General features: G+C 65.5%; 45 protein-coding genes and 4 pseudogenes (2 of these 49 cut by a window edge). 33 read left to right on the forward strand and 16 right to left on the reverse strand.

Annotation, left to right across the window (positions count from 1 at the left end; all coding sequences use genetic code 11):
* A protein-coding gene (locus ACYVF3_RS13040; protein ID WP_461154503.1) for an ATP-binding protein crosses the window boundary here: on the reverse strand, positions 1-344 show its start. It extends 1,939 nt beyond the left edge of the window; 344 of the gene's 2,283 nt are visible here — the first part of the coding sequence; the start codon lies at positions 342-344; its stop codon lies beyond the left edge, outside the window.
* 968 nt (positions 345-1,312) lie between these two features.
* Here ACYVF3_RS13040 and ACYVF3_RS13045 point away from each other — a divergent pair.
* The gene (locus ACYVF3_RS13045) at positions 1,313-1,831 is read left to right on the forward strand and encodes a hypothetical protein (RefSeq protein WP_461154504.1); all 519 of its coding nucleotides are present in this window, start codon (positions 1,313-1,315) and stop codon (positions 1,829-1,831) included.
* Positions 1,832-1,929: 98 nt separating this feature from the next.
* On the opposite strand, the gene ACYVF3_RS13050 is transcribed toward ACYVF3_RS13045, so the two are convergent.
* Positions 1,930-2,103 carry a hypothetical protein gene (locus tag ACYVF3_RS13050; RefSeq protein WP_461154505.1) on the reverse strand — a complete coding sequence of 58 codons (174 nt, stop codon included), beginning with the start codon at positions 2,101-2,103 and terminating at the stop codon, positions 1,930-1,932.
* A gap of 674 nt (positions 2,104-2,777) precedes the next feature.
* On the opposite strand from ACYVF3_RS13050, the gene ACYVF3_RS13055 reads away from it, so the two are divergent.
* The 5 genes from ACYVF3_RS13055 to ACYVF3_RS13075 all read left to right on the forward strand — a co-directional run bounded on the left by ACYVF3_RS13055 (position 2,778) and on the right by ACYVF3_RS13075 (position 7,959).
* Positions 2,778-3,560 carry an electron transfer flavoprotein subunit beta/FixA family protein gene (locus ACYVF3_RS13055; protein ID WP_461154506.1) on the forward strand — a complete coding sequence of 261 codons (783 nt, stop codon included), beginning with the start codon at positions 2,778-2,780 and terminating at the stop codon, positions 3,558-3,560.
* Positions 3,561-3,639: 79 nt separating this feature from the next.
* Positions 3,640-4,593, forward strand: a complete 954-nt coding sequence (locus ACYVF3_RS13060) for an electron transfer flavoprotein subunit alpha/FixB family protein (RefSeq protein ID WP_461154507.1) — start codon at positions 3,640-3,642, stop codon at positions 4,591-4,593.
* Between the two features lie 258 nt (positions 4,594-4,851).
* Positions 4,852-5,064 carry a 3-hydroxyacyl-CoA dehydrogenase NAD-binding domain-containing protein gene (locus ACYVF3_RS13065; protein ID WP_461154642.1) on the forward strand — a complete coding sequence of 71 codons (213 nt, stop codon included), beginning with the start codon at positions 4,852-4,854 and terminating at the stop codon, positions 5,062-5,064.
* A 290-nt stretch (positions 5,065-5,354) separates the two neighbouring features.
* Positions 5,355-6,911 carry a flavin-containing monooxygenase gene (locus tag ACYVF3_RS13070; protein ID WP_461154508.1) on the forward strand — a complete coding sequence of 519 codons (1,557 nt, stop codon included), beginning with the start codon at positions 5,355-5,357 and terminating at the stop codon, positions 6,909-6,911.
* A 4-nt stretch (positions 6,912-6,915) separates the two neighbouring features.
* Entirely contained in the window at positions 6,916-7,959 is a 1,044-nt protein-coding gene (locus ACYVF3_RS13075) for an alpha/beta hydrolase (protein ID WP_461154509.1), read from the forward strand.
* Between the two features lie 67 nt (positions 7,960-8,026).
* Here ACYVF3_RS13075 and ACYVF3_RS13080 read toward each other — a convergent pair whose 3' ends face one another.
* The gene (locus tag ACYVF3_RS13080) at positions 8,027-9,265 is read right to left on the reverse strand and encodes a PucR family transcriptional regulator (RefSeq protein ID WP_461154510.1); all 1,239 of its coding nucleotides are present in this window, start codon (positions 9,263-9,265) and stop codon (positions 8,027-8,029) included.
* Between the two features lie 1,157 nt (positions 9,266-10,422).
* A pseudogene (locus tag ACYVF3_RS13085) lies at positions 10,423-10,596 on the reverse strand (SDR family oxidoreductase); the annotation flags it as partial.
* A 376-nt stretch (positions 10,597-10,972) separates the two neighbouring features.
* Here ACYVF3_RS13085 and ACYVF3_RS13090 point away from each other — a divergent pair.
* From ACYVF3_RS13090 to ACYVF3_RS13115, 6 genes and pseudogenes are all read left to right on the forward strand, one after another.
* Positions 10,973-11,455, forward strand: a complete 483-nt coding sequence (locus tag ACYVF3_RS13090; RefSeq protein ID WP_461154511.1) for an acyl-CoA thioesterase — start codon at positions 10,973-10,975, stop codon at positions 11,453-11,455.
* 44 nt (positions 11,456-11,499) lie between these two features.
* The gene (locus ACYVF3_RS13095; protein ID WP_461154512.1) at positions 11,500-12,699 is read left to right on the forward strand and encodes a saccharopine dehydrogenase family protein; all 1,200 of its coding nucleotides are present in this window, start codon (positions 11,500-11,502) and stop codon (positions 12,697-12,699) included.
* Between the two features lie 162 nt (positions 12,700-12,861).
* Positions 12,862-13,161 carry a hypothetical protein gene (locus ACYVF3_RS13100; protein WP_461154513.1) on the forward strand — a complete coding sequence of 100 codons (300 nt, stop codon included), beginning with the start codon at positions 12,862-12,864 and terminating at the stop codon, positions 13,159-13,161.
* Positions 13,162-13,171: 10 nt separating this feature from the next.
* Positions 13,172-14,077: an NAD(P)-binding domain-containing protein gene (locus tag ACYVF3_RS13105; RefSeq protein WP_461154514.1), complete on the forward strand. Its 906-nt coding sequence runs from the start codon at positions 13,172-13,174 to the stop codon at positions 14,075-14,077.
* Between the two features lie 149 nt (positions 14,078-14,226).
* Positions 14,227-14,661 carry a nuclear transport factor 2 family protein gene (locus ACYVF3_RS13110; protein WP_461154515.1) on the forward strand — a complete coding sequence of 145 codons (435 nt, stop codon included), beginning with the start codon at positions 14,227-14,229 and terminating at the stop codon, positions 14,659-14,661.
* Positions 14,662-14,753: 92 nt separating this feature from the next.
* Positions 14,754-14,888 (forward strand): annotated as a pseudogene (locus tag ACYVF3_RS13115) (FAD-dependent oxidoreductase); the annotation flags it as partial.
* Between the two features lie 577 nt (positions 14,889-15,465).
* On the opposite strand, the gene ACYVF3_RS13120 reads toward ACYVF3_RS13115, so the two are convergent.
* A complete protein-coding gene (locus ACYVF3_RS13120) occupies positions 15,466-16,956 on the reverse strand; it encodes a flavin-containing monooxygenase (RefSeq protein ID WP_461154516.1) in 1,491 nt (496 codons plus the stop codon).
* Positions 16,957-17,325: 369 nt separating this feature from the next.
* Here ACYVF3_RS13120 and ACYVF3_RS13125 point away from each other — a divergent pair, with 369 nt between their 5' ends.
* Positions 17,326-18,156, forward strand: coding sequence for a phytanoyl-CoA dioxygenase family protein (locus ACYVF3_RS13125; protein WP_461154517.1), 831 nt, complete (start codon positions 17,326-17,328; stop codon positions 18,154-18,156).
* A gap of 90 nt (positions 18,157-18,246) precedes the next feature.
* Here the strand turns inward: ACYVF3_RS13125 and ACYVF3_RS13130 are convergent.
* Positions 18,247-18,557: pseudogene (locus ACYVF3_RS13130) on the reverse strand (IS481 family transposase); the annotation flags it as partial.
* A 460-nt stretch (positions 18,558-19,017) separates the two neighbouring features.
* On the opposite strand from ACYVF3_RS13130, the pseudogene ACYVF3_RS13135 reads away from it, so the two are divergent.
* Positions 19,018-19,918, forward strand: a pseudogene (locus tag ACYVF3_RS13135) (integrase core domain-containing protein).
* A 5-nt stretch (positions 19,919-19,923) separates the two neighbouring features.
* On the opposite strand, the gene ACYVF3_RS13140 reads toward ACYVF3_RS13135, so the two are convergent.
* Positions 19,924-21,108 carry a saccharopine dehydrogenase family protein gene (locus ACYVF3_RS13140; RefSeq protein WP_461154518.1) on the reverse strand — a complete coding sequence of 395 codons (1,185 nt, stop codon included), beginning with the start codon at positions 21,106-21,108 and terminating at the stop codon, positions 19,924-19,926.
* Between the two features lie 643 nt (positions 21,109-21,751).
* Positions 21,752-22,165, reverse strand: coding sequence for a hypothetical protein (locus ACYVF3_RS13145; RefSeq protein WP_461154519.1), 414 nt, complete (start codon positions 22,163-22,165; stop codon positions 21,752-21,754).
* Positions 22,166-22,633: 468 nt separating this feature from the next.
* Here ACYVF3_RS13145 and ACYVF3_RS13150 point away from each other — a divergent pair, with 468 nt between their 5' ends.
* The 10 genes from ACYVF3_RS13150 to ACYVF3_RS13195 all read left to right on the forward strand — a co-directional run bounded on the left by ACYVF3_RS13150 (position 22,634) and on the right by ACYVF3_RS13195 (position 33,844).
* Entirely contained in the window at positions 22,634-24,193 is a 1,560-nt protein-coding gene (locus tag ACYVF3_RS13150; RefSeq protein ID WP_461154643.1) for an AMP-binding protein, read from the forward strand.
* Complete coding sequence (locus ACYVF3_RS13155) at positions 24,193-25,815, forward strand: acyl-CoA carboxylase subunit beta (RefSeq protein WP_461154520.1); 1,623 nt, start codon at positions 24,193-24,195, stop codon at positions 25,813-25,815. The genes ACYVF3_RS13150 and ACYVF3_RS13155 overlap by 1 nt, the downstream gene beginning before the upstream one ends.
* Positions 25,816-25,851: 36 nt before the next feature.
* Positions 25,852-26,067 carry a biotin/lipoyl-binding carrier protein gene (locus ACYVF3_RS13160; protein WP_461154521.1) on the forward strand — a complete coding sequence of 72 codons (216 nt, stop codon included), beginning with the start codon at positions 25,852-25,854 and terminating at the stop codon, positions 26,065-26,067.
* A gap of 3 nt (positions 26,068-26,070) precedes the next feature.
* Positions 26,071-27,471, forward strand: a complete 1,401-nt coding sequence (locus ACYVF3_RS13165; RefSeq protein ID WP_461154522.1) for an acetyl-CoA carboxylase biotin carboxylase subunit — start codon at positions 26,071-26,073, stop codon at positions 27,469-27,471.
* A complete protein-coding gene (locus ACYVF3_RS13170; protein WP_461154523.1) occupies positions 27,468-29,099 on the forward strand; it encodes a GMC family oxidoreductase in 1,632 nt (543 codons plus the stop codon). Before ACYVF3_RS13165 ends, ACYVF3_RS13170 begins: the two co-directional genes overlap by 4 nt.
* Before the next feature lie 83 nt (positions 29,100-29,182).
* The gene (locus tag ACYVF3_RS13175; RefSeq protein WP_461154524.1) at positions 29,183-29,545 is read left to right on the forward strand and encodes a hypothetical protein; all 363 of its coding nucleotides are present in this window, start codon (positions 29,183-29,185) and stop codon (positions 29,543-29,545) included.
* Entirely contained in the window at positions 29,542-31,035 is a 1,494-nt protein-coding gene (locus tag ACYVF3_RS13180; protein ID WP_461154525.1) for an aldehyde dehydrogenase family protein, read from the forward strand. The genes ACYVF3_RS13175 and ACYVF3_RS13180 overlap by 4 nt, the downstream gene beginning before the upstream one ends.
* Before the next feature lie 438 nt (positions 31,036-31,473).
* Positions 31,474-32,835 carry a purine-cytosine permease family protein gene (locus ACYVF3_RS13185; protein ID WP_461154526.1) on the forward strand — a complete coding sequence of 454 codons (1,362 nt, stop codon included), beginning with the start codon at positions 31,474-31,476 and terminating at the stop codon, positions 32,833-32,835.
* A 9-nt stretch (positions 32,836-32,844) separates the two neighbouring features.
* Positions 32,845-33,171, forward strand: coding sequence for an NAD(P)-binding domain-containing protein (locus ACYVF3_RS13190; RefSeq protein ID WP_461154527.1), 327 nt, complete (start codon positions 32,845-32,847; stop codon positions 33,169-33,171).
* A gap of 247 nt (positions 33,172-33,418) precedes the next feature.
* Entirely contained in the window at positions 33,419-33,844 is a 426-nt protein-coding gene (locus ACYVF3_RS13195; protein WP_461154528.1) for a nuclear transport factor 2 family protein, read from the forward strand.
* 241 nt (positions 33,845-34,085) lie between these two features.
* Here ACYVF3_RS13195 and ACYVF3_RS13200 read toward each other — a convergent pair whose 3' ends face one another.
* Positions 34,086-35,447 (reverse strand): MFS transporter, encoded by a 1,362-nt coding sequence (locus ACYVF3_RS13200; protein ID WP_461154529.1) that lies wholly within the window; start codon positions 35,445-35,447, stop codon positions 34,086-34,088.
* Positions 35,448-36,551: 1,104 nt separating this feature from the next.
* Positions 36,552-38,045, reverse strand: a complete 1,494-nt coding sequence (locus tag ACYVF3_RS13205) for a recombinase family protein (RefSeq protein ID WP_461154530.1) — start codon at positions 38,043-38,045, stop codon at positions 36,552-36,554.
* A 465-nt stretch (positions 38,046-38,510) separates the two neighbouring features.
* Here ACYVF3_RS13205 and ACYVF3_RS13210 point away from each other — a divergent pair, with 465 nt between their 5' ends.
* Positions 38,511-38,756 carry a tetrahydrofolate dehydrogenase/cyclohydrolase catalytic domain-containing protein gene (locus tag ACYVF3_RS13210; RefSeq protein WP_281458113.1) on the forward strand — a complete coding sequence of 82 codons (246 nt, stop codon included), beginning with the start codon at positions 38,511-38,513 and terminating at the stop codon, positions 38,754-38,756.
* A 219-nt stretch (positions 38,757-38,975) separates the two neighbouring features.
* On the opposite strand, the gene ACYVF3_RS13215 is transcribed toward ACYVF3_RS13210, so the two are convergent.
* The 4 genes from ACYVF3_RS13215 to ACYVF3_RS13230 form a co-directional block, all read right to left on the reverse strand.
* Positions 38,976-39,809 (reverse strand): SDR family oxidoreductase, encoded by an 834-nt coding sequence (locus ACYVF3_RS13215; RefSeq protein WP_281458060.1) that lies wholly within the window; start codon positions 39,807-39,809, stop codon positions 38,976-38,978.
* A 182-nt stretch (positions 39,810-39,991) separates the two neighbouring features.
* A complete protein-coding gene (locus ACYVF3_RS13220) occupies positions 39,992-41,413 on the reverse strand; it encodes a phytoene desaturase family protein (protein WP_461154531.1) in 1,422 nt (473 codons plus the stop codon).
* Positions 41,410-43,236, reverse strand: a complete 1,827-nt coding sequence (locus ACYVF3_RS13225; RefSeq protein ID WP_281458058.1) for a DUF3556 domain-containing protein — start codon at positions 43,234-43,236, stop codon at positions 41,410-41,412. Before ACYVF3_RS13225 ends, ACYVF3_RS13220 begins: the two co-directional genes overlap by 4 nt.
* A gap of 79 nt (positions 43,237-43,315) precedes the next feature.
* Positions 43,316-44,788 carry a class I adenylate-forming enzyme family protein gene (locus ACYVF3_RS13230; RefSeq protein ID WP_281458057.1) on the reverse strand — a complete coding sequence of 491 codons (1,473 nt, stop codon included), beginning with the start codon at positions 44,786-44,788 and terminating at the stop codon, positions 43,316-43,318.
* Between the two features lie 290 nt (positions 44,789-45,078).
* On the opposite strand from ACYVF3_RS13230, the gene ACYVF3_RS13235 reads away from it, so the two are divergent.
* From ACYVF3_RS13235 to ACYVF3_RS13270, 8 genes are all read left to right on the forward strand, one after another.
* The gene (locus ACYVF3_RS13235) at positions 45,079-46,347 is read left to right on the forward strand and encodes a PucR family transcriptional regulator (RefSeq protein ID WP_461154532.1); all 1,269 of its coding nucleotides are present in this window, start codon (positions 45,079-45,081) and stop codon (positions 46,345-46,347) included.
* A gap of 507 nt (positions 46,348-46,854) precedes the next feature.
* Positions 46,855-48,291, forward strand: a complete 1,437-nt coding sequence (locus tag ACYVF3_RS13240) for an aldehyde dehydrogenase (RefSeq protein WP_461154533.1) — start codon at positions 46,855-46,857, stop codon at positions 48,289-48,291.
* Between the two features lie 123 nt (positions 48,292-48,414).
* Positions 48,415-49,314 (forward strand): SDR family NAD(P)-dependent oxidoreductase, encoded by a 900-nt coding sequence (locus tag ACYVF3_RS13245; protein ID WP_281458054.1) that lies wholly within the window; start codon positions 48,415-48,417, stop codon positions 49,312-49,314.
* A 223-nt stretch (positions 49,315-49,537) separates the two neighbouring features.
* The gene (locus ACYVF3_RS13250) at positions 49,538-50,593 is read left to right on the forward strand and encodes an alpha/beta hydrolase (protein ID WP_461154534.1); all 1,056 of its coding nucleotides are present in this window, start codon (positions 49,538-49,540) and stop codon (positions 50,591-50,593) included.
* Between the two features lie 92 nt (positions 50,594-50,685).
* Complete coding sequence (locus ACYVF3_RS13255; RefSeq protein ID WP_461154535.1) at positions 50,686-51,213, forward strand: YbhB/YbcL family Raf kinase inhibitor-like protein; 528 nt, start codon at positions 50,686-50,688, stop codon at positions 51,211-51,213.
* Between the two features lie 218 nt (positions 51,214-51,431).
* Positions 51,432-52,685 (forward strand): sensor domain-containing diguanylate cyclase, encoded by a 1,254-nt coding sequence (locus ACYVF3_RS13260; RefSeq protein ID WP_461154536.1) that lies wholly within the window; start codon positions 51,432-51,434, stop codon positions 52,683-52,685.
* Between the two features lie 181 nt (positions 52,686-52,866).
* Entirely contained in the window at positions 52,867-53,571 is a 705-nt protein-coding gene (locus tag ACYVF3_RS13265; protein WP_461154537.1) for a GntR family transcriptional regulator, read from the forward strand.
* Between the two features lie 270 nt (positions 53,572-53,841).
* Positions 53,842-55,440, forward strand: coding sequence for a helix-turn-helix domain-containing protein (locus tag ACYVF3_RS13270; protein ID WP_461154538.1), 1,599 nt, complete (start codon positions 53,842-53,844; stop codon positions 55,438-55,440).
* A 625-nt stretch (positions 55,441-56,065) separates the two neighbouring features.
* Here ACYVF3_RS13270 and ACYVF3_RS13275 read toward each other — a convergent pair.
* Positions 56,066-56,872, reverse strand: a complete 807-nt coding sequence (locus ACYVF3_RS13275; RefSeq protein ID WP_461154539.1) for an enoyl-CoA hydratase/isomerase family protein — start codon at positions 56,870-56,872, stop codon at positions 56,066-56,068.
* Between the two features lie 169 nt (positions 56,873-57,041).
* A protein-coding gene (locus ACYVF3_RS13280; protein WP_461154540.1) for a low temperature requirement protein A crosses the window boundary here: on the reverse strand, positions 57,042-57,671 show its 3' portion. Its footprint extends 516 nt past the window's final position; the window shows 630 of its 1,146 coding nt (coding positions 517-1,146); its start codon lies off the right edge, out of view; its stop codon occupies positions 57,042-57,044.

Here is a 57,671-nt window from a genome sequence, read left to right on the forward strand (position 1 = left end):
GCACCCACCATATGCTCACAGCTGTCCAGGACCAAAAGCATGCGCCGTTCACGTAGGTAGTCGCACACGACGGTGGCCCGGTCACGCGTGGACTGCTCGCGCAACCCAAGGGCGTCGATCACGGAATCGGCCAACAGAGCTGGATCCGTCAACGACGCCAACTCGACCAAACACAAGCCGTCCGGAAAGGCGCGCTTCATTTCCTGCGCCGCACGGAGCGCGAGACGGGTCTTCCCCACCCCGCCAATGCCCGTCAACGTCACCAGTCGTGTCGTCGAAAAGAGCTGTCGGACCGCAGCGACATCATGTCGTCGGTCCACGAAACTCGTGAGATCCGCCGGCACAGTACTCGGCACCTTTGCCATCCGACCCAACCAGCACGATTGGAAGTAGTAGGGCGATCGTACCGCCTCGGCCACCCCCAAAGCGCACGCCAGGACACCGCCGGCGGGTACTCGAACCAGGTAGTTCTCTCCCCCCGGCGCCCCGCAGCCAGCAATGGCGTCCAGCAACCTTAGAGGCTGGCGCATTTCGCGATACGGAATCGACAGGATCCCCTCGCCGCCTGACTAAAAGGAGCGCTTCGCGCGACAATCGAGTTCGCCGCCGATCCGGAATGAATTCGTCCAAACCGGGATAGTGATCGACCCTGTGTTCGGGCACCCAAACTAGGGCCATGCGGCGCGGCAGTTGAGCTCACCCGACATCCTGTTCAGCTACCCGCTGCACTCGGGGAGACTCAATCCGCCGGAAGTTGAACCATCGAGTCCTGGCTCACGGCCACGCGCACCGCGTCGAGATGGGTCCGGCAAACGGTTCGGGCGCGGTCGGGCCCAGGCCGGGCTCGAGTGCCTTCGGAGTCGCATATCCAGGTGCCAGTGCAGGGATTGCGATACACGTGAGGTGTCCGGCGATGCGACTGCTGCCTACTGATTCGAGACGAGTACATGGTCGAGCCATTCTTAGAGATGGTGCGCTGATCTAGCACCCGCAAATCTCCTCCCCGAGCACCCAGCCCAACCACGGCAGAACTACCAAGGTTCCTACGCAGTCCGGAACTCCCGCCCCGCCCGGCCCCGCATGGAGTCACCGCAAATACCCAAGCGGCCTGGCACCTCAGACCGCGTGGCGGTAAGTGCTCAGATCGCCGAACCCGCCGCGCCCTGCAATCACCGACGTCCCCGAAGGCCCCAAACTCGTCAACCGCGCGTCCGATCCCCGTAGTGGTCCAGGCAGTCGCACGGGTGCCTCCAAAGCCAGGCCGAAAGACACTCGACAGGCCAACGAGAACGGCTCAACCGAGGTATACCTGATGCACCCGCAATCGACCCACTCGGAACGACTCGAGTCCGACCGGCAACGGCGAGACTCCCTGCTGACGGCCCGACCGACACCAGTCGAGATCACAGGTTTCTGCAACCGCTACACAGACCTGCGCGACCGTCGCCTGGCCGACGTGCTGACCAGGGAGGACGCTGCCGAGGAGCGCGAGGAGCTCTCCGCCCTCGAACGCATCAGCTGCCACGTACATCGCAGATGGGCACATGGATGCATCAGCTCACCAATCCATGTCATCGCCGTCACCGGACACCGTTGGTGCCGCCAATGTGAGGCCGAAGCAACCGTGGCGATCGACGAACTGACAGGCGACGTGTCCGTTACCTGCACGCGTTGCCACAAAAGCCCTGACACCCCGGCGACGCAGCAGATCCTCCGCACCTGCCGAGCAAGCCTGGCCGCCGCATCAGAGAACCGCCGCGCAAACGATACAGAAGGAAGCCAACGACCCGCCTACCTCAGGAACAGCGGCGCCAAGTGGAGAACCAGATGATCAACGGCGAGGTGGTCCGCCTCGACGGAGCCCTCCGCATGGCAGCCCACTGACAGGAGGCGTCTCATGACCACGCATCCTCGACCGGTCGTCACCGGCTATCCATCCACCATGGGCGACGACGTCCAGCTCAGCGCAACCACCGTGATCCGCCCCAGCGCCCGCACGGCGAGGAATTGCTGCCGCAGCCGCTCGACGAACCCAAGATGTCCATCGAGGTCGCTCTCCGAGCGGTGGCCACGCTCGGTGATCGGCGCTTCCGGATTGAACACCGTACGGTCGCCACACGAAAAGCACGGTGGGCGTTGCGCCGACGATCCGGTCCGCAATCCCGTTTAGCCAATGGTCGTCACGATCAGCAGAACCTCGCACTGAACACTTGACCTTTATAGACACGTACGCAGCCCGGGGCCCACTTCGCCGCTAAACGGCAGCTGTCCACTGCGGGGCGCAGCGGTTGGCCGAAGGGCGAGACGTCCCGATGGCCAACGTCTTCACCAATATCATCGCGACCAACGCTTACGTTTCGACGGCCCCGATCACGCCAGCCTCCGCGAGCAAGCCAGCACGATCCGCCGCTACATCGCCTGGCGGATACTTCCGGACTGACGGTCGTGGGGGTCGCTTCAACACCCGGCAAGCTGAATAGGGCCAGGCCCAGCCACCGGAGTCTTCGGGTCCAGCCGCCCGGTATCCGGAACTCCCCCGTCTCTATTTGGCACGGAGTGTCGTCGATGTTGGATTGACCGGGCCCGGATCCAGTTGAGCTTATGTGACGGTCGCAACTTTCTTCGGCAAAGATGTGGTGCTGTAACGGCACTGAGTGCCAATCTCGGGCCCTAATCGATTGCCCGAGAGCTCGATGCTCGCTTTGTTCGTGCCGGCCCAGCGATGGGCCCCGAGGCACGGTGGGCGTCCTCGTAAAAGGTTGTTAGGGAGGAGCGGGATGAACGTTGTTGTGTTGGTGAAGCAGGTTCCCGACACGGGATCCGAGCGCAATCTCTCTGACTCGGACCACACCCTCGACCGCGAGTCGGCGGACGCCGTGCTGGATGAGATCAACGAGCGTGCCGTAGAAGAGGCGTTGCTGATCAAGGAAGCCCACGGCGGCGAGGTGACCGTCGTGTGCATGGGCCCGGATCGTGCGACCGATGCCATCCGCAAGGCGCTGTCGATGGGCGCGGACAAGGCGATTCAGCTCTCCGATGCGGCACTGCGCGGCTCGGACGCAGTGCAGACGGCGAAGGCACTGGCGAAGGTCACAGGCACCGTGGAGTCCGTCGATTTGATCATTGCGGGCAACGAGGCCACCGACGGCCGGGTCGGTGCGGTCCCGGCGATGCTGGCCGAGGTGCTGGGCCTGCCTCAACTGACCTCAGCACGCAAGGTCACCACCGACGGCACGACGATTGCGATCGAGCGGGAGACGGAAGCGGGCATCGTCAATGTGGAGGCGAACCTGCCCGCGGTGGTGTCGGTGACCGAGAAGATCAACGAGCCCCGGTACCCGTCGTTCAAGGGCATCATGGCTGCGAAAAAGAAGCCCGTCACGACGCTGACGCTGGCTGAGGCCGGGATCGACTCCAGCGAGGTTGGCCTGGCGAATGCGGGCACCGTTGTTGTGGCTTCGGCGCCGAAACCGCCGAAGCAGGCCGGACAGCGCGTCACCGACGAAGGCTCCGGCGGCGCGCAGATCGTCGAGTTCCTGGCCGGCCAGAACCTGGTGTGACCCGGTTTGGCACTGGGGTGGCGCTGCATGGCGTCTGCTGTTTTTGATCAGTAAAACGCGGGAAGAAGAGGCGGAAGCTATGTCTGAGGTACTAGTCCTCGTCGACCATGTGGCCGGCGAGACGAAGAAGGTCACGCTGGAGCTGCTCACAGCCGCACGGCGGCTGGGTGAGCCGTCGGCGGTCGTCGTGGGAGAGCCGGGCACGACCGGCAAGATCAAGGACAGCCTGGCTGCGTATGGTGCGGCGAAGGTGTATGCGGCGGAGTCGGTTGAGGCGGAAAGCTTTCTGGTAACTCCAGCGGTGGATGTCCTGGAGACGTTGGCCCGGAAGATGTCCCCGGCCGCGGTGCTGGTGACGGCGTCAGTGGACGGCAAGGAGATCGCCGGGCGGCTGGCCGTGCGGCTGGCATCGGGACTGCTCTCGGAGGTCGTGGACCTCGATGCCGAGGGCGTGGGTGCGCACTCGCTGTTCGGTGGCACGTATGACGCGAAGGCGAAGGTCACCCAGGGCACACCGGTGATCACGGTGCTACCGGGCGCGGTGGAGGCAGAGCCGGCCGACGGCGCCGCCGCCGAAGAAGCTGCGGCAGTCCCGGCGGCTGATGCGTCCAAGGCGGCGAGGATCACCGGGCGGCAGCCCGCTGAAGTCGGGGACCGCCCGGAACTCACCGAAGCCTCGATCGTGGTCTCCGGTGGCCGCGGCGTCGGCTCAGCTGAGTCTTTCGACGTCGTCGAGAAGCTCGCCGACTCCCTGGGTGCGGCAGTGGGTGCCTCGCGTGCGGCGGTGGATTCCGGATACTACCCGCACCAGTTCCAGGTCGGGCAGACCGGGAAGACCGTCTCCCCGCAGCTCTACATCGCACTCGGTATTTCCGGCGCTATCCAGCACCGCGCCGGAATGCAGACCTCGAAGACCATCGTCGCTATCAACAAAGACCCCGAAGCCCCGATCTTCGAGATCGCCGACTTCGGCGTGGTCGGCGACCTGTTCACCGTCGCACCGCAACTCACCGACGAAGTCGCTCGGCGATGAGGCAGGTGGACAGGATGCAGCCCTTCTGCGCATGCCTGTGCAATCAAGCCGGGCACCACGGCATCTGTTTTGAAGCTACCGACGTGCAGTACCGCCATATCGATCCACGGCTGAAGACCTACTCGTCGGGGACCGTGTGTCGACCGTGTTACGAGGCCGTCAAAGCCTTGCTGCACAAAGGCAAGAACGCGAGCACAACCTGTGAAGGAGACGACGTTGGACGAGTTCCAATTCGCAGGAGTGGTTGGAGCCGGGCTGATGGGTTCGGGCATCGCGGAGGTGTGCGCCCGGTCCGGCCTCGATGTGGTCATCTCTGATGTTGATCAGTGCGCTCTCGATGCTGGGCGCTCCCGTATCGAACGGTCTCTTCACGGCGCCGTCGATCGCGGTAAACGGCCTCGATCTGAACTGCCGACCTGGGGCGCGCGATGCGCTTCACCGAGGGCCTGGACTTCGGATCGGTGTGGGTGAACAACCACCTCGCCTTCATCACCGAGATGCCGTAGGTCGGTTTCGGCAAATCCGGATACGGCCGCGACAACTCGATCTACGCACTCGACGACTACACGCGGACCAAGCACGTGATGCTCGGCCAGGGAGAACCGGCCGCGGACGCCTGACCCCGAGCCGTTGGTGTGCAACCTGCACCGCCCGAGGACGCAGGACGGCGCGTTTGGCTGTGGCTGGCTTCACTCCGCGCTGACAACCATGAGGGGGTCTTCGCCGAACTTCATCAGCCACGAGACCAAGGAGCCCCGAAGATGCCGGAGCAGCGCAATGTCCCCGAGACCGTCGACATCGTCATCGTTGGCGCCGGGCTCTCCGGCGTCGGGGCCGCCTACTACCTGACGAAGGCATTCCCCGACAAGAAGATCGCGATCCTCGAGGGACGTGGTCGTATCGGCGGCACCTGGGATCTCTTCCGCTATCCGGGGATCCGTTCGGACTCCCAGCTGCACACCTATGGCTACGAGTTCAAGCCGTGGACGCGTGAGGAGGCCATCGCCGACGGACGCCACATTCGCGAGTACATCGAGGAAGCCGCCGGGGAGAACGGCATTGATGACCTGATCCGGTTCCACCACCACGTCCAGTCCGCCGACTGGTCCAGCGACAAAAGCCAGTGGACGCTGACCGTCAAGGTCACCGCACCGGGCGCGGATGAGGCGACGATCCAGATCAACACCAACTGGGTCTACGGTGCCACCGGCTACTTCCGCTACGACGAAGCCTACACCCCCGACTTCGAGGGCCGTGATGAGTTCGAGGGCGACATCCTCCACCCCCAATTCTGGCCCGAGGACTATGACTACGCGGGCAAGAAGGTCGTCATCATCGGCAGTGGCGCCACGGCGATCACCATGGTGCCAGCCATGGCGACGGGTCCTTCCTCCGCACAGCACGTCACGATGCTGCAGCGGACGCCGTCGTACATCGCCACGGCACCGCGCATCGACAAAACGGCGCTCGCGTTCACCAGGTGGTTCGGGGTGAAGCGTGGTTATGCACTGACCCGGCAGGTCGACATGTGGATTGACTGGCTGTTCGTGCGGGGCGTCTCCAAGTTCCCGCGGATCGGCGCGGCAGTCATCCGCGGCATGAACCGAAAGGCCCTGCCGAAGGGCTACGACATCGCCACCCACTTCACGCCGCCATACAAGGTGTGGGATCAGCGCGTGTGTCTCGCGCCCGACGGTGACCTATTCCAGGCGATCTCTGATGGCAAGGCCTCCGTGGAGACGGATCAGATCGTGCGTTTCACCAGGACCGGGATCCTCCTGGCATCGGGCCGCGAACTGGAGGCTGACCTCATTGTCACTGCCACGGGACTCAATGTCCGTCTCTTCGGCGGGATCCCGCAGACCGTGGACGGCCGCGCCGTCGATCTCAGCGACACCCTCAGCTACCGGGGCATGCTCCTGTCCGGTATCCCCAACTGGTCGGTCGCGCTTGGCTACACCAAGGTCTCGTCCTGGACGCTCAAGGTGGGGCTGACCGCTCGCTACGTCACCAAGTTGATCAAGCACATGGACGCCCACGGCTACGACAAGGTCGTCGCCGTCGCCGACCCCGACATGGAGACCCGGCCCCTGCTGGACCTGACCTCGGGCTACGCGCTGCGGGCCAAGCACCAGCTGCCGCGCCAAGGTACCTCCCTTCCCTGGCGGACCCTCGACTCCTACCAAGCCGACCGCAAGCTGTTGGCGGGCCCGCTCGTCGATAGGGACCTCCACTTCAGCGCCCGTCCGGTGAACGCCGGGCCGGCTGGCAAGGGCGCGCGTGGCAATGGCGCCGTCACCGCCGCGCGAAAGGCCTGAGATCATGTCGTCCGCTGCCGTGCCGCGCGCGTTGACCACGAGTGAGAAGGTCCAGCGCACTCTCGCCCTGTGGATGGGCCGGACGCCGCAGGCACTATTGAGAGTCCTGGCCAAGGCACCAACGAACGCCGCCGGCGAGACCATGGCGCCCGAGGTTGCGCTGACGATGCAGTCAGCCGCCAAGCAGCCCGACTACAGCGACCTCGATCCCGCCCTCGCCCGTAAGGTTGCCGAGACCGAGGGAGCTGTCTACGCCGACCGGTACCCGGACTTCGACGTGGTCGAGGACCTCGAGCTGCCCGGCGGCCTCGCTGCGACCCGCTACCGTGCTCGTCGTACCTCCCGAGGATTGGTTGTCTTCTTCCATGGCGGCGGCTTCGTCCTGGGCAGTCGTTCGGTCTATGACTCACCGGCCCGCTTTCTCGCGCTGCACGCCAACGTCGACGTACTGTCGGTCGAGTACCGACTCGCCCCGGAGCATCCCTTCCCGGCTGCTCACGAGGATGCACTGGTGGCGTGGAAGTACGCCGTTGCGCACGCGCCGGTGTGGGGGCTCGCAACCGATCGGATCGTGATCTCCGGCGACAGTGCCGGTGCCAATCTCGTCGCCGTGCTGGCGCAGCAGCTGCGAGGCCACGAGGTGCAACCTGCTTTGCAGGTGATGCTCTACCCCGTGACAGATCTGACCTCGGCATACCCTTCGCAAGAGGAGTTCGCCGACTCGCCCGCTTTGACGGCCAAGCAGATCGACTGGTTCATCGATCACTACCTGCCCGAGGGCACCCGCCGGGACGACCCGCGCGTCTCCCCGATGGCCACTGAGGACCTCAGTGGCCTGCCGCCTGCAGTCGTGACGGTCGCCGGATTCGATCCCTTGCGCGACGAGGGCATCGCCTACGCTGAACGCTTGACCGCCAGCGGCGTGCCCGTCGAGCTCATCCGCGAGCCCGGTCTCGTGCATGGCTACATCTCGTTCACGGCCTTCAGCCCCGCGAGCCGCGACGCTGTCCGCAGGGTGACCACCGAGATCTCCCGTGCGGTCAGCTAACGGGGAACAGCTCCGGGCAGGGCGGTGGCGAAACGCAGCCGTCCTGCCCGGCAACCATCACGACCGGTCAGCGCCCCTCCTTCAATTCGAGGAGGGCCAGTGCCGCGTCGACCGCCGTCGGGTTCTGCCCGAGTGGACGCGGCAAGAGCTCGTCGACGCGGGCGAGACGACGGTCGACGGTGTTGCGGTGTGTGAAAAGCGTCTCGGCGGCCCGGGATGCGTTGAACTGCTCGGCGATGAATGTCCGAACCGTGGTCCGCAGCTCAGGGTCTGCGGTGGCCAAGGCGCCGAGCGTGTCAGCGATGAACTGCTCGGCCTCAGCGACGTCGGTGGTCAGCAACGAGATCATCTGAACGTCTCCGAATCGAACGATACGGCGAGGAGAGTCCAGCCGGGCGAGTAGGCGCTGCGCGGCCGCGGCGTCGATGTGGCTGCGCCGGAAGCCTTTGACGTCGACCCCGGGGCGGCCAAGGGCGACCCGCACGCCGGGAATCTCCGTGAGGCGTGCGTCAAGCTCGCCCGTGTCGGGAACCCGGGCCACCGGCAGCCAGATCCAGAGCGCCGACACAGCGGCAGCGAGTGTCAGCCGCCGCTTGGCACCGCACGCGCGCATCACCTGTTCAGCGGCGAGCTCCAGCCCGTCGACCTCGTGTTCGGAATCCACCCACACGATCGCCGCGACGTGGTGGCCGGTCAACACATAGCCGAGCTGGCCCTCCGCTTGTGCACGGATGATCGGTTCGTCTTGGAGGATGAGCTGCACCGTGGCAAGACGCTGCACCTGTTGCCCACGCGCCAGCTCCTCGCGGACCTTGTCCACGTGAGAGGCGACCGCCCGGATGAGATCGTCCTGATAGGCGTTGAGCGAGTTCACGGAGACCTCGATCAGCTCGCGCAGCTTATCCGGCTCCAAGGACGTCGTGAAGCAGGCGGAGAGCCACCAGTGCCAGACGACCCGCTGGAGGGCGCGCCACGCCTCAGTCTCCTCGGGATCGATACCGCGGAGGGCGAGGTCGCGGGTGTACGTGTCCAGTTCGGGAAACTCCTGGAGCGCGACGCGGCGGCCGGGATTCGCGATTGTCATCTGCACCCAGTGCATCAGGCCGTTTCGGCAGAACCGCCGATCCAGGTCGGCCAGGATCTCGCCGTCGGCGACGGTCCGATGCTTCAGTCGCTCCTGGCCGACCTTCCAGCCTTCGTCAGCGATGTCAAGTACCTCTGCGGAATGGTCCATGGCGAGCTTGCTCATCGCCTCGAGAACCTCAAGGCTCGGCAGGGGCCACGGCTCCTTCGCCTCTGCTTCCACAGCGCGCTCCTTGAATGAGTTCTCGCATTACGCACCACCAGGGGCGATGCCCGCAGGGCGCACATCCGACTTTCCACGATGCTAGCGAAGCCAGCCTCTGGCCGGATGCTCGATTAACCCGGGCTCACCTCTCGCCAGTCGAGCGATCCACCTGCCTCTCCGAACCCGAGCATCCTCAGGCGCGGCCCTTCTCATCACGAAGGCGCGACCGCGGCACCGTCGTTGAGAGCGGTCGGCGAAGCCAGTCCTGCATCGCGGTCCTGGCAGCCGGACAGCTGCCAGGACCGCGGGGAGTGCCAGCACCGCGAGGCTTGCAAGTATGACTCGTGCGGTGTCGACGAACACCAGGTTGGGGAGGATGGCTCCGAGACGTCGAGGCGCCGAGACCATCGAGCACGCTCGACGTGACCGAGGCATAACTGAGGAACGTCATCATGAGCCGGCCGCGATCAGCGCAGCGTAGGCAGCCATCGCTGCCCATCGGACGGGTGACGGCCGTGCGCCGTCGCGCGCCTGCTTCGCGTCGACCTGATCCATGTCGCCTCTCCTCCTGGCAGCGGGCTCATTTAGTGATCCAGCACACTGGCACGGGTACCCGGCTGGAAGGAAGCGTCAGATCGCACTAACCATGACGGTTTCGCGGTGCGATTCGCTCATGGGAGCGGGCTGTGGAGCAATCAGTTGGCGCACTCACCTCAGTGGCGGTGAACGGTGAACCGGGAGCGATTCGAGCTGGCGCAGCTTGACGATGGCAAAGGTAGCCTGCATTGAGCTTCGTGAAACGGATCTGGGCCATCGGTACCTCCATCACCCAGGGCCTCCCGGCTCCGGTCGACCAGAAGTGCCCGGACTGCGAGATCGTGCCTGTCTAGTTTTCAGGTGCCGACATCGGTCCGGGCCTCCAGCAAAATGTCGCTGTAGTCGATCTGCCAGCGCCCCGGAGAGCCCTTCGGGTACTGCGAACGGAAGCCGATGAGCTGCTGCACCCGTGGCTAGAGCGACTTGGGCAACTGGAGTTCGACGAGGAATGGGTAGGTCTTCTCGCCGACGAGATATCCCAGTGCTCGTCGGCAAGCGACCATGCGCTGAGCCAGCCAGATGACGATCGCCACCACGCTCATGATCGGTGCGGCTCGACGAGGAAACCGACCGACACGTCACTGTCGTCCCCCAACCCCGGGGCGGCCAAGGTCGGGGGACGGCAGTGACGCGCCGAGGCTGATGCCGCCGTCGACGTAGATCTTCTGGCCGGTGATGTCGGACGCCTCGTCACTGGGGACAAAGGCCGTGGCCGCGATGTCCTCGGGGAATCCGACCCGGCCGACCGGGTTGGCCTCGGCGTAGCGGCCACCTCGCGAGCTCGCTAAACCGGTTCGCCAACCGTGACCTCGTCATCCCGGCAACGCAGTACCAAACGATGCGCGTCCTCTCCCCCGCGCGACGGAGATCGTCAACCGGTCCGACCCGGCCGAACGCCACGCAATCCAGCCCATGGCACAGGGTGCCGCTCACTCTGACCCCCTTCGAAGTGGATGGACAACGCTGGAATTGCTCGATGTTTCAACACCTGCGAGATCAGCCGCCACGACCAAGTGAGGCGCACCCCATCGATGGTGGTGCACTCTGCACCGGACGCCGCCGCCCCTCACTTGTTACAAATCGCTGACCGCTTCTTTCGCTGTCCGCATCCGCTCGAGGGAGGGGCCCATGCCCTTGGGTTCGACTGATCACTCCGGCGCCCGCAAGCTCACATCTGAGGAGATCGGCGGATTCTGGTGCGCCGAGATCCACCCCTGGTCCTACGACTTCGACTACCTCGGCCACCTGACTGCGGCGATCTATCCCAAGGCGTTCGAAGAGGGCCGGGTCCGCTATCTCGGTGCGCGCTGGGGCACGTCGCGGCCGGAGTATGTCGTTGCTTCGCACCGGATGGAGTACCTCGCCGAGATCCGTGAGACCAGCGAGCCCCTCCAACTCCTGATCCGTCCCATCCGCGTCGGCACCTCAAGTCTGCGGTTGGAGGAAGCGCTTCTCGATCCCGCCGGCCGCCTCTGCAACGCCTCCGTGGTCACGCTCGTCACGTGGAACGCGACAGCTCGCCGCCCACGTCCTCTGACGTCCGCCGAGCTCGCGGCCCTGGAGCACGACCTGTCGACGTTGCCCGGCACAGGAACGCCACTCATCCCATAACGGGACGCAAAACCACTTTCGAACGAACCGCACAAAGGAGAGGCATGAGCACCATCAATCCCCATCCCACGGCAATCGCGCCGCAGCGCGTCCTGGTCATCGGCGGCGCCGGCGAGATGGGCACCCACACATGTGGTGTCCTGGCCGGAGCCGACGAGATCGCCGAGGTGGTCATCGCTGATCGTGACTTGGATCGCGCTCGGGAGCTAGCTGCGAAGCTCGGCGACAAGGCGACGCCTCTCCAGCTCGACCTCACGGATTCGGGCACCCTCAAGGAGACGCTCGGCAAGGCGGACATCGTGCTGAACACGTCAGGACCGTTCTATCTTTTTGGTCAGCACGTCCTGACCGCGGCGATCGAGGCGGGAACGACGTACCTGGACATCTGTGATGACTGGGAGCCGACCCTCGACATGCTCCAACTGGACGAGGCAGCCCGCGCCGCCGGAGTCACGGCAGTCATCGGCCTCGGCGCGAGCCCGGGCATCAGCAACCTCCTCGCGGCACTTGCGATGAGCGAGTGCGACACCGTTGACCGCGTGTACACGTGCTGGCGTGCCAACGGTTACCCGCCGGTGCCAGAGGGCACCACGCCACCAGAGGCTACTGCCGCCGTCGTGCACTGGGTGCACAATCTTGCCGCGACCATCAAGGTATGGCGCGGCGGCAGGCTCGCCGACGCAGAGCCGCTGGAGGAGCGCCGGGTCACCTACCCCGGTTGGGACGAGGAGTCCGTGTGGGTGTGCGGCCATCCCGAGCCGCTGACCCTCGGTCGGGTGCGGCCCGAGCTGCAGGAGTCGCTGAATGTCATGAGCTCCCGTCCGCTGCTGATGGAGGCTCTCATCAAGACCGCGGGTCGTGTCCGATCGGGCGAGCTCACCGTGGCGGAGGCCGCGAACGCGCTGGTGGCGGAGCCGAACACCATGGGACGGGCCGCAGGAACCGCGCCCAATCTGCCCGTGCTGTTCGGACTCGCCGAGGGCATCAAGGACGGCAAGCCGGTGCGCGTCGGCGCTCGGCCGCTGGCGGTTCCAAACGCGAGCATGGGCACCATGACCGGCATCCCGCTCGCCGTGGGCGCCCTGATGGCGGCGCGCGGCGAGATTGCGACTCCTGGAGTGCACGGCCCCGAAGGTGCAATCGACCCGACCGCGTTCTTCCAGCTGCTGGCTCAGTTCGCCGACCAGGAGAAGACTGGCGGCCAGGAGGTCGTCGAAGTGGTGAGCGAGTCCATCGAGGGCTGAGCGTCCGTCCTCACGCGACCCATCGATCGGCGCACGGCGCTTCAGGTGCCGTGCGCCGACAACGGCGACCGTTGAGTCGCTGCTCCAGTGGCTGAACGGTGAAGGACGATTCCATGGAGACTGAGAAGCACAGCATCGAGTTCATCCCTCTCGGCGAGCGCTATGGCAATCCGAAGAGGCTCTTCACCCTGTGGTTCAGCGCGAATCCGCAACGGCATCTACGCCATCGGGGACCTGTTCGACGCGAGCGGCCGCTACGGACGCTACAACGTCACGACGATCGCCATCTTCGCCACGAGCGTCGTCACTCAGATCCCGTTCATGAACCTGAGCATCTATCAAGGTCCTGTCGCCGAGTGGCTCGGCGTCGACGTCAGCTGCTTCGTCCGTCTCCTGCTACCGGTGCTGCTGTACTCCTTCAGCTCGCGGCGCACCACCCCACAGATCACAAGCGCTCGGTAGGGAGATCGAAATGCACTCGCAGACCGCAGATCACCGAGCAAGCTCGGCGCCCTCCCACGACGTCGCTGTGATCGGGTGCGGCCTGATGGGTGCGGCGCTCGCTCGAAACCTCGCGGATCACCGGCGCACGGTTGCTGTTTGGAACCGGACCCCCGAGCGCGCGCTAACTCTGGCAGCCCCCGGGGTCACTCCTGTGGAGTCGATCCAGGATGCCGTCCGGGCGGCGCCGCTCGTCATCGTGTGTACGACCACCTACGAGGCCGCGCTGGGGGCCCTTGCTCCGGTCGACGACTGGCACGGAAGGACCCTGGTGAACGTGTCCAGCGGCTCGCCGCGGGAGGCCGAGGAGATGGCGCAATGGGCGGCCGCGCGTGGCGCGGCGTACCTGGACGGTGCGCTGTTCTGCTATCCGTACGAGGTCGGCCGGCAGACCACGATGGTCGCCTACTCCGGGCCCGCAGAGGTGTGGAGCCGGCACGAGGAGACGCTCCTGCTCTTCGGGGGCGCGTCTGTCCACTTCTCGAACGCGATCGCTACCGCCAACCAGCTTCTTCTCGGCCTCGGAGGATGGCTGGTCGCCGCGATGAGTGCCTACCTGGAGACGGTCGACTACCTGTTCACCGAGTCGGTGCCAGCTTCCGCGGTCCGGATCACGACGGAACGCATGATGTCGTTGCTGGCCTATGCCACCGAGGAGATGGCCACCGCGATCGATACCGCGGACTTCACGACGGACCAGGCGACGATCGCCACGTTTGCTCAGGGTGCACGGGACGGCGTCGCAACCATGCGAAGTGAAGGCCATCAGGGCACGCACCTCGCCCAGGCCGCGAAGATGCTGGACGCAGCCGAGCAGGCCGGATTGGGAGACCTCGGATTCGGCGCGCTCGTCCGGTTGCTCCGCCGACCGACCTGAGCGACCACGGAGGATGAACAGTGCACCAGCGCTGACCCGCACCCAGTGGGTGTTGCCATAGCCGACGCGCCTCGCCTGCCAGAAGAGTGAGACCTGGAACTTATCACTCGGCCGTGAACGACCGGCCCCGCACCAGGAAGAGAGCCGTCATGGCAAGCACCGATCGACTCGCTGAGACCTACGTCGACAAGATCAAGAGCGTCTGCTCGGCGGTCGTCGACCACGATGTCGAGCGCATACTGGCTCACTTCGACGACAACTGTGTCTTCGTCGACGGCGGGACCGGACAGGAAGGTGGTAAGGACTCACTCATCGGTTTCCTCGAGGAGATGTGGTCAACGTTCCCTGACTACACCCCCCGTGTGGCGGCGGCCCACGTCGACGAGAACACGATCGGTGTGGTGTTCGAGCTGACGGGAACCCTCCCCGCTGTCGATGCGCCGGCCACCTCAGGCAAGAAGATGCGGTGGCTCGCAACGGCCTTCTCGACCTTCGACCCGGACTCGCTCGCAATCACACGCGACATTTACTTCGTCGACGCGGCCGCACTGGAGCAAATGCTGAGCATCGCCCAGACCACCTGAACCGAGGAGATCGTCGATATTAAGAACTCCACCGCCGATGTGATCGTGATCGGCGCCGGCCTGTCCGGGCTCGTCACAGCCGCTGCCTCGAGCAGGCAGGCATCACATCGCTGCGCGTCCTTGAAGCCCGGGACAGGGTGGGTGGACGCACCAAGGTCCACCGGCTCGACAATGGCCGATTCGTCGAGGAAGGGGCCAGCTGGTCGGTCCGGGCTACGAGCGTCTGATCGCACTGGGCGAAGAGCTCCGCGTCTCGACCTGGTCCCATCGCGGGTGCAACCCGGTCACTCGTCAGGAGTTCCACCATTCCCTTCAGCTCGGACCGAGCATTCCTCCGGAGTCGTCGGGACTGCCCGAGCTATCAGTCGGTATTCGACAGACAGAACGTCTGCTCCGGCCGGCTACGCCGCCCCGGCACGCATGCTCGCCCACGGAGGCTTCCCAGGACGAATCCGCCACCGTGGAAGAGAGAATCAAGCCTCGCGACCGCAAGCCCGAGCCGTACCAGGTCGCCAGTAGTCCGTCAGAGATCGTGAGTTCCTGCTCGGCGGCGCACGGCGGGATGCTGTCGGCGAACTGCACCGATTCCCGCTCTGTCGTCTCTCGGGCTGCGTCGGCATCCAGGTCGCTTTAGTCGTCACCCGCAGCCATGATCTTCGCCAGGAGTGCGATATCGGCGGCCATCTGCTCGCCGTTTCGGTTGACCGGTGGCCGGATCAACATCCGGAGGACAGGTGCCGGGACGCGGCTCAGCGCGATCAGGAACGCACGCTGTGCACGCTGCCCCGCATCGACAGACGCGTCTCAGTCACGTGTCTGCCCCACCCTCGTGAGATCGCTCGCGGGTTCCGTGTGCGAGGAGAAGTGCAGGCTCTCATCGATCAACTGCCCCTTGAACAATCTGTTGTCCTGCACGAACGTGGTACGCATTTGCCAGGGCGGCGCGGTCCCCTGTCGAGGGATCTTGTGCAGTGCGCGCCGCATGTAGCCCGATGTGAGATCGAGAAGGTCTTGGGTGCCGAGGCCCTCGGGGAAGGCAGGTACGACGATGTCGTGACCATTCGCGTCCATGCGGCGGAGCACGTCACTGACGAACCGACACACGTTCGCCAGCCGGAGAGTCCAGGAGGCCTTTGTGTAACCGAGCATGTTCGCCCAGTTCGGAACGCCGGACATGAGCACCCCGCGGTAGAGGACGGTGTCGGCCACGTTTACCGGCACCCCGTCGACCGTCGGCTGAATGCCACCGAGCATCTGCATGTTCAGTCCTGTCGCGGTGACGATGAGATCCGCTTCCAGCGTCTCGCCGGACTTCAGCAGGATGCCCTCGTTGGTGAACCGGACGATGTGGTCGGTCACCACATCGGCCCTTCCGTCGCGCAGTACCGCGAAGAACTCGCCGTCCGGGGTGACGCAGAGGCGTTGGTCCCAGGGCGCGTAGGGCGGATTGAAGTGGACGTCCACATCGAAGTCGGCCGGCAGTTCCTTCATCGCCCACTTGCGGAGCTGCTTACGCCCGAAGTTTGGGAACTTCCGCAGGGTGGTGACGAGCAGGAAGTCGAGCCAGATGTTCTTCAGCCGTGTGAGCGTGTACCCGCGCTGCGGGCCGAACCATCTGGAGAACTTGACGGCCAGGTCGTCGACTCTGGGAACGGAAACAATGTAGCTGGGTGTGCGCTGCAGCATCGTCACGTGGGCCGCGGCGCCTTCGCCCTCGAGCATCGCCGGGATCATCGTGACGGCTGTGGCGCCGCTCCCGATCACCACGACCCGCTTACCGCTGTAGTCGTAATCCTCGGGCCAGTGCTGAGGATGCAGGATGTCGCCGCCGAAGTCCTCGCGGCCCTCGAAGTGCGGAGTGAAGCCCTCTTCATAGTTGTAGTAGCCGGTCGCGCTGAACACCCAGTTGGTCTTGATCGTCTTATCCCGCTCGACACCCGCGTCGTCGGTCACGACCACGTTGAGTGTCCACCGGGCCTCGGCGCTCGACCAGTCGGCCGAAGTCACCCGGTGGCCGAGCCGAAGCAGGTCCTCGAGGCCGTACTCCTGCACCGTCTCGGCCAGGTACTCACGGATCAGCGGGCCCTCGGCGATGGCGCTCTTGTGCCGCCACGGCTTGAACTCGTAGCCGTAGGTGTGCAGGTCGGAGTCCGACCGAATGCCGGGGTATTTGAACAGATCCCAGGTGCCGCCGATGGCGGCTCGCGACTCCAGGAGGAGGATCTTCCGGTCGGGGAATTCAGTCTTCAGGTGTTGCGCCGCACCGATACCGGATATGCCGGCCCCGATGATCACGACATCGACGGATTCCTCTCTTGAGTCCTGCATGGCGCACTTCCTTCGCTGTTCGACTCACGGTCGAGACCATCGAACAGTGCGACGTCTGTGGCGTTCTACACCCACGTGACCCACGATCGGCGCGGTGTCGGTGCGTTCTGCACAGCGGTGGGGCTTCGTTCGGGGCGCTGCTGATCTTGCGGCCGAACCCCTGCCGCAAGGCTGCCGCCGGTCGACGTAGTGCACAGTGCACCTGCTGCCGCCCGACATGAGGGACAGATGGTGTGGAGCCCACCTCCCCGTAGGACGAAGACTGCATGAGACGCACATCATAGATGACGAAAGGAGTTGCACGTCATGTCTACAAACACAGCAACTTTGCGAAAGGTGCCGCGCTCGGCCCCGATCGCCGACATCATGTCCATCTTCCACGAAGACGGCGGAGTCATCATCCAGGGCCTGCTTAACGCGAATCAGGTCGAGCAGGTCAACAGTGAAATCGAGCAGGACCTAAAGAGCCTGCAGCCGGGTTCGAAACACGACGACGAGTTCGTCGCCGAGTTCCACGGGCGCAACACCAAGCGACTGACCAACCTGGTGTCCCGCAGCAAGACGTTCGCCACAGAGGTCATCGACCACGACCTCGTCAACGCGCTGGCCGAGGCAGTATTCCTCGAGGAATCGGGCACCCACGCGATGACGACCACACAGGTCATCGAGATCGGGCCCGGCAACGCCGCACAGATGCTGCATCGCGATCTCGAGAACTGGTTCCCGTTCATCGGCATGGGACCCAGCGGCCCGGAGGTGGTCGTCAACTTCCTGATCGCGCTCACCGAGTTCACGGATGAGAACGGCGCCACCCGCGTCATCCCGGGCAGCAACCACTGGACGGACTTCGAGGACCGCGGTACTCCCGAACAAACGGTCCCGGCCGAGATGTCGCCGGGTGACGCACTCTTCTTCAGCGGCAAGACCGCGCACGGCGGCGGAGCAAACCAGACGACCGACTTCTACCGACGGGCGCTGGCCTTTGCGTTCAACGCCGGGTACCTCGTAGGCGAGGAAGCCTACCCGTTCCTGGTCGATAAGGAGCTGGCCAAGTCGCTCTCGCCGCGGGTGCAGCAGCTCATCGGCTTCCGTTCGCAGTACCCGAAGGGCTCTCCGGGACTCTGGCAAGTCGACTACAACGAGCTCGCCGACCACCTCGGCCTCTGAAGCGGCACGACCAGCAACCATGCCCGTTCGGGCGACGATGGCTCCGGCGAGTCCCGGGGCCATCGTCGCTAAGTCGCCGGAGCGATATCACGCACCGTTGTCTGTGACGATCCGGTGTATATGGTCGGTTCCATGGGCTGCGAACCAGATTCTCGCTCGGGCCAGGCGGTCGTTCCCTTCTTGTCACTGATAGGCTCGATGTAGGACAGTCGAGAGAAGTCGTCGATTGCCGAATGTAGGTAGGTGTACCCGCGCTTCGCGCCAGCTGACTTCGCTTGCCCGGCGGCCTTGGCCTGATCGCTGTCGCGGCCGTGGATGTGTCAACCTCCGCCGTCGGGGATCCGATCGACCTTCTCCACATCTGGGTGGACCATGTGGCCGGGCCAGCGGGCGGTGATCTTGCCTGGCTTGCCGAGCGGTTGGCAGAACCCGGCTTCCGCGGATACGCCTGGATCAATGCCCACGACGAACTCCGACCCGCATCCGAGGCGGTGCGAGCCGAAGTCCGGTCATACAAGCAGCATTCCACGACCAGATCGCAGTGTGGGTCCACAACCGGATTGGCCGTGGTTGAACCGGTTTTCCTGTTCGCTGAAGGAACGATCGTGACGGCCGGCATCAATGGCGCCCCAGCCCGTCACGCGAGCGCAGCCGTCGCGACACTTCTCGAAACACCTTGATTACAGCCACGCCGTCAACAACCTCTTTGCCCGCAACAACTAGCTGTAGTGCCCGGGAGGAATGTGAACGGTGACACAGGATCGGATGATCTTGGAATGAGTAAGGACCTCCGGGTTCGGTGTGGATCACCACAATCTGCACCGATCACCGGGAGGTCCTCGTGTGTCACCGTAAAGCCCTTTGACTGAGACGGGCAGGCTGCGGCGGGCTCGGTGTGTCGTGCAGGAGGGGTGACGGCTGCGGCGGGCGGCCGAGCGTTTTCAGGTCTCGGTTGGTTGCGCGAAGCGGTGGGCGGATCGCTACCGGCGTGACGGCGAAGCAGGCATGGTCGATCGCTCCAGCCCGCCGCATAACAGCCCTCGGCGTGTTCCCACTCGAACCGAGCGGCGGGTCATCAAAGTCCGGGTGCTTTGGCGGTGGGCCCGGCCCGGATCGCCGGGCTGCTGAAGCTCAGTCCCTCGACCGTGCATCGGGTGTTGGTGCGCTACCGGACCAACCGGCTGGCGCATATGGACCGGGCCACCAGGCGCGTGATCCGCCGCTACGAATACCCACAGCCGGGTGGGATGGTGCACGTCGACATCAAAAAGCTGGGCAACATCCCCGACGGAGGCGGCCACAAAGTCCACGGACGCGCCACAGGCGGTCGGCACAACACCTGCAGCCGGCCCATCGCCAACAACAGCACCAGCTCGCGGACGAAGCTGGGCTATGCCTACCTGCACACCGCCCTGGACGATCACAGCAGGTTGGCCTACACCGAAATCCTTCCCGACGAACCGAAAACCACCGCCACAGCCTTCTGGAAACGAGCGCACGCATGGTTCGCGGTAGCGGGCATCGATATCCAGCGAGTCTTGACTGACAACGGCGCCTGCCACCCTACCGGCCCCAGACCAACGGCACAGTCGAGCGTTTCCACCGCATCCTGCTCGACGAATGGGCCTACGGTCAGCCCTACAGCACCGAGACCCAACGGCGCACCGCCTTGCCCGGCTGGCTACACGACTACAACCATCACCGCCACCACACCAGCATCGGCGGCCCACCCACCAGCCGCGTATCCAACCTCTCAGTTTAATACAACTAGCGATCGTCGCGAATCTCCTCGGTAACGACCTCGAACAGCGGACGGTCGGTCGCGGGATGCACGTAGAGCGGTTCCAGCGCCGCCATCAGAGGCTTGAAGGGGACAGCCTCCTCAGGGGTGACTACACCTGGCCTGGAGATCTGACCGCGCAGCATAAGTTGCACAGCCATGGCCGCGGGAACGCTGGTCCCTCCGGCCATCAGTCCGTCCGGCCAGCGCTCGAGACCTGCGGCCACCCGCAACGGTCGGCCCTCCCGTTCCCCTTGTGCCAGGGCCCAGACCATGGGCGTCCGCGCCGTTTTACGAGCCTCGGCTGGACGCGGGAACCCGTCCTCGACAAGCACCGCCGCGTCTTGGGCGGTGAGTTCACCGCTGTCCACGCGGGCCATCACCGCCTCGAGGCCGTCGAACCACCATGCCGGTGCCACCATCACGTTGACGCAGGTCTTGAGCCCGGTGAAGACCCGGGGCAGCGTGACGGCTTCGGGATGCCCGATCGTGCGCATCTCGATCTCTCCGCGACCGGGATAGCGCATCGCCACTCGCTCAAGCGGCCTGACCTGCGCAACACTGCCGTCCCGAACTACCTGCACCTTCCCGGTGCACTCGTTGACCAGGTGAACGGTCGCCGCGGCAGGCCGCGCGCCACCGGGCTCGGTCCGCGCGCCGGCGAGGTCCCAGCCCGTGTAGAGCTCATCGACGCGATCGAGCTCGGCGGCCGCGTGAACCGCGAGCAGGTTGGAGACGCCGGGGCTCAGACCCATCCCAATGAGCGCGGTGACACCCGCGGCACGAGCGCGTTCATCGAGACCGAGTACGCCCAGAGTGGGCTCCCAGTCGTCGTTGATGTCCAGGTAATCGCAGCCCGCCTCGATCGCAGCCGACAGGACGTGCTGGCCGAAGACGGTGAACGGACCCAACGTGCTCACAGTGACGCGAGCGTCGCTCAGGTGCGGCGACAAGTCGTCAGCCAGCGCGTCAAAGCCAACGGGTTGGACCTTCGGCCCCCACAGCTCGGCCATGGCGTCGAGGCGCCCGACGTCCCGGTCGAGGACGACCACCGTCGAGACCTCGTCGAAGGTGGTGAGGGTCTCCACGAGCTTGCGTCCCATCGCGCCGGCTCCGCCGACGACAACAACCTTGATGTTGCGTCTCCTTCGTGGGTTTATTGGTCGGTCCATGCTGGCCGCTGCGCCGGATCTTCTCCACGCCAGACCCCCTCACCATGGATGACCAACGAGTGCACTTTGCACTAACGACAGGCGCGGTCTTCGTCAGTCAGACGTCCCAACTTCGGATCCGCCTTCGCTAGCCCGGAGCGGGGCCGAGCGCACACTTGGAAGACGCCGCCCTGGTCGCGCGGAAATCGGGCAAGGAGGGCCGATGGAGGCAACGAGCTCGGTGACACCGCTGGTCAGCAACGCGTTCATCTGAACATCGGCCGAACCGGACGACACGGCGCAGCGAACCCAGCCTGGCGAGTAAGCGCTGCAGCCATATCGACGCCGTGGCCGCCCATCGAGATTGAGCGAACCGCGCATCACGGGCATCGCCGCGGGAAAAATGCACAAGCACAAGGCCCCGTAGGTCAGGCCCCGCGGACAGGGAGCTCCAGGCAGTATCGTTCGGGTTCAGCGGCGGCGGATTCCGGTCGACGCTGGCCACCAGCTCATCACCTCGCACGGCGAGGACGAACATGGCGAACAGCACGTAAGCAGCCGTGAGCAGATCGGTCCCCGTGGGTTAAACCGCTCTATCGCGGCTTGACCGAAGAACAGCACTACGGCGACGAGCGCGACGAGCGCCAAGGACGTCAGCCACCTCTCACGCCTCGACGGGCTCGGTCACGACTTCTACGACTTCCTGGCCATCGGTCGTGTCCTGATCTGCGATTCGGGCAAGCAGCTGGAAGAACGCGGTGGGGTCGATGGCGCGTTCGCGGCCGTGCACGCCCGGGATCGTAATTTCGCCGCGTGCCGTCATCAGCGCGCCCACGCCCAGCGGGATACCGGTCATGGGGCCCATGCTCGCGTTCGGAACCGCTAACGGCCTGGCGCCGGCCCGCAATTGTTTGCCGTCCCTGGTGTCCTCGGCGAGCCCGGACAACACCGGCAGATCAGGTGCCTTGCCTGCTGCGCGGCCCTTCGTGTTGGGTTCCACGACCAGCGCGCTCGCGCCCTCGGGCACGTTGAGCCCTCCCGAGCGCAACCGGCTGGCGCTCTTGATCAGCGCCTCCATGACGCGGAGGGCTTCACTGGTCTCGCAAATCTCGGCGAGGTACTCCAGTTGGTGCGACGCGACGGCATAGGAGGGCCGCGACGGACGTGCCCCAGTGCTCGATGAGGTACCCGGACACGGCCCTCCTCGTACGCCTTGAGGTAGATGCCCCCGGTGAGATGGCCGAGGTAGTCGAAGTCGTAGGCCCAAGAATGGATCTCGGTGCACCAGAATCCGCCGGCCTCCCGTTCGGTGAGCCTGCGGGCGGTGGGGCGTTCGGTCGAACCCGGATCCATGGCTGCCGCCCTGGACAGACGTTGACGGCGTAAGACGCGGTCGTCGATTCGTAACAAGGGAGCGGCGGCAGCAGCCGGTGCACACTGCACCGTCCTCAACGGCGGTACGCCTCACTTGGTCGTGGCGGCGGGTGTCGCCGACGTTGAAGCATCGAGAAACTCCAGCGTTGCCCTCACATCGAAGGGACTCAATGTGCGTACCGCCCCACCGCAAGTCCCAGATCGCCTGGTCCTCGATCGGGTCGGGCCCGTTCACGATCTGCTTCGCGCGGCGTGCACGGACGCGCATCGTCCGCTCCTGCGCTCCCATGACGTGGAGGTCACGGTCGGTGATCTGGTCCAACGGGCCCGCGAGGTGGCTGCGGTGCTCCAGCGCCGAGGTGTCCGGCCGGGCGATCGAGTAGCCCTCGTGTGCGACAACTCGTTCGAACGCGTCGCCTGGATGTTCGGGATCTGGTGGGTAGGCGCAGTCGAGGTTTCCGTCAACATCGAGCTGCGCGGGCCGATGATGGCTCACGTCCTGACCGACTCCGATCCCCACCTGATCGCGTGCCAACGGTACGCCCTCGAAAGCATCGGTGCGGCCAGCGATGTCGAGGTGGTTGTCATCGACGATGTCCCGGTAGAGCCGGTCGCGCCAGAGGTCGCCGATGAGCTGGACGCCATTTACGGGTCAGCCCAGCCGGACGACCTAGCCACGATCCTCTACACATCGGGAACGACCGGCCCGTCGAAGGGAGTGATGCTCCCGCGTGCCTATTTCTCGAACCTCGCTCGGATCTGGTCCGACGAGATGGGCTTCCGAGAAGGCGACGTGGGCTACTTCCCGCTGCCGTTCTTCCATGTCGATGCTCACGTCCTCATCACGGCGGCGATCCAGACGGGCGGCGTGCTGGCTTTCCGGTCGCGCTTCAGTGTTTCCGGCTTCTTCGACGACGTACGTGATTTCGGGGCAACGTGGACATTGGTCGTCGGCTCGATGCTGTCGATGCTGGCTCAGGGAGAACTCCCGGAACGGGGGTCCTTGCCGCTGACGCGGATACTCTGCGCACCCGTGCCCGACGTCGGCTACGACGTCTTCGAGGACCGGCTCGGTATCCCGATCCTGACCCTGTTCGGCCAGACCGAATGCGATGCGATCGCGATGGGCGGCGTCCGCGCGCGACGTCGAGGCTCAGCAGGACGGCCCCATCCCGCGATCGACGTGCGCATCGTGGACGAGCACGACCGGGAGTTGCCCGTAGGGCAGGTTGGAGAGATCGTCTTCCGCCCGAGGCAGCCGCACCTCTGCGCCCTCGCATATTGGCGACGGGCGGAGGCCACCGTCGCGGCCTGGCGCAATCTGTTGTTCCACACCGGTGATTCCGGCCATCTCGACGAGGACGGCTTCCTGTACTTCGACGGTCGGCGCACCGACAGCTTCCGTCGTCGTGGGGAGAACATCTCCGCTTGGGAGCTCGAGCACTCGATGTCGGCGGCCGAGGGTGTGCGCGAGTGCATCGCCGTCGCCGTGCCGGACGAGCACGGCGGCGAGGACGAGCTCAAGGTCTTCGTAATTCCCGAGCACGGGCGCGCCGTGGATTCAGCCGAATTCGTGGCGTACTGCCGAAGCGTGCTCCCGGCTTTCGCCGTCCCACGTTACGTCGTCGTCACCGATGGCACGGAGTTCGTCCGGAGCCCCGGGACAGGTGTGGTGCAGAAACACCTGGTGTCCCGCGATGTCGAATCCCCTGACGTCTACGAGGTGCAATGATGAGGGAGTCCGGACCCGACGAACCCACCACTTCGGCGGCAGCGGGCCGTTCGACGGCGGGCTTCTCGTGGGCGGCCGAGCTGCGACAATTCGATCTACGTCGCCGGCGCGCCCGCAAGCTCGGTGGCGAGCGGCGCGTCGATCGCCAGAAGGAACAGGGCCGCTACACGATCCGGGACCGGATCGAGAAGATCTCGCAGTCCTTCAGCGAGATCGGCGAGTTCGCCGTCTATCACGAGTTCGACGCACTTGGTAACCAGATCGGCACCTTGCCCTCCAGCTACGTCTGCGGTTTGGCCAAGGTCGACGGGCGGTACGTGGCTCTCGGCGGTGAGGACTTCACCGTGCGCGGCGGAGCACCCCAGACCTATCTGGACCGGATGAAGGGCGGAACGGGCGGCTTCGTCGACGATCTCGCACACGACTACAAGATCCCGCTACTGCTCTTCGTCGAGGGCGTGGGCGGTGACGTCGCCGCGCAGGAGGACAAGGGGCACGCGTACCTCAACAGTTCCATCAGCTGGAACCGGTGCTTCGAGGTGCTCTCCGAGGTACCGGTCTTGACCATGGTCAGCGGGGTCGCCGTGGGAGCCGCGTCGGCACGCGCGCTGGCCAGCCACTTCTCGGTGATCACCAAGGACAGCGTCCTGATCACCGGTGGTCCGCCCCTGGTCAAGCGCGCGCTCGGCGTCGAGGTCGACAAGTTCGACCTCGGTGGCGCGAAGCTCGTCACGAGCATCGGCGCGATCGACAACTTGGCCGAGAACGAGGACGACGCCATGGACCAGATGCGCACGGTGCTCAGCTATCTACCACAGAACGCCTGGCAGTTGCCTGAGCGCCTGGACTGCGATGACCCCATCGACCGTCGCGCGCCGGAACTGCTCGACATCATCCCCGAGAACCGCCGGCAGGCGTATCGCGCTTCGCGCGTCATCGAGGCGGTCGTGGACAAGGACTCGTTCTTCGAAATCGGGTCGCGGTGGGGCAAGAGCCTCACCACTGGCCTCGCCCGGATCGACGGGATCCCGATCGGTGTTCTCGCCAACAACCCGCAGAGCCTGGGTGGCGCGATGGATGCGGCGGCCTGTGACAAGCAGGTGCGGCTGATCACCATGTGCAACACCTTCCACCTGCCGATTCTCTACTTCGTCGACGTCCCCGGCTTCATGGTCGGCCCGCAGGCGGAGAAGGACAACACGCTGCGTTGGGGGCTGAAGGCCATGGAGTCGATCATCTCGGCGACGGTCCCCGTCGTCACGATCCAGGTGCGCAAGTCCTACGGGCTCGCCGTATCGGCGACCTCGAATCCTGAGAAGCTCGGGCTTCGCCTGGCGTGGCCCAGCGGCGAGTGGGGTGACCTGCCCATCGAGGGCGGCGTCGAGGCTGCCTACCGGCGCGAGATCGAGGCGTCGGAGAACCCTGAGCGGCTGCGCGCGGAGATCGAGGCCCGGATGGACGCGCTCGTCGATCCCTGGCGGACGGCCGAGGCCTTCGGCGTCGAGCACATGATCGATCCTCGCGAGACCCGTGAGGTCGTCGCCACCTTCTTGAGCGCCAGCCTCGGATCCATGTCGGCCGGCGGCAACCGCCCGCGGCCGGACTGGCGTGGCCGTTCCTGATAGCCCACTGCCGACTGAGACAAGGAGACGATCATCGTGAATGAAGTCCTGGCGGACTATGTGGGCACGGTATGGAAGGTGCTCACCGCGCCCGGCGACCGGGTCAAGGACGGCGACGTCCTGCTCATCCTCGAGTCGATGAAGATGGAGATCCCGATCGAGGCCGAGGACGACGGTGTCGTCGTCACCGTCCATGTCAACGAGGGCACTCAGGTTGACGACGGCGACCTCCTCGTGACTCTGGGGGAGTGAGCCATGTTCGAGAAGGTCCTCGTCGCCAACCGCGGCGAGATCGCGGTCCGGGTGGTGCGAAGCCTCCGCCGACTCGGCATCCGTTCCGTGGCAGTCCACTCCGACGTCGACGCGAAGAGCATGCACGTGCGCGAGGCCGATGAGGCTATCGAGATCGGCACGGCTCCGGTCGCGGACAGTTATCTGCGTATCGACCGGATCATCGCCGCGGCACGGGCGACCGGAACTCAGGCAATTCATCCCGGCTACGGACTACTGGCGGAGAACGCGACCTTCGCCCGGGCGTGCGCCGATGCCGGTCTCACCTTCATCGGACCCAGTCCAGAGTCGATGGACATGATGGCGTCGAAGATCCGGGCACGGCAGACCATGTCGGCGGCGGGGATCCCGGTGGTGCCGGGCACCACCTTTCCCGTCAGCGCGGGACCCGAGGCACAAGCAACCGCCGAATCGATCGGCTACCCCGTGGCGGTCAAGGCGGCAAGTGGAGGCGGTGGCAAGGGGTTCCGGGTCGCCCTCGGCCCGGACGACCTCGACGCGGCGATCGAGGGAGCGGCGGGGGAGGGAGCTCGGTTCTTCGCCGACGCGACCGTCTACCTCGAGCGCTACCTCAAGGACCCGCGTCACATCGAGATTCAGGTGGTCGCGGACGACCACGGCACTGTGGTGCACCTGTTCGAACGCGACTGCTCGATCCAGCGTCGGTACCAGAAACTCATCGAGGAAGCCCCGTGTCAGTCGCTGACCGACGCCATGCGAGCCCACCTGGGCGAAATCGCCGTCACTGCGGCACGTGCTGCGAACTACTCCTCTGTGGGCACCGTCGAAGGCCTGCTCGTCGGCGAGGAGTTCTACTTCCTCGAGATGAACACGCGGATTCAGGTGGAGCACCCGGTGACCGAGATGGTCACCGGAATCGACCTGGTGGAGCTGCAACTGCGGATCGCCGCCGGAGAACGGCTCGGCTTCGACCAGTCGGACGTCCGGGTCAACGGGCACGCAATCGAGTGCCGGATCAACGCGGAGTCCGCGGCCAAGGGATTCCGTCCGGTACCCGGCACCATCGACCGCTTCGTCGCACCCGAGGGCGAGGGCGTCCGCGTCGATACCGGGGTCGACGACGGCACTGTCGTCCATCCGCACTACGACCCGTTGATCGCCAAGCTCGTCGTGTGGGGAGAAGACCGTGCGGAGGCGACCCGGCGGATGCGAACAGCCCTGAACCGCATGGAGGTGTCCGGGCTGACCACGCTGCTGCCCTTCCACCGTGCGCTGCTCGCGACCGATCAGTGGCGCGAGGGCACCACCTGCCGGGAGCTCCTCGAGGACCGGGTGTGGCTGAAGTCGACAGACCGATGGGCGGCGTCGGGCTCTCCCGTCGAGGCGAGGAAGGAGCAGACATGACCACCACGAACGGCGTCCGCAGTGACATCGACGCGCTGATCATCGGCGCCGGACCCTCCGGCGTCACGGCGGCCAGGATGTTGGCGGAGAACGGCTTCAAGGTCACCGTCCTGGAACAGGGCGGGTGGCCCGACGTCGCCAGCTACCCCAGCGACAAACTCGAGCGTGACCTGCTCGCGGCGGGCGCCTGGAATCCCAACCCTAACCACCGCCGGGGCGCCGCCGACTACCCCGTCAACGATGCCGACTCGGACGTTCACCCGTTCATGTACAACGGCGTCGGCGGCAGCAGCGTCCTGTTCTGGGCGGAGTGGCCGCGGATGATCCCGTCCGATTTCCGCGTCAGGTCGGTGGACGGCATCGCCGACGACTGGCCGATCACCTACGAGGACCTCGAGCCCTACTACGAGATGGTCGACGAGATGATCGGCGTGTCTGGTCTCGGCGGCTACCCGGCCTATCCGCCGGGGCAGGGCCCGCCGCAGCCACCGCTACCGATCGGTCGAGCGGGCAGGCTCGCTGCCGAAACGTTCAACGAAATGGGCATCGGCTGGTGGCCGGGCACCTCCGCGATCCTGTCGCAGCCTAGGGGAGATCGCGGCGCGTGTACCCGCTGGGGCTCGTGCAGCACCGGCTGTCCCGAGGGCGCCAAGGCTTCGTTCGACGTGGCCATGTGGCCTGGGGCACTGGCAGCCGGGGTCGAGCTGGTGACCGGCGCCCGGGTCCGGGAGATCACCGTCTCCGACACCGGCCTGGCCACCGGCGCCACGTGGATCGATCGCGCCGGCGTCGAGCAGCACACGTCGGCTCCGGTCGTGGTCGTCTGCGCCAACGGCATCGGAACGCCGCGCCTGCTGCAGCTCTCCGCCTGCAAGCTGTTCCCGAATGGGCTCGCGAACTCCTCGGGCTACGTCGGACACAACCTGATGATGCATCCAGTGGTGGCGGTCCTCGGCGAGTACGACAAGGAGATCGAGCCATGGGTCGGGCCCGAGGCGCATCCGATCTGGTCGATGCACTACGCGGAGACCGACCCCGACCGTGGGTTCTACCGGGGCGCCAAGTGGAGCTCCGTGGTACATCAAGGCCCGGCCTCGCTGCTCGAGCGGTTCGCCGACCTCCCGCTCACCGAGCGGACCGGTCTGGCCGGGCATGAGCTTGTGGAGCGCCTCAACGGGCGTTGCTACGAGCTCGCCGCCTCGATCGAGGACCTGCCCGTCTTCGACAACCGGGTCACGCTCGACCCTGAGCTCGTCGACAGCGACGGCATCCCCGCGCCCAAGCTCCACTACAAGATGTCGGAGCAGAGCAAACGCTGCCTCGACTGGAACGTGGACCGGTTGGTCGAGGTGCACGAGGCTGCGGGAGCCGTCTCCACAAAGCGGGTGGAGTTCATGCCGGAGAGCGGCTGGCACCTGCTGGGCACCGCACGCTGCGGCAACGACCCGAACACGTCGGTCGTCGACGAATTCGGCCGCTCCCACGACGTAGCAAACCTGTTCATCTTCGACGGCAGCGTGTTCGTGACGTCCTCGTCGGTCAATCCGACCCCGACGGTGACCGCCTTCGCTTTGCGCGGAGCCGAGCACTTGATCGAAACCGCCGCCGAGCAAAGGACGCCGTTGTGATCGAACTTTCCACAGCCACCGCCCGCATGGGGGCGGCACGCATCGCCGACCTGTGGTTCCCGGGCAGTACCAGGTCTCCCCGCATGACCTCGCTTCCCGACTACGAGGTACTCCTGAGTCGCGCGATGCAGGCCAACGCCGAGCTGGCCGGAGCCTTCGCTCACCTTGCCGAGCTCGCCGGAGAAGTGGATGTGCTGACCGCTGACGTGGTCGCCGAGTGGCCGCCCGACTTAGTCGAGGCAGCCTGGCTCTTCCTCACCTGCACGTACTACATGTCGTCCGAGGCCCGGGAAGCCGTCGGCTACCCGGGGCAGCGACGCATCCCCGTGGCGGAGGCGACACCCGAGCAGACAGTCGATGACGAGCTGCTCGCGCCGGTGCTCGCGCTCGGACCGACGTACGTGCCCACGCCCGCCGCCGACCGACTGGATCGGAGCAAGCGATGACATCCAAGGCCATCCTCACCGAGGCGCAGCGACGCATCGATCAGCTGCCGTGCGCGCACTACATCGGCGGCCGGTTCGTCGACAGTACGAGCGCGGAGACCCTCGAGGTGCTCACACCCGCCACGGGAACCCGACTGGGCACCGCTCCCCATGGAACTGCCGCAGATGTCGACGCGGCAGTCCGTGCCGCCCGTGGGGCGCAGCAGGGTTGGTCGAAACTCACCCCGGGAGCGCGCTTCGAAATCCTGAACCGATACGCCGACGCCATCGACGCCAACGCCGACCTGCTGGCGGCGCTCGAGGCGCTCAACGTCGGCAAGTCCCTCGCCGATGCGGCGTTCGAGATTCCGTTCGTCTCCGATGGACTCCGGTTCCAAGCCGGAGCCGCACGCACGGCCCAAGCACCGGCAGCCGGCCAGTACACCGACGGCCAGCTGTCCTACATCCGCCGGGAGCCGGTCGGTGTGGTCGGTGCGATCACACCGTGGAACTTTCCCCTTCTGATGGCGGCATGGAAGATCGCCCCGATCCTCGCTGCCGGCAACACCCTGGTGCTCAAGCCCGCCGCCCTGACCCCCCTGAGCACACTCGTTCTTGCTGACCTCGCGTCCGGCATCCTGCCCGACGGAGTGTTGAACGTCGTGGCGGGTGACGGCGCAGTCGTCGGTAACGCGATCAGCAGCCACGACGACATCGACATGGTCGCGTTGACCGGGAGCATCCGCTCCGGGCAACTAGTCGCCAACGCCGCTGCCGCCACTGTCAAGCGTGTCCACCTCGAGCTCGGCGGCAAGGCGCCCGTGATCGTGTTTCCCGACGTGGATCTCGAGCTCTTCACCCGGACAATCGCGGCGGCTGCCTACGCCAACGCCGGTCAGGACTGTGGTGCGGCGACCCGAGTGATCTGTCATCGGGATGTGCAGGAGCGTGTCATCGAAGCGCTGGCATCGGCGGCGGGCGCCCTGACCAGTGGCAACGCTGCCTCCGGTGACGATTTCGATCTCGGTCCCCTGATCAGCGCATCCCAGCGGGAGCGGGTGGCCGGCATGGTGGAACGAGCCTGCGCAGACGGAGCCCGCGTCGTCGTCGGAGGTCAGGTGCCCGAGGGACCCGGATTCTTCTACCCCGCAACGGTTCTCGCTGAAATCGCACCAGGCTCGGAGATGGCACGAGAAGAGGTCTTCGGGCCGGTGATCTCGGTGGAGACGTTCTCGACCGAGGCCGAGGCGTTGGCCAAGGCCAACGATGTCGAGTACGGCCTTGCGGCCTCGATCTGGACGGCCGACCTGGGGCGCGCGATGCGCTTCACCGAGGGCCTGGACTTCGGATCGGTGTGGGTGAACAACCACCTCGCCTTCATCACCGAGATGCCGTGGGTCGGTTTCGGCAAATCCGGATACGGCCGCGACAACTCGATCTACGCACTCGACGACTACACGCGGACCAAGCACGTGATGCTCGGCCAGGGAGAACCGGCCGCGGACGCCTGATGCGGAAAGGTCAACCGTGTCATCCCCGGCCCGCCGACGGGAGGGATTGGTGCCGCCGGCGACTCCGAAGTCCGACAGCAAGCCGAGCATATTCGAACGAACCGTTCTTGCCGGCCTCGTATTCCAGTACGTGGCGATCGGGGGTGCGTATGCCTCCGGCCGCGAAACCGTGCAGCATTCTGCGCGTTTCCGTTCGCTCGGCTGGGTCTCCATCGTCCGCACGTTGGCACTGTTGACAATCTTTGCGTTCTTGGTATCCGAACTGTGCAGGAAGTTCGATATTTTCGAGCACCCGGGTTTAATAAGCTGCTGCCCGGCCGATTCTATTGTATTTGCGACTTTCTCTATCAGTTCTTGGGGATCACCATGATCGGCGCGCTCATCAGTGCGGCGAGAAGCTTTTTGGTGGGAAACACTTAATGTCCCGGTGAGGTTGCTATGAAGCCAGAGAAGCACAGCATCGACTTCGTTCCGCTCAGCGAACGCTACGGCAGCCCGAAGAGGCTCTTCACCCTGTGGTTCAGCGCGAACATGCAGGTAACGGCCATGATCGTGGGCACTCTCGGCGTCGTCGGCGGCCTCGGCCTCTTCTGGGTGATCCTCGGTCTCGTCGTCGGCAACCTCTCCGGCGCCGTCTTCATGGCTGCGCACTCCACACAGGGGCCGCACCTGGGCGTACCGCAGATGATTCAGAGCCGCGCGCAGTTCGGCGTGTACGGGGCGGCCTTGCCTTTGCTGGCCGTGGTGGTCGCCTACGTGCTCTTCTTCGCCGCTAACGCGGTGATGATGCGCGACGCTGTCGAACACATCCTTCCTGTCGGCCACAGCGCGGCACTGATCGTCTTCGGCCTGGTCACGTTCGTCGTGGCCTTCTTTGGGTACGAGCTGATCCACCGCATCGGCACCCTGATGTCGTGGATCTCCGCCGCCCTGCTTGGCACGATCGCCGTCATCGTCCTGTTCACCGACCAGGTCGACGCCGGTGTGACAGCCCCGCCGACCATGGACTACACGTTCGCAACGTTCCTCCTGGTGGCGACCCAGGCGTTCTCCTGGTCACTGGGCTTCGGCCCGTTCGTCGCCGACTACTCGCGCTACCTGCCCGCCGACGTGCGCTCGCGCGACACCTTCACCTACAGCTACCTGGGCCAGGCTATGGGTTCGACACTGGTCATGATCGTCGGCGCGCTTGCCGCCACCGCCGCGATCGACATCACCGCAAGCCCGGCCCTGGGCGTGGCCGGGTTGTTCGGCCGATTCGCGTACCCGGCGATGTGCCTGATCTTGATCGGCGTGATGTTATTCAACGTGCTGTGCCTGTACAGCGGGTACATGTCGACGGTGGCCATCTTCAGCGGTTTCCGGAACATGGACGTCATCCCGCCGAGGACAAAGTTCATGGTGATGGGTGCGATCGCGCTCCTTGGCACCGGGATCGCCGTCGCCACCCAGGACGACTTTTTCACCTTCTTCGGCGACATCCTCGTCGCGCAGGTCTACGTCCTCGTTCCCTGGACCGCGATCAACCTTGTGGACTTCTACTTCATCCGCCGAGGCGACTATGTCATCGAGGACGTGTTCGACCCGAACGGCCGCTACGGGCGCTATAACATTCCGACGATCGCCATCTTCGCGGTGAGCATCGTCGCGCAAGTGCCGTTCATGAACCTGAGCATCTACCAGGGACCGGTGGCGGAGGTGCTCGGCGCCGACATCAGCTGTCTCGTCGGGCTTGTCCTCGCGGTGCTGCTGTACTCCATCATCCTTCGTCCGAGCCGACAGACCGCCGACGTTCGGTAGGAGATCAGGATGACACCGCCAGACCCGGGACCACCGGGCAAGCCCACCGACGACGTCACCGTCATCGGATGCGGTCTGATGATGGAGCGCTCGCCCAGGACACTGGCACACAACGGAGGCACGGTAGATGCCTGGAACCGGACCCACGAGCGCTCATCAACACTGGCATGCTCGGGCATCACGCCGGTCGAATCGATCCAGGACGCAGCCCGGGCTGCACCGCTAATCTTAGTCTGTACGACCACGTACAAAGCCGCGCTGACGCCCCCTCCCCGGTCGACGACTGGTACTGCACCTGCAGCTGGCCTACACCACAAACGACATCGCCGCTGTTGATACCGAGGATTTCACGACCGACCAGGCGACTATCACCACTTTCGCCCAAGCGGCAAGGAACGTGCACCGTTGCCGTGCGCGGCGAAGACCAGAAGCACACACCTCGTTCAGACGGCAAAGGTGTTGGACGCCGCGGAGACGGCCGGACGGGGGCGAGCTCGGATTTGGCGCGCTCGTCCGCTTGCTGCGTCGGTCTGACCGGAGGCGGGCGTGGCGAACAGTGCACCGCCACAGGAGTGAGAGCGCCATGGCAAGCATCGACGCAGTCGCCGAGAGCTATGCCGGACACACCATCAGAAGTGTCTGCTCGGCCGTCGCCGACTATGACGTCGAGCGCGTACTGGGCTACTTCGACGACAGCTGTGTCCTCGTTGACGGCACGACTGGGGAAGCGGCTGGGAGCGACCGTCTGGCGGGCTTCCTGGACGAGATGTTCCCTGACGAGTCCGTTGGGGCCGCACACGTCGACGGCGACGCCATCGGCGTGGTCTACGAGATCACCGGAACCCTCAACAGTCCGGACGGATCGAGCATCGGCAAGCAGCTGCGCTGGGTGGCCACCGCCTTCAGCACGTTCGCTCCGAGCTTGCTCGCCATCACCCGCGAAGTCTACCGCGCTGAAGCCGCGCCCCGTTGGAGCAGAAACTGCTTGCAGACGACACCATCGATGTGATCGTCGTCGGCGCCAGCCTGTCAGGCCTGGTCGCCGCACGACGTCTGAAGCAGGCGTCACCTCGCTGACGGGCGATGATCGCTGCCTCAGTGGGGCACACTATCCGTACCGTTCGACTCCTGAGGTTTCGTCGCATTGGATCCGCCCGCCGAGCGGCGGCTCGACCCGTCGAATGTGGGTCGGCCGCCTACGGGCGCTCGGCCGCATCGCTGGCTGCGCAGGATACGGACTGTGCGTGTCCCTAGCTCGTCAGGACTGCCGAGCTCTGTTTCATCAGAGCTTTGAAGGCGCCCGGATGGCGCACCGACGACACCATGGTCACGGCAACGATTCCCGCCGCGAAGACGGCGTTGATCAGGTATCCCACGGTGTACAGGTAGCTCTGGGGCACTCCGTCAAAGTGCGGAACGGCCGCGAGCGACAGGATGATGGTGGTGACGGCAGACCCGAGAGCGGCGCCGACCATCATGACCGTCGCCGGGATGCCGGCAGCCATCCCCGCCTGGTCTTCGTGGACCACAAGCTGCGGGATGGCGAACGATCCGCTGTATCCGGCCCGGCTCCCGAGACCGACGATGGCCGAGCCGACCAGGTATTGCCACGCGTGATCATGGGCGAATGCGAGCCATACCAGGCCGAGCCCACACACCACCGCGCCAGCGGCCAGGATAAGTCCGGGCCGGCCCCGCTGCACCATTTGTTCAGCGGCCCGGCCGCTGATGAACATGGTCAGCGCAAAGGGGAGTACCAAGAGGCTGGTCCCCAGAGCGTCGGTTCCCAGCCCGTATCCGACTTCGGCGGGTGTCTGAGTGTAGTACGTCACCAGCAGCACGAAACCCGCATCGACGGCGCCAAACAGAAATGACGCGACGCAGGCGGTCGTGGCAAAGGGCTTTTTCAACATGGCCAGGTCGAAAACGGCGGTGGCTGACTTGCGCTCGAACGCCACCCAGGCAGCACCGCCCAGCAGGCCGACGGTGAGAATCAGATAGCACACGTTCCCCCAGACATTTACCTGCGCCATCGCGAGCAGCACCACAGTCACCCAAGCGATCATCCAGATCGTTCCCAGCACGCCGATCCGCTCCGAGGAAGCGGGACGCCAGCGGGGAACAACGACCAGGAGAGCCACGGTGGTCGCCGCGAACGCCGCCGCGAGGATGTAGAAGAACGTCGACAGCGACAGGTACTTCACCGATAGGCCGCCGCCCACCATGCCCGCAACCACCCCGGTTCCGGTGGCCATGATGAGCACACTGACCGCGGTGGCGACCGAACGACCGGGAAGATGGCGGCGCAGGAAGCCGAGCGGGAGCATCTGCGCCGCACTGCCGAATCCGAGCAGCGCAGCTCCGGCCAGCAGCCCCAGATACGAATCGCTGACCGCGGGAATCAAGGCACCCGCCGTGAGAATGGCTCCCGACCACAGCAGCATCGTGCGGTCCCCGACGACGTCTTGTAGGCGCGGAACCAGCACAAAGCCAGCGCCGGCGCCCATGGTCATTGCGGTGAAGATCCACGTCGCCGCCGCTACGCCGATGGCAAAGTGGCTCTGCATCAGAGGCAGGAGAGGCGTCAGCATGAAGTTGATTGCTTGGGTCACGGTGCAGAGGACTGCGGCGACCGCGATCAGTGGCCCCCGTTTGCGTGCGGCTTCAGCTGGGACGCCGCTTGCCGCGTCCAATAAGGCGTCATTTGCTCCTGCCATTGCGATTCACTCCCGTTCGAAGTCGGCGTCGTCGCTACCGGCCCGCGCAGACACTTCCGACGTGTGATGGGGGTCTCAACGGTGCGCGCGGTGGCATTCTCGCGACTACGACAGCCCCGACCAAGATGCGCATCGTCACGGTGCACCGTGCACCACAAGCCTTCCCGGACAGCCAGGCATGCCGCGGCTGATGGAAGCTATGTCCCGATTGACACTTTTCGGCGCGTACGGCATAGCGCATGGCGGCGGGGCTTCCGCGTGGGTTGTCCGAAGACGCCAAGGCCCTGCCCAGTTGACTCGGTCGACAGCTCGTGCGCACCGCACGGTGCGTAGCCGAGAACCGGCAAGGGCAAGGTTCCCGCCAGATCAAAGCGGTTTGCAACCGGGGGTCGACATCGCCGGCGACTGCTCTACCGCATCAAGGTCATCACCTACCGGAAAAACTCCTCCACGACCACCCCACACCCAGCGATCGTGGCCTCGGCGACCTCCCGATGCTGAAACTCCCTGGTCGACATCCGCCCGTAAAACGCAAACCGCACACCCACCCCACGCTGCCTCCGACGACGACCCGATATTTCAAAAGACCCCGTCTCAATGACAACGCACCTCACATCCAGAACTGACCGACCAGCCCTGGAACGCCGGTGCACCATCCCCATGACGGCGCCCGCAGCCACAACCACCCGAATAGCCGCAACCTCACCCGCCAACCTCACACAGCCGGCTGCCCAACCCTGCGGACTGTCCAGCGCTGACAGCAACACGCCGACTCCGAGGAGCGCCGGGCACGCCGCGTGACTAGACGACAACGATGGCAGCAACACGCCGACAAACCTCGCGGGACGCGCCCCACACACGCCGACGCATACTCGTCCCACGAACAGGTCACCGCCTGCTACAGTTTTGGTGTGATTTCACCAAACACGGGAAATCGCACGCACTTGCGGGATCGAGTCTCGGACACTCTTTTACCCCACGGATCTTCTAGATCCGTGATCAGGGATCATCATCGCTGAAAGCTGATCTTCTCTCCCAGGACTTGGGGATAGGGTTCATGTCGAGCCCTAGGGTCATCTGGCCAGGTGCCACCATCGGTCCCGCGGTCGCGTGGTGTGGCGTCGGCTTGAGCTCCCAGCTTCCGTGACCGCACACCACTTCCAGCCCGTTGCTCGCGAGATACTCACCGATCTCCAGGCCCAGAGCATCCTCCGGTAGTTCCCACTCTTGCTGGCTAAGCAACCCTGGTAAGACATCGCGGAGATGGTCCTCACGGACGTAGACGTTGCGGGGTGCCTCCTCCGGCCGTGGTGTGGCGGTGGTGTAACCATGACGACAGCGATACCCCGCACGGCCGTGCACCCAGTGCGCATCCATCCGACGACCGCACTCACCACACACCACCAACCCGGCCAGCACATACTCACGCGTGTCACCGGTCTTGGTAGGTCGCGCGGCACGTACCCGCTGAACGGCGACAAACGTCGCCTCATCAACCAACGGCGCATGAGCCAACCCCTCGGATACCTCCCAGTCGTTCACCGAGTTCGCACGCACCGCCCCTGAGCCCCTGCCGCTTGCCCGTCCCCCGGCACCGTGGCCCTGGGTTGTCTGCCGGTTCCAGACCTGCCGACCCGTATACCGCGGATTCTCCAAAATCCCCCCAACGGTTCGTGCGATCCACCGCTGCCCCGCCCGGTGCCGATTCCGGACCTGATCCGCCCCGGCCGGGCACGGCACACCACGCTCGTTGAGCTCCCGCGCCAACGACGCCACCGACCGACCACGAGCACGCTCGGCAAACATCCACCGCACCCACGGCGCGGTCACCGGATCCGGCTCCAACACATGCACCCGCCGCCCCCACCGCGCATGCACCGCGTTTGGATGCGGCCCACCATCAGCCAACCGATACCCATACGGCGGCCGACCACCCAGAAAACGCCCCTGCGACCGCACCTGGGCCGCCATCGACGCCTTCACCCGATACCGAGCCCGCACCACCTCGCGCTGCGCCTGCGCGCCCAGCAACGCCATCAACGCCTCATGAACCGGGCTGTCCAGCTCGACCGGCCCGCCGGCCTCGGGTAGCCAGACTTGCACCCCGAGCTCGTTTAGCCGGGCCACAACGTCTCGGAACTGATCACCATAGAAAGCACGCTCGTACTCACCCACCACCACCGCATCGAACTCACGGCCCCGATCCTCCGCCGCCGTCAACAGGGCGGCCGCGGCAGGCCGATCCCACCACGACCACCTCCGCGACCAGCCCTCATCAAAGAAGTCAGCCACGATCACACCGACACCCTCAACCAACTCCTCCGCCACCGCCCGCTGCCACCCACGCGACGTCCCCGCATCCTGAAACTCACTGGTCGACATCCGCCCATAAAACGCAAACCGCACACCACCCACAGGCTCCGCCGCCGAGCGCAGCCCACGACGACGGCCCGCCACAGCATCCACAAAACCCGAACCACTCAACCCACCCATCTCGGCCCCTTTCCTCAAAGCCGAGACACACAACGCCCGCACCCATGACAACGAACCACCCCACGTCCACCCGAACAGAGCAGCCGAACCAACACCACCCAACCCAACAGCAGCCCCACTACCAACCGCTCTGCGGCTCCCAACTTCCCCACCTCACTTCGCGGGCGTTGTCTTGGTCGCCACCTAACTGCGCAGAGCCCACGCGATCCATCGAAGCGACGCAAACACCACCTCGATCAAATTCGATATGCACTGAACCAATCGCGCAAGCCAAATCCACGGCTACGTCACTTGACCTATCTGGGCCACGACGGTCGGCAAGTCGTGGTCCGGTCATCAGGGTGATTCCTCAGGATGGGCTGGTTTCAACCGTCATAGCAGGTCCGAAGCGCGTTCCGGCGACATCGCTCACGGTGGCTGTCTAGGGCAGCTCGGCGGACCGCGCGGCTGTGGTTCAAGGCGAGCCTGGAAGAAGACGTCCACCGTCTCCGCGCAGAAGGACTCGGAATCGGCCTCGCCACCGTGGTGGTCGGCGAGGAGTACAGCTCGGCCGCCTACGAACGTCGCCTGCGCCGCCTCGCCGACGAACTCGGAGTGCCCTACTCCCACCAGCACCTGAACGCGGATGCGACCCAGGACGACGTCCTCGCTCGGATCGCGCAGCTAACGACGATCCCGCGGTCTCGGGCACTCACGCAGCGCTCGCCGTAGATCATCGTGCTCCACGGTGGTGCGGAAAAGATCGAAATCACGACTTTCGGGCACGAGTTCTCTTAGGGATATGCGGGTACGTGGATGTCCCCGCGGCGTAGAAATGAGCTCGGCCGTGTCATTCGAAGAGCAAGTGCTCAAACCCGTCTCCAGCAGCAGAAAATGGAACACGAGGATTCCATCAAGTCCTCAGCGCATGATTCCGCGTCAAAAACGGCATCAAAGGAAAAGATCCGGCGACAGGTCGGCCTCGCTGGCCCCGTCGTAGGCGTAGGCCGACAGGTCGGTGACCCCGGCCGCTCGCAGAACCTCGGAGTCGATGTAGCACTCGCCGCTCCCTGCGGAGGTCGGCTGGGTCAGCAGCACCTCCGCAGCGTCCGCCATGATCTCCGGTCGGCGCGAGGAGCGCACACCGCCATCCCCAGCAACGACATTGCGCACCGCTGCCGTTGCGATGAGCGTGGCTGGCCACAGGCAGTTAGCGACAATGCCTTGATCCCGATATTCCTCCGCCAGCCCCATGGTCAGCATCGTCATCGCGTACTTGCTCGCGGTGTACGGCGCGTGCGCGGCGAACCACTTGCGGTCCAGGTTGATCGGAGGCGACAAGGTCAATACTCGCGGGTCGTCTGAACGGAGCAAATGCGGCAACGCAGAAGAAGTCAGGACGAACGCGCCCCGGGCGTTGACGTCGAGCATGAGATCGTACCGCTTGATCGGTAGTTCCCCGAAACCCTGGAGAGCGATCGCGGAGGCATTGTTGACGACGAAGTCGATGCCTCCGAATGCGTCGACGACTTGCGTCACCGCACCGCGGACTGCGTGCTCGTCCCGGATGTCACCGATGATCGGCAGAGCCTTCCCGCCAGCTTCCTCGATCTCCGCCGCTGCGGTGTGCACCGTACCGGGAATGCGCGGATCTGGCTCATCGGTCTTAGCGATGAACGCAACGTTCGCGCCCGCACGAGCAACGCGCACGGCGATTGCCAAACCGATGCCGCGGCTTCCACCCGACATCAGAACGGTACGTCCGCTCAGTGGCAGTTCAGCCATGTGCCTTCCCTTCGTGGAACAAGCGCCGTAGCGCCCTGGCATGCGATCGGTCGATCAACGTGCTCGGGACCCCCACACAAACCCGACCAGTCGACCGTGAGGCTCGAAGCGTCACCGATGTCGGCGACAGCTCAAGCACTTCGATTGCGTTGTCGATGAACTCTGCTCGTGCTGGTTCCCGCTCAGCTTCGGCGCTCCAGGTAATGCAGGGCTTCACGGGCCGCATGTGATCCGCACATGCCATGTGCTCCAGGACCTGGCGGAGTGGCCGCTGAGCAGATGTAGACGCCCGGTATTCCCGCGCTGTAGGGGTTGAGCGTCGGACGCGGCCCCAGGATCAGCTGAGTCATGTCCTTGGCGCCCGTGAGGATGTCCCCGCCGACGAAGTTCGGGTTGTGAACAGCTGTCTCAGTCGTCGTGCGCGCCGACTGGCCCACGATCCGATCGCGGAAACCCGGCGCGAACCGCTCGATCTGCGCGATGATCGCCTCGGTCGCGTTACCGGTGTAGCCGTTCGGAACGTGCGCGTAGGTCCATAGCGGATGGGTGTTTCCCACCGAACGCTGCGGGTCGGCGAGGTACTGCTGGCCGACGAGAACGAACGGACGGTCAGGCATGCGTCCCGCATGAATGTCGCGCTCGGCAGCGGCGATCTCAGCAAAGCTGCCACCGACGTGAACCGTGCCGGCCCGCCGAGCCTCGGAGTTGATCCAGGGCACTCCGCCCTCGACTGCGAAATCGACTTTGAAGGCTCCCGGTCCGTGCCGGAAATGCTTGTACGCGCGCGCTACCCGCCCTGGTAGTCGGTTGCCCAGGATGTCCGCGACCGCACCGGGCGCGAGGTCGAACAATGTCACGTCGGCTGCGGGCAGCTCCGACACGTCTCTGACTGCGACACCCGTCTCGATCTTGCCGCCGAGATCTGAGAGCAAGGCCGCCAGGGCGGTGGTGATCGACTGCGAACCACCGGCGGCAACCGGCCACCCGTGCCGATGCCCCGCCGTGAGGATGCCCAGCCCGATGGCGGAGCTCAGGGGCCTGTGCAGCGGCTGGTATGCGTGCGCGGCGACGCCGCCGAACAGAGCCTTTGCCCGTTCAGTCGCGAAGCAGCGGGCGATGGCCGAACCTGGGAGCACGGTGGGCAGGCCGAACCGCGCAAGTCGCAACGGATGCTTGGGCAGCCGCAGCATCGGCCCGGTGATGTCCTCGGCGAGCGCGTCGTAACCGGCAGAAGGTTGACTGAAGAGGAACCGCCACTTGCTTCCGTCCGCGCCGAGGCCGCTGGCGGTGTGATCGACTGATCGCCACAGGACGCCGGCGTCGCCACCGTCCAGGGGGTGTGCGCAGTCGATCTCCGACCAGCGCCACGACAGCCCGTAACGCTCAAGACCGAGACTGTTGAGAAACGACGAGCCTGCCGCCATTGGATGGAACGCCGAGCAGTGGTCGTGCAGCAATCCCGGCAGGATCCCCTCACCGGAGCGGGTACCGCCTCCGACTTCGTCGGCAGCCTCCAGGACCGTGACCTGCACCCCCGCTTTGGCCAGTGCCACGGCGGCGGCGAGCCCATTCGGCCCGCCACCCACCACAACAGCGGTGCTCATGCCGTCGTCCTCGGAGTGCCGTTGTCCTGAGCCTGCCCGCTTCGCTGGTGCGTCGTTGTTGCCGGCCGAGAGGCGCGGGACCACGTCACGGTCAGCGGTATCGGCCCGTTCGGCAACCAGGGCTGCTCCCGCACCGCGTCAGCCACCTTCCACGTCCCCCGCTCGATCACACCCTCTGCGACGTCGATGACCTTGTAGTGCTGGACCTTGCTGTGGATCGCCTGCGATTCGACCCAGACCACGATGAATTCGCCTGGTTCGAACTGGCACTGCTTCTGCACCGCGGCGAGCAGGTCCTCGTTGTGCAGGTGGCCATCACCGAAGTTGAACCCGACCAGGGAGTTGCACGCGAATTCAGCTTCGCGCACGGTCCAGCGGTCGATGTCGGGAATGTGCGTGTACAGCAGGGAGAACAGGCCGCGGCCCTGGCTGTGCAGCGACCGCCACCCGATGGTCTGCTGCAAGGTGATCTCAGCGACCTTGGGCGGGTAGCCCATCATTTCGAGCTGCTCGATCTGGTTCGTCGTGGGCCTCTTCACGCCGTTGAGCTTGGCCTCAGCGCCCGGCGCGAAGGCCCACAGCGCAGATGCCCAGTTACCGGCGTACTGGCGCATCGACGGCAGGAACGACACCAGGTCCGGGCGCAGGTTCCCCAAGATCGGGAAGAACGCAAGGCCGGCGACAATTCCGGCCGCCAGCCATGGCGACGACATGTCCCACACGGCGTGATCCTGCCAGTTGGGGAAACCCAGGAACAGGACCACCGCGGCGTAGGCGAACAGGACGTTCCACTCCAGCGGCACAGCCAGCGGGAATGTCGAGGTGATGAACACGTGGAACAGCACCATCAGGGCGACAGCGCCGAGAGTCACCCAGTAGTTCGTCGAGAACAAGAGCACGAGCGGCGTGATGATCTCCACGCAAGTCCCACCGACGTGAGCCATGAAGAGGGCGAGGCCCGAGGGGCGGATGTCGCGTGGGAAATCACGGTAGTGCGCCCGCTTGATCCATCGGCTGGGAATGCAGGGGCTGTTGCTGACCATCGGAGGGACGACGTTGGAGAAGTGGTGGCCGAACTTCGACACCCCTGCCCCGACCCACACGCTGATGATCAGCAGCTTGAGAGCGATCACCATGTCGCCGAACGGAAGGACGGCGAAGAAGAGCATTGCCGGCAGGTACTGCTCGCTGCGGGCGGCGATGAAGATCGTCTTGTCCCGGAGACCGGCGACGACGAGCAAGACAGCCGCTGAGATCACCGGGACCGCGTTGACCAGCCCCGTCGTGTTTCCGGGCAGCACGGCGGACAGCGATTCACTCGGCACACCGGGTTGCACGATCGCCACGATCAGCGAAGCGAGCAACCCCAGGTAGACGACGACGTCGAAGCCCGTTCGCCGGTCACCGGAGGTGAACGGGACCCGCCGCCATGGGCGCAGGCGGATCGTGCCGGGACGAGCCCAGAACAAGATTCCCCCGGTCATGGGCTTGAACTTGCCGGCCAGCGGCCCCCACGACCCGCAGACACCGACGGCCTCGAGGAGCACCGTCCACAGGACGAGCTTCTGGTACACGACCGGCTCGTCCCACCAGGCGAGGACATCCCAGAACGGCCCAGCACCTGATGTCCAGGTCGCCAGCGCTGTTCCACCCAGGATGTAGAGCAGCAGCACCTTGAGGCCGTAGGTCGTGTGAATCATCTTCGGCGACCCGAACCCGTACTCGACCCAGTGCAGGGCCAGCGTCTTCATGCGTTCCCGCAACGGTTTGTCGAGAAAGGTCTCGACATCGACAGGAGGGAAATCGGCCGTCTTGAACCCCATCATCAACTCCTTTGGTGGCATGGGGACACTGCCCCACCCATGCACCTTTCGCATGGGCGGAAATGGTCGTGGCACGGTTCTAAATCAGCTCGCTTTTCGCAAAACGCTTCCGGAGAGACGGCTTATCAATCTTGCCCACCGGGTTCTTGGGCAAGGAATCCACGATAATAATCTCGGCAGGAAGTTTGAACTTGGACATCATTCCGACCAGGCTGTCGCGAATTTCTCCCTCGTCGAGGATCGCGCCGCTGGCCGGGGAGACGACCAGCACGGGTTCCTCGCCGAGAACCGGGTGCGGACGGCCGACGACGGCCGCCTCGAACACCTCAGGCAACTGGTAGACGACGTTCTCGATCTCTTTGGGATAGATGTTCTCGCCGCCGCGGATCAACATGTCCTTCGCGCGGTCGACCAGGGTGAGGTAACCGTCATCGTCCAGATACCCGATGTCGCCGGTCCGCAACCAACCGTCGGTGACAGTCGCGGCGGTCTCCTCGGGACGGTTGAGGTAGCCACGCATCACGTTCGGCCCGTGGATGAGCACCTCACCAGGGCCACCGCTGTCCAGGTCTTCCCCATCAGCGTTGACGATCCGGACCGACTGGCCCGGCAACGGGAGTCCAACGGTGCCGGGCTTGCGAATGCCGCGAAGCGGATTGACCGTGCTGGCACATGTCCCCTCGGACAAACCGTAGCCCTCAACGATCGGCACGTCGAACCGCCGTTCGAATTTGTTGAGGAGCTCCACGCTCGCTGGCGCGGCGCCGCAGACCGCGAACTCAAGAGAGGACGTGTCCGGCGCGACGCCACTGGGCAGATCAGCCAGTTTGGCGTAGATCGTGGGAACGCCCGAGAAGTAGGTTGGGCGGGCTCGCTCGACACGGTCGAAGAACGACGCCGGGTCGAACCGTCCCGCGATGGTGGCCCGGCCTCCCGCCAGCAGCGGTGACAGGATGCTCACCACGATGCCGTTCACGTGGAACAAAGGCAGGACCAGCAAGCTGTGCGATCCACTGTCCAGGCCGAAGGCCTCGATCATCATCGTGCACATCGCGCCGAGGTTTCCGTGGTCGAGCATCACGCCCTTGGGGCTGCCCGTGGTGCCGCTCGTGTAGATCAGCAGGGCTAAGTCCCGGGAATCCAGCTCCTGTTCCGGGGCATTGGCTGCCGCGCCCGGATGAGCTGCCAGGTCGGTGATCGCCTCCACCGAGTTCGGTATCTCAGCGAGGTGCTCCGGGACCGTGACGACGACCTTCGCCGCCGAATCGTGGAGCTGATGAGCGACCTCACCTGCGGCCAGTGATGGGTTGACCGGTGTCACCACCGCGCCGACATGCCATGCGGCGAACAAGCCCACCACGAATGATGTGCTGTTCGGCATCATAATTGCGACCACGTCTCCCGAAGAAATCCCCCTAGAACGCAGTGCAACTGCTGCCAGTGCGACCGCCGACGCGAATTCGGCATTCGTCAGGTCGACCGATTCATCGGCGATGGCCGGTCCGTGGGGGTCCTGCGCCGCGCGCCTACCGGGCAAAGTCTGGAGAAGCATGAAAACTTCCTGGTGACCTCGTTGTAACCGTGACAACTCGACGATACGAAGCGACCTGTGATCCGCACCATGTCTTGCCATCATGAAGAATCTCGGAGTCTTCGTCTCCGGGAAACAAAAGCGGACGGGAGGAACCTGGCCCTGCAAACCCCGAGCTGACCTCTGGCCAAGGTCGAAGCAGGTCAGGTGGGCTGCCACCTCGACTGCGTAGTTGACCCGGCACGACTACCGGGTGTCGTAGTTGACCTGGCGCGACAACCGCGGGCTACCGTTGTTCGATGGGGACAGGGATGGAGCACGCCGACCAGGACGTCGTAGACCGGTGGGCGGCCGCCGTGGCGGCCGAACTCAACCGCCGTCTCACCACCGAAACCCTGGCGATCAAGAAGGTGCTCGAAGCAAGCATCACCGAGCTCCGCGGCGATGCGCGGCTGCTCGAACTTCTCGGCGCGAGCATCGAAGGCAACCTCGACACCATCCTGCACACGCTCCAGCACAACATCGCCGCGGAACACCTGGAAGCCCCCGCTGCGGCCATGGAGTACGCACGACGCCTCGCCCAACACGGTGTCCCGGTCAACGCGCTCGTGCGGGCCTACCGGCTCGGCCAGAGGACCTTGCTGGACATCGCACTGTCCGAGGTGGAGGTCACGAACCTCGATGCGAACCTCCGTCTGTCGGTGGCGCATCGCATCGTCTCCGTGGTCTCCGACTACATCGACTGGATCTCCCAGCAAGTGGTTGACGTGTACGAGCACGAGCGAGAGCGGTGGCTCGCCACCCGCAGCAGTCTCCGCACCGTGCGAGTGCGCGAACTCCTCCGCGAGGAGGACGCGCCGGCTCCGGAAACCGAAGCGGACATCGGGTATGCGATGGGGCAGCAGCACCTCGCCGTGATTCTGTGGCTTCCCGACACCGGCAAGGAGCGCATCGCGGATCTTGAACAAGCCGCGCACGCCATCGCGCACTGCGCAGGGGCTCGACGGTCTCCGCTGTTCGTCGCGTTCGACAGAGTTTCGGGCTGGGCATGGATCCCGCTGGGTGGACGGTCCACCATCGATCGTTCCCAGATCCGCAGTTGCGTGGCCGAACGCGCCGACTCGCTCTCGGTCGCCGTCGGTACCCCGGCACACGGCCATTCGGGGTTCCGCGAGAGTCACCAGCGTGCCCAACTCGCGCACGACATCGCGCTCCTCAGCGACGCTGCTGATCGCCGCATCACGTTCTACGACGAGCCCGGGCTGCCGACGATCGCCCTGCTCAGCAAGAACATCGAGGAAACGAAGAGATGGGTCGCAGAGATCCTCGGGCCACTCGCGGCCAACACCGACAGCGCCCAACGGCTCCGGTGCACCCTGAGAGAGTTCCTGTCCAGAGGATCGAGCCACAAAGCTGCGGCCGAAGTGCTGAACCTGCACTACAACACGGTGAAATACCGCATCAAGAAAGCAGAGGATGAACGCCGACGTCCAATTGGGACGGACAGGTTGGACGTCGAACTGGCGCTACAGGCCTGTCAGTGGCTCGGCAAGTCGGTGCTCATGACCGAGCAGGACTGATCAGCACTGTACTGCCCGGGAAGTTCTCATCGGTCACCTACGAAGTCGCGGCCGGTCGGACTTGATCGACGCCAGTGGCTATGGGGTCGAAGAACACTCGTACGGCGCCGAAGCGATCAAGTTCGAGGCGTCCCGAACCACCGAACTCCAGCAGAAGCGCCATGCTGAGGGGTCGCGTCTCCACTGCCCTGGACTCGATGCTCGTCGAGCGGTCCACCTCCGGCGATGCGACGGTGAGCAGTGATCCTATTGCCTCCTCCGAAGCCGTATTATATATTTTTTTCGAATCTGAGCAGGACGGGACTTCGCTCGGTCCCTGCACGAGGGCTGTTGCTTGGCCGTAGAGGATTCGGCGGCATCAGATCGGACCGGCTCGTCGAGTCCGGCCCGGTCGCGCGCATGTCCCAAGCCCGGGAGAGGTGGCCGCCATTGCCTCTCCACATCCTGCCCGACGAGCAAGGTCCGCCGCACCACTGGCGCGCGCCAAGTCGCGAGAGGAAATCCTTCATGACCGTGGTAGCCGATTCCCGGCTCGAGATGTATCTGTCCGGTGCGCGGGTCCCCGCGCACTCGCAGGCCGCCATCGACGTGATCGATCCGGCGACAGAAGAGGTCATCGGCCACATCGCCGACGGGGACGCCACCGACGTCGACCGCGCGGTCCGGGCCGCGTCCGATGCGCTCCCCGCCTGGCGCGAGCTAACACCCGCCCAACGGGCTGGGTTCTTGCGAGCGATCGCGGACGAGTTCGAGCGCCGCATCGACGAGATGTCAGAGCTGGTGTCCCGGCAGAACGGCACCCCCATCGCCCTGGCCGGGGCGATGCAGGCCATGGTCCCGGAGAACTACCGCTACTTCGCTTCGCTGGCCGACGCACTCGAGACGCGGGAACGACGGGCCACGGTCGGCGGTGACGCGATCATCACCCGCGAACCGGTCGGCGTCGTCGGCGCCATCGTCCCGTGGAACGGGCCGCAACCGCTCACCGCGTGGAAGGTGGGACCGGCACTGGCCGCGGGCTGCACCGTGGTGCTCAAGCCCGCCCCGGAGACGTCGCTCGACGCGCTCCTGCTCACTGAGGTCTTCGACGCCGTCGGCCTGCCACCAGGGGTTATCGGCGTCGTCACGGGTGGGCGGCAGACCGGGGCGGCACTCGTCGAACACCCGGCGGTGCGCAAGATCGCGTTCACCGGATCGGCCGCGGCAGGCAAGGCGATCGCCGCCACCTGCGGCGCAGGACTCAAGCACGTGACGCTCGAGCTCGGCGGCAAATCGGCAGGCATCCTCCTCGACGACGTCGACCTCGACAGCTTCCGCCCGTTCGTCCTGTCGGCATGCACTCCCAACACCGGACAGACCTGCCGAGCGCTGACCCGCGTGCTGGCCCCGCGCGCACGGTACGAGGAAGTGGTGCAGTTCCTCGCTGATGCGCTGCGCGCCATCCCGCTCGGCTCCCCGTCGGACCCGGCGAACCTGTACGGCCCGCTCGTCAACGCCGCACAGCGCGAACGCGTGGAGGCCTACATCCGCATCGGCGTCGAGGAAGGCGCAGAGGTCGTGACCGGCGGCGGCCGACCCGCCGGATTCGACTGCGGGTACTACGTCGAGCCCACGCTGTTCCGGAACGTCACCAACGACATGCGCATCGCGCGCGAAGAGATCTTCGGCCCCGTGATCGCCGTGATGCCCTACGACACCATCGACGAGGCGGTCGCCATCGCTAACGACTCCGAGTACGGACTGGGCGGCGGCGTGTTCTCGCCGGACGTCGAGCGCGCGACCGCGGTCGCGGAGCGGATCGAGTCCGGCACCGTCGGCGTCAACACGGCGACGTTCCCCATGGACGCACCGTTCGGCGGGATCAAGAACAGCGGGCTCGGCACTGAGCTGGGGCCGCATGCCCTCGACCCGTACCTCACCTACAAGACCATCTTCAGACCCTGACCTCTGACGACCACGCAACGGGACTAGGCCACCCTTGACTGAGAACATAATATATACAATATTTCGTTGGCTGCGAGCAGAGATCCCCGTCGCTGGCCTGAAGACAACAGGGAGAAGCCGAAGATGATGCGGTTCGATGGCAAGGTGGCACTGGTAACTGGTGGCGGGCGCGGCCTGGGACGTTCGCACGCCCTGCTCCTCGCATCGCGCGGGGCTTGTGTGCTCGTCAATGATCTGGGTGGCGACACGCTCGGGTCGGGCTCCAGTTCGCGCCCGGCGGACGAAGTCGTCGCCGAGATCAAGGAGGCCGGCGGAGAGGCCGTGGCCAACCACGATGATGTCGCCACCAACGCCGAAGCAGTAGTGCAGGCCGCGATCGAGGCGTTCGGCAAGCTCGACATCGTCGTGAACAACGCCGGCATCAACGTCCCGGCCACGATCGGCTCGGCCGACATCGTCCACCAGATCAGGCGCCAGATGGAGGTCAACTTCTTCGGCACCGCCGCGATCACCGCCGCTGCGTGGCCTCACCTGATCGCCAGCGGCTCCGGCCGCGTCGTCAACACCGCGTCGCCGACCATCGTCGGGTGGGAGGGCCAGACCCCTTACGTCACCTCCAAGGCCGCCATCTTCGGGTTCACCCGGTGCCTCTCCCTGGAGGGCAAGGAGGTGGGCATCCGCGTGAATGCGATCGCTCCGACGGCATACAGCCGCATGGTCGAGGAAGCCGACCTCCCCGACTCCCTCAAAACAACGCTCAAGGAGAGCATGACCGCGTCGATGGCTTCGCAGATGGTCGCCTACTTCGCTCACGAAAACTGCTCCGTGACCGGCGAGACCTTCCTGACTCAAGGCGGACTCATGCAGCGCATCGCTCTCACGATGAACGAAGGCTATGCCAACCCTGCTACGACCCCTGAGGACATCGCCGAACACCTCGACACGATCGTCGACGACGCAACGAGCAAGCCGCTCGGCATCGTGGGCAGCGACGGAGAGGTCTCCCTTCTCGACATCCTCTAGGTCGGTCCCTCCGAGGCTCGGTCCCGCTTGACGCTGACAGGGGTGCGTGCAGCGCCGGAGGCAGTGTCGCGCATCGCCGACGCGGCGGAGTGCGTGCCATGGCGCTCAACGCCTTGAGGAGCCCGAGGTCTGACGCGTGCAGCTCTTGATTCGTTGCCATGGCACACCGAAGACCCGCGAACGATCGTGAGTACGCACCATTCCGCACTCGGCTGGCGGAGGGATGGGGGGATGGTTTCTTCCCAGGAGGGAGCCGTCCCTTCTCGCACTCTCCATTCCGAAGCACAGTTGGAGTCACGGGGAGACAGACGAACCTCCCCTGGCCGGGAAGCCGACACGGCACCGCGCCACCACTTCAGCACCATTTCGAGGTTTGTTTTTCATGAAGACCGATGTGCGCTTTTCGAGCGGCGACCTGATGCTCGCGGGACACCTCTACACCCCTGACACCACGTCGTCGGAGCGGTCGCCGGCCATCGTGGTCGGTCATCCGGCCACTGGCGTCAAGGAGCAGACTCCCAGCCTGTACGCGCAGCGCCTGGCAGACCAGGGCTACATCGCCCTGACCTTCGACGCCGCGTACCAGGGCGACAGCGAAGGCCAGCCGCGCGGGCTGGAAGATCCGTTCCAGCGCGCCGACGACTTCCGCTGGGCCGTGTCCTACCTCGCCAACCGCGACGATGTGGATGCCGAACGGATCGGCGTGCTCGGCATCTGCGCCTCCGGCGGCTACGTGCCCTTCGCCGCACAGACCGACCACCGGATGAAGGCCGTGGCAACCGTCAGCGCGGTGGACCTGCCCGGCTTCTTCCGCGCAGGCGACGCGGACGGTTTCAACGAGCTGGTCAAGCAGTCGGGTCAGGCGTACAGCGACGAGGTCGCGGGTAAGCCGGTTCCCATGGTGCCTGCACTGCCGGAGACCGCGGATGAGTCGACGCCGGAGTCTGTGGCGGAGTTCGTCGACTACTACAAGACGCCGCGGGGGCAGCACCCCTGCTCGACCAACACGTGGGCGCTGCGCAGCGCCGCCCTGCTCGACCAGTACGACTCCTACGCGCAGGTCGACAAGATCGCCCCACGGCCACTGCTGATGATCGCCGGCACCAAAGCGGCGACCCTGCCCTTCAGTGAGGGCGCGGTGGCCAAGGCCGGCGACAACGCCGAGCTGCACCTGATCGAAGGCGCCACGCACGTGGACCTCTACGACAAGGACGAGTACCTCACCCCAGCTGTGGCCAAGCTGACCGAGTTCTTCAACCGAAACCTGGTCAAGGCCTGACACGGAGGCGCGTCGGTCGCGGCACCGATACCGCGGTCGACGCGCCTTTTTCAGCAGGTCGAAACGATTCGGCAGAGCAGGAGGACCGTGCGATGAGTCGTGACCCCTATGTTGACCTTCCCCAGGTCCCGTCGTTCACCCTCGTCAGCGAGGACGTCGCGCACGGCGAAACGCTGCCGCCCGCGCAGCGCAGCGGGATCTTCGGCGCGGGAGGCGACGACATCTCCCCACACCTGAACTGGTCCGGCTTCCCACCGGAGACGGCGAGCTTCGTGGTGACCATGTACGACCCCGATGCCCCGACCGTCAGCGGCTTCTGGCACTGGGCGGTGATCGACGTCCCCGCCAGGACTACCGAACTGCCGACCGGCGCCGGCGAGCCGAGCGGACGCGAGCTGCCCGACAACGCCCTGACACTGACCAACGACGCCGGCTTGCGCCACTACCTCGGTGCCGCACCGCCTGAAGGGCACGGCGTACACAGCTACTACATCGCCGTGCACGCCGTCGATGTCCCGTCGCTGGGGATTCCGCACACCGCAACACCCGCCTTCATGAGCTTCACCTTGCTCAACCACACGCTAGCGCGGGCGATCATGGCGCCCGTCTACGAGCAGTGACGAACGCGAGGCGCCGGGCAGGGGCGGCGGCGAACGACCGAGCCGCCCGTGGGATAGCGCCGCTGGAGAAGACTCCCTTCGATGAGCGCAGGCGATCGCCCATGTTCCCCCGCACATCGAGTGTCAGTCACCCGTCCCGAACGGTCCGCATATCGACGTTCGATTGGTCCAGACCGATCACGGACCGCGTTCGGTCCAGGCCGCCTATCGTGTGAATCGTGGACAATCGGGAAGACAACGCCCTTGACACGGTTGTCTGGGAAGCACTGTGGAAGCGGGTTCCCAGCCCGTTCGCGCTTGTTGACTTGCAGGGCCGCATCGTAGAAGCCAACCCTTCCCTGTGTCGCATGCTCGGATATGCCCGGGAGCGCTTGCTCGAGCTGCCCCCTTCGGACGTGACGTATGGGTGCGGTCCGGTACTGGACCTGGAAGGCGTCGCGAAGATGGCCGAGGAGGAGCAGAGCTCATCCTCGGAGGAAAAGCGGCTCGTGCGTGCCGACGGCAGCGTCATCTGCGCGCTCATCAGCAGTGCACCGGTCCCGACACGAGCAGGGGGCCAGCAGCTGATCATCTCCCAGTTCCAGGACATCACCGCGCAGCGCGCCTCCGACCTGCTCTGGCGTCAGGTTCTGTCCAATGCCCCGGTCGGCATGGCGATGAACGACCTCTACGCCCGTGCCACAGCGGTCAACGACAAGGTGTGCGAGCTCGTCGGCTATTCCCGCGACGAGCTCATCGGGTGCGGCACCGAACTGGCTTACGAACCGGACAAAGAACGGATCGAAGCGCTGTACGCGGAGTTCCGGGAGGGGCGCGTCGAGTCGGCGAGCCTGGACTTCTGCATGCGGCACCGCGATGGACACCCGTTTTGGCTGGCCGGCCGCTTCAGCCTGATCCGGGGCCCGGACGACCGGCCGACCTCCGTTGTCTGCCTGTACGAGGCCCTCAATGGCGCCGCACGCGTCAACGAAGAACACCTGGCCGAGCTGACTCGCAAAGCGCTGCACGACCCGCTCACCGGCCTGGCCAACCGCGCCCTGTTCCTCGACCGGTTCCAGAAGCAGCTGGGCGAGCTCGCCGGACGGCGCGGTCTGCTCGCCTTGTTCATGATCGACCTCGACGGCCTCAAGGCGATCAACGACACTCACGGGCACCTAGCCGGCGACGCGTTCCTGCAGGCGGCAGCCGAACAGCTGCTCTCCGCAGTACGCCCCGACGATACCGTGGCCCGGATCGGAGGGGACGAGTTCGTCGTCCTCGCCACCGTGGCCGACCAGGACCGCGCGGAGAGGATGCGCAAGCGGATAGACCAGCAGCTCAACAAGCAGGCCACCGCTCCGGGCCGAGATCACATCACGCTCGCCGCCAGTGTCGGGCTCGCCACCACAAATGACGTTGCGACTACTTCGCACACCTTGCTCGGCGAAGCCGACCGCGATATGTACGCCCGCAAACGCGCTCGCGCGAGGTGAAGGTTCAGCGCCAGTGGCGCTGAGCAGCTCACGCGACGACGAGTAACTCCTATCGCCTCAGCCTGAGATCGCTGCATACAAAATGCATTGCCCATGCTCGGTCCAACGCATCACCTCACACCGCGGCACGTAACGCTTCATATATTATGTTCTCCAATGCTCTGGGGAAGGTGGCTGAACGATGGCGCACGACACGGGACTTGGGCGGGACCGCGGATCCCGGCGCCAGCAGCTCTCCGAGGACGTGGCGAGCTACGTCCGCGAGCTGATCGTCTCGGGCGCCGCCCGACCCGGCGAGTTCCTGCGCATGGAACCCATCGCTGAGGCGGTCGGCGTCAGCAACACTCCAGCCCGGGAAGGACTCCTTTCACTGCGTGGCGAGGGTTTCGTCCGGCTGGTGCCCAGACGTGGCTTCGTCGTCGCACCCTTCTCCCGGCAGGACGTGCACGACCTGTTCTGGAGCCAGGCCCAGCTGGCCGGAGAGCTCGCCGCCCGAGCGGCGAAGAACATCACCACTGCCCGACTGGACCGGCTCGCGGCGCTTGTCGAGCAGTACTCGGCCTCCATCACCAACGATGACGAGGCAGGCCTCGTCGACCTCGGCCACACTTTCCACCGCGAGATCAACTTCGCAGCGGAGTCCGACCGCCTCGCCCTGCTGTTGGGATCTGTGGTCAAACAGCTCCCCAACCGCTTCTACGCAGCGATCGAGGGGAAGATCTCCTCAGCCCACGACGAACACCCACTCATCCTCGAAGCCCTCCGGAACCGCAAGCCACAGCGAGCAAGGGCGCTCATGGAACAGCACGTCCTGGAAAGCGCCGACCACCTGATCGAAATGCTCGACGCACGCGGCCTCTGGAGCGAGGACCGTTCCGCGTCCTGAAGCCGACACCCGGCATTCGTTCCGTGTGCGAGTCGACACGTTCGACATCTTCGGACCCCTCCGGTCGACAGCACGAAGGTTCAAGCACTCGAGCCCGCTGACCTCGTCCTCGCTCCCCACCAGCCTCGCGATGATCTCCAGCAAATGATCGCGGACATTATGTGGAACATATTATGCTCCCCCTCACGTTGTCGGGTGTGGCATCCCGAGCTCCTCCGGTCGCTGTGCGCCCGAGCAGCCGAGAACCGTGGCGAGAAGAGGTGGTACCGCGTGCCCAGTCATCCGGTTTGCGCCCCCGCCGCACGACGGCGTCCCGAGATCGAGTCTTCGCGGGCACGATCGCGGTTGAACGGCCTGCGCCAAGACGTCACACCACGTCTCGACCAGGACGTGGTCAACGCGGAGAGCACCCTGTCCCGCGCAGCCGGACCGGTCCTCGACCACGCGCAGAACGAGCTCCTCGGAGCGCCGGTCGGGCTTGTGCTCGCCAACCACACCGCGCACGTCCTGGACGTGCGCTTCGCCGAGCACTCGGACAGACGCGCCGTCGTCGAGCTCGGCGTCGTACCAGGTGCCCGGCTCAGCGAGGACCAAGTGGGCACCAACGCGGTGGGAACCCCGCTGGAGACGAAGCAGGGTTTGCTGGTACACGGGCCCGAGCACTACATGGAGGCGTTCCACTCCTTCAGCTGCTACGGACATCCGATCATCCACCCGATCACCCGTCGCCTCGCCGGAGTGCTCAACATCGGTGGCCGTTCGAGCGCGCAGAATCCGCTGTTCCCCGCCCTGGTCCGCCGCCTGGTCCGCGACATCGAGGCGCGGCTCCAGCTCAACTCGAGTTCCGGCCAACGGCGATTGCTGGCTGAGTTCCAAACGGCCTCCCGCCGGCGAGGTCGTGCCGTCGTCGTGGTCGGGCAAGGCTTGGTGCTGGCCACCCCTCCCGCGCTCGATCTGCTCGATCCCACCGACCACGCGGTCGTGCGGACGTGTGCGGAGGAGACGCGCTCCGGTACGACGACGCAACGGCTGACGTTGACCTCCGGCCGCTCCGTCCGGCTCCAGTGCACGCCTATCGACGGAACTGGCGGTGTCCTCGTCGACATCGTGGCTGAGCGGGAAGGCGACCACGACGCCCCGGAGCCCTCAACTCGGTGGCCGCTGCTGGTCGTCGGCGAGACCGGCAGCGGCCGCACCACCGAGGCGCGGCGGCTCACCGGTCCTGACGCCGTCACACTCGAGGCGCCCGAGATCGTGAGGCAGGGCGAGCAGGCCTGGGCAGCCGGCATGGGCACGCAGTTGGACGGCGAAGGACCCGCTGTCATCGTCGAGGACGTGCAGCTGTTGTCCGAACCGATGACGGCGCTGCTGGCCAAGTGCCTCCGCAGCACGACTAGAAACGTGGTGCTGACCTCGACGCCCGGCGATCACCTCGACAGTGTGCACGCACCGCTCGTGGCCCTGTGCGACGATCGCCGAGACCTTCTCCCCCTGCGTCGGCGCAGCCACGAGATTCCGCAACTGGCGCAGCAGATGCTGGCCGACATTGGTAACTCCGGACGTACCCGGCTCACCTGCGAGACCATGAGCGTGCTGGCCTCGCAGCCCTGGCCCGGAAACCTGGCGGAGCTGCGCCGCGTGATCCAGAGCCTCGCTGCAGCTCGCTCAGCGGGCGACATCATCCCCTCCGACCTCCCGGCGTCGCACCGCGGCGTGCGAAAGCAGACGTCGCCCTTCCGGGACGCCGAACGCGAAGTCATCGTCGCAGCCATCGAAGCGGCCGGGGGGAACAAGCTCAAGGCGGCACGGGCCCTCGGTGTGAGCCGATCGACGCTCTACAACCGGATGCGGGCCCTGCACATCCACTGACCGAGACGGTCTTTCAGGAAGCCGGAACCAACTGTCCAAAATGTTGGACACCGCCGCCCAGGGACACTTCCTAAGGTCGGGACAACGCCGCCGAACGTTTCGGCGACACGACTTGGCGATGGGTGGCGCTGGCTGTGCAGACCGAGAGCAGTGCAGTGTCCCGAAGCGTTACTGCGCGAGGCCGGCCGAAGGCGACTGCGGCTGTCCAGCGATCGTGAGCGGTCCCCGACGCTCACGACGGTCGTCCGAAGGGGCCCAGCCCGACGACGACCATTCGGCCCCCCTGCTCCCCTCGAGCAGGGGGACCGGGCTCTACACAGCCGGCGCGTGCGGGCACTCGTAATCGGCCGCAGCGATCCCGTTGGCCTCGGCGACGTGCCCTGGACGAATGCCGACCGTCCCGCGATAGCCATGCCACGGGTGTCCCCGGGGCCGCCCCGGAACCCGTCGAGGTTCGAAACGTCGCTCGGGGAGTTGATGCCGCAGCTCCCACCACGGGGAGCTGCGGCACCACCGCAACGGAGCCCACGTGCTCGACTGCTGCCGGAGGTCATCAGCTCGGATCGGGATCGCCGTCCGATCGGATGGGCAGCGAATTCGAGCCTCCGCCACGACTGGAGGCCGCTCAGGCGCGTGAGTCAGTGCTGAAATTCGGGGCACGGCGCTCGCGGTAGGAAGCAACACCCTCCACGACGTCCGGACCGCCGAAGCCGAGGAACTCCAGGCCGAGCGAGGCGTCGAAGATCGGTCCCGCCTGCCGGTACCACTCGTTGAGCGAGTACTTCGTCCACCGGATCGCATCCTGCGCACCCGAGCTCAGCTCACCGGCGATCTCCCGGGCAGTGTCGAGCAAGTCAGCCTCATCGGCGGTCAGCGACACCAGACCAGCCCGCTCGGCGTCCTCACCCGAGATCCGTCGGCACGTCAGCAGCAAGTACTTGGCCTTGGCCATGCCGCACAGCAGAGGCCACACGGCGGCCGCGTGGTCACCTGCGGCCACCCCGAGACGGGTGTGCCCGTCGACGATCTTCGCGTCACGCGCGGCGATCGAAATGTCCGCCATCAGTGCCACCACCAGGCCAGCACCGACCGCGGGCCCGTGGATGGCGGAGATGATCGGCTTGTTGCACGCCAGGATATTGTAGTACAGATCGCGCGCCTCGCGCATGACTCGCATCCGCACGTCGTAATCCGCGATCTGCTCCTCGACCAGGTCGAAATTGCCACCCGCCGAGAAGGCCTTTCCCCTGCCCCGCACGATGACCGCCCGCACCTCGGGATCGGCGTCGATGACGGGCCACAGCTTCGGGAGCTGCGCGTGCGCGGTCGCGTCCACCGCGTTGAGGTTCGGAGCGTCGAACACGACGTCCAGCACTCCGGGCTGATCGTTCTCGAACGTCAGAGCCGTGAACTGCTTGTACTTCTCGAGCATCGCTGCCCTGCCTTTCCCTCTAGTCAGGCGACCCGTTCGAACACGGCCGACGAGCCCTGCCGGTGGCCTCGACCGGATGGCCCAGCGAGAAGCCGGACCGTTGACGTTCACCCGTCGTCAAGTTTTATATATTATGCTGACAATTCCAAGAGGGTCGGCAAGGCGGGCGTCAGGCGGCCTCCGCCGCTGCACCCCGCTCTCGGGCGATGTGGCTCACCAGTACGAGCAGGACCAGCACGAGCACCAACACCGCTACCAATGGCGGTAGCCAGTACGCGGCCACCGCACCGGCCGTCAGGGCGATCGCGCCCAGCCCTCGCGGGATCCACACGATGCCGGTGGTAGCCCGGAAGTAGAACATTTGCGCCAACAGGTACAACGTCGGTCCACCGAGCAGGAGCACGCCCCCGATTCCCGCATGGGCATCCTCCGCATGCGCGATCACCAGCTCGCTGCCGGCAGCGAGGACCACCAATCCAGCCATCACGCCGTAAACGGCGTTGATGCCCAAGTGCACGGACCGGATCGGGTCGTCGGTCGCAGCGATGTGGTCGGCCACCTGCTGCTCACCGCGCCCGAAATAGGTCAACCACAGACACACCAGAGCCACGAACACCCCCAGTGATGACAACAGGGTGCGGACGTCGGGGTGTTCTTCTGACATGACCCGGCCGATCGTCAGCACGGTTTCGCCCAGCAAGATGATCAGGAACAGCCGCATGCGCTCGAGCATGTGGGAGGCATCGAAAGGGACGCTCGTCGACCGCAGCGCACGGCGCGGCACTGGATGCGCGGTCCA

The sequence above is a fragment of the Saccharopolyspora tripterygii genome (assembly GCF_054778355.1).

Bases quoted from the DNA above. Each gene is read 5' to 3' on its own strand.
- ACYVF3_RS13205 (WP_461154530.1), bottom strand. From the start codon at position 38,045: ATGGGTGGGTTGAGTGGTTCGGGTTTTGTGGATGCTGTGGCGGGCCGT.
- ACYVF3_RS13275 (WP_461154539.1), bottom strand. From the start codon at position 56,872: ATGCTCGAGAAGTACAAGCAGTTCACGGCTCTGACGTTCGAGAACGAT.
- ACYVF3_RS13245 (WP_281458054.1), top strand. From the start codon at position 48,415: ATGATGCGGTTCGATGGCAAGGTGGCACTGGTAACTGGTGGCGGGCGC.
- ACYVF3_RS13110 (WP_461154515.1), top strand. From the start codon at position 14,227: ATGGCAAGCACCGATCGACTCGCTGAGACCTACGTCGACAAGATCAAG.
- ACYVF3_RS13265 (WP_461154537.1), top strand. From the start codon at position 52,867: ATGGCGCACGACACGGGACTTGGGCGGGACCGCGGATCCCGGCGCCAG.
- ACYVF3_RS13145 (WP_461154519.1), bottom strand. From the start codon at position 22,165: ATGGAGGCGCTGATCAAGAGCGCCAGCCGGTTGCGCTCGGGAGGGCTC.
- ACYVF3_RS13165 (WP_461154522.1), top strand. From the start codon at position 26,071: ATGTTCGAGAAGGTCCTCGTCGCCAACCGCGGCGAGATCGCGGTCCGG.
- ACYVF3_RS13055 (WP_461154506.1), top strand. From the start codon at position 2,778: ATGAACGTTGTTGTGTTGGTGAAGCAGGTTCCCGACACGGGATCCGAG.
- ACYVF3_RS13185 (WP_461154526.1), top strand. From the start codon at position 31,474: ATGAAGCCAGAGAAGCACAGCATCGACTTCGTTCCGCTCAGCGAACGC.
- ACYVF3_RS13225 (WP_281458058.1), bottom strand. From the start codon at position 43,236: ATGGGGTTCAAGACGGCCGATTTCCCTCCTGTCGATGTCGAGACCTTT.
- ACYVF3_RS13095 (WP_461154512.1), top strand. From the start codon at position 11,500: ATGAGCACCATCAATCCCCATCCCACGGCAATCGCGCCGCAGCGCGTC.
- ACYVF3_RS13220 (WP_461154531.1), bottom strand. From the start codon at position 41,413: ATGAGCACCGCTGTTGTGGTGGGTGGCGGGCCGAATGGGCTCGCCGCC.
- ACYVF3_RS13250 (WP_461154534.1), top strand. From the start codon at position 49,538: ATGGGGGGATGGTTTCTTCCCAGGAGGGAGCCGTCCCTTCTCGCACTC.
- ACYVF3_RS13090 (WP_461154511.1), top strand. From the start codon at position 10,973: ATGCCCTTGGGTTCGACTGATCACTCCGGCGCCCGCAAGCTCACATCT.
- ACYVF3_RS13180 (WP_461154525.1), top strand. From the start codon at position 29,542: ATGACATCCAAGGCCATCCTCACCGAGGCGCAGCGACGCATCGATCAG.
- ACYVF3_RS13170 (WP_461154523.1), top strand. From the start codon at position 27,468: ATGACCACCACGAACGGCGTCCGCAGTGACATCGACGCGCTGATCATC.
- ACYVF3_RS13255 (WP_461154535.1), top strand. From the start codon at position 50,686: ATGAGTCGTGACCCCTATGTTGACCTTCCCCAGGTCCCGTCGTTCACC.
- ACYVF3_RS13075 (WP_461154509.1), top strand. From the start codon at position 6,916: ATGTCGTCCGCTGCCGTGCCGCGCGCGTTGACCACGAGTGAGAAGGTC.
- ACYVF3_RS13215 (WP_281458060.1), bottom strand. From the start codon at position 39,809: ATGGCTGAACTGCCACTGAGCGGACGTACCGTTCTGATGTCGGGTGGA.
- ACYVF3_RS13070 (WP_461154508.1), top strand. From the start codon at position 5,355: ATGCCGGAGCAGCGCAATGTCCCCGAGACCGTCGACATCGTCATCGTT.
- ACYVF3_RS13240 (WP_461154533.1), top strand. From the start codon at position 46,855: ATGACCGTGGTAGCCGATTCCCGGCTCGAGATGTATCTGTCCGGTGCG.
- ACYVF3_RS13235 (WP_461154532.1), top strand. From the start codon at position 45,079: ATGGAGCACGCCGACCAGGACGTCGTAGACCGGTGGGCGGCCGCCGTG.
- ACYVF3_RS13190 (WP_461154527.1), top strand. From the start codon at position 32,845: ATGACACCGCCAGACCCGGGACCACCGGGCAAGCCCACCGACGACGTC.
- ACYVF3_RS13100 (WP_461154513.1), top strand. From the start codon at position 12,862: ATGGCAATCCGAAGAGGCTCTTCACCCTGTGGTTCAGCGCGAATCCGC.
- ACYVF3_RS13045 (WP_461154504.1), top strand. From the start codon at position 1,313: ATGCACCCGCAATCGACCCACTCGGAACGACTCGAGTCCGACCGGCAA.
- ACYVF3_RS13195 (WP_461154528.1), top strand. From the start codon at position 33,419: ATGGCAAGCATCGACGCAGTCGCCGAGAGCTATGCCGGACACACCATC.
- ACYVF3_RS13230 (WP_281458057.1), bottom strand. From the start codon at position 44,788: ATGCTTCTCCAGACTTTGCCCGGTAGGCGCGCGGCGCAGGACCCCCAC.
- ACYVF3_RS13140 (WP_461154518.1), bottom strand. From the start codon at position 21,108: ATGGACCGACCAATAAACCCACGAAGGAGACGCAACATCAAGGTTGTT.
- ACYVF3_RS13065 (WP_461154642.1), top strand. From the start codon at position 4,852: ATGGGTTCGGGCATCGCGGAGGTGTGCGCCCGGTCCGGCCTCGATGTG.
- ACYVF3_RS13105 (WP_461154514.1), top strand. From the start codon at position 13,172: ATGCACTCGCAGACCGCAGATCACCGAGCAAGCTCGGCGCCCTCCCAC.
- ACYVF3_RS13175 (WP_461154524.1), top strand. From the start codon at position 29,183: ATGACCTCGCTTCCCGACTACGAGGTACTCCTGAGTCGCGCGATGCAG.
- ACYVF3_RS13060 (WP_461154507.1), top strand. From the start codon at position 3,640: ATGTCTGAGGTACTAGTCCTCGTCGACCATGTGGCCGGCGAGACGAAG.
- ACYVF3_RS13155 (WP_461154520.1), top strand. From the start codon at position 24,193: ATGAGGGAGTCCGGACCCGACGAACCCACCACTTCGGCGGCAGCGGGC.